Annotated in this window: 51 protein-coding genes and 1 pseudogene (1 of these 52 cut by a window edge); 19 read left to right on the top strand and 33 right to left on the bottom strand. The window is 71.3% G+C overall.

Annotated features, from left to right (window positions below; all coding sequences use genetic code 11):
• Positions 1–653 precede the first annotated feature (653 nt).
• Both YWW_RS0108675 and YWW_RS29120 read right to left on the bottom strand, forming a co-directional pair.
• Positions 654–1,229, bottom strand: a complete 576-nt coding sequence (locus YWW_RS0108675) for an NADPH-dependent FMN reductase (protein WP_026929824.1) — start codon at positions 1,227–1,229, stop codon at positions 654–656.
• 27 nt (positions 1,230–1,256) lie between these two features.
• The gene (locus YWW_RS29120) at positions 1,257–1,583 is read right to left on the bottom strand and encodes a nuclear transport factor 2 family protein (RefSeq protein WP_211228485.1); all 327 of its coding nucleotides are present in this window, start codon (positions 1,581–1,583) and stop codon (positions 1,257–1,259) included.
• Positions 1,584–1,870: 287 nt separating this feature from the next.
• Here YWW_RS29120 and YWW_RS0108665 point away from each other — a divergent pair, with 287 nt between their 5' ends.
• Complete coding sequence (locus tag YWW_RS0108665; protein WP_026929823.1) at positions 1,871–2,308, top strand: YybH family protein; 438 nt, start codon at positions 1,871–1,873, stop codon at positions 2,306–2,308.
• A gap of 297 nt (positions 2,309–2,605) precedes the next feature.
• Here YWW_RS0108665 and YWW_RS0108660 read toward each other — a convergent pair whose 3' ends face one another.
• Complete coding sequence (locus YWW_RS0108660; protein ID WP_026929822.1) at positions 2,606–3,583, bottom strand: aldo/keto reductase; 978 nt, start codon at positions 3,581–3,583, stop codon at positions 2,606–2,608.
• Positions 3,584–3,680: 97 nt separating this feature from the next.
• On the opposite strand from YWW_RS0108660, the gene YWW_RS0108655 reads away from it, so the two are divergent.
• Positions 3,681–4,274 (top strand): TetR/AcrR family transcriptional regulator, encoded by a 594-nt coding sequence (locus YWW_RS0108655; protein WP_026929821.1) that lies wholly within the window; start codon positions 3,681–3,683, stop codon positions 4,272–4,274.
• Between the two features lie 69 nt (positions 4,275–4,343).
• On the opposite strand, the gene YWW_RS0108650 is transcribed toward YWW_RS0108655, so the two are convergent.
• Complete coding sequence (locus tag YWW_RS0108650) at positions 4,344–5,909, bottom strand: alpha/beta hydrolase (protein ID WP_026929820.1); 1,566 nt, start codon at positions 5,907–5,909, stop codon at positions 4,344–4,346.
• Positions 5,910–6,006: 97 nt separating this feature from the next.
• Positions 6,007–6,720: a hypothetical protein gene (locus YWW_RS29115; protein ID WP_155830030.1), complete on the bottom strand. Its 714-nt coding sequence runs from the start codon at positions 6,718–6,720 to the stop codon at positions 6,007–6,009.
• 115 nt (positions 6,721–6,835) lie between these two features.
• On the opposite strand from YWW_RS29115, the gene YWW_RS0108640 reads away from it, so the two are divergent.
• Complete coding sequence (locus YWW_RS0108640) at positions 6,836–7,486, top strand: TetR/AcrR family transcriptional regulator (RefSeq protein ID WP_026929819.1); 651 nt, start codon at positions 6,836–6,838, stop codon at positions 7,484–7,486.
• 424 nt (positions 7,487–7,910) lie between these two features.
• Here the strand turns inward: YWW_RS0108640 and YWW_RS29110 are convergent, their stop codons facing one another.
• From YWW_RS29110 to YWW_RS0108595, 8 genes are all read right to left on the bottom strand, one after another.
• A complete protein-coding gene (locus YWW_RS29110) occupies positions 7,911–9,959 on the bottom strand; it encodes an alpha/beta hydrolase-fold protein (protein WP_051325539.1) in 2,049 nt (682 codons plus the stop codon).
• A 423-nt stretch (positions 9,960–10,382) separates the two neighbouring features.
• A complete protein-coding gene (locus tag YWW_RS0108630) occupies positions 10,383–11,537 on the bottom strand; it encodes an endo-1,4-beta-xylanase (RefSeq protein WP_026929818.1) in 1,155 nt (384 codons plus the stop codon).
• 372 nt (positions 11,538–11,909) lie between these two features.
• A complete protein-coding gene (locus YWW_RS29105; RefSeq protein WP_155830028.1) occupies positions 11,910–12,746 on the bottom strand; it encodes a hypothetical protein in 837 nt (278 codons plus the stop codon).
• 771 nt (positions 12,747–13,517) lie between these two features.
• Positions 13,518–14,501, bottom strand: coding sequence for a phosphotransferase (locus YWW_RS29100; RefSeq protein ID WP_081687289.1), 984 nt, complete (start codon positions 14,499–14,501; stop codon positions 13,518–13,520).
• 427 nt (positions 14,502–14,928) lie between these two features.
• Complete coding sequence (locus tag YWW_RS35800) at positions 14,929–15,093, bottom strand: hypothetical protein (protein ID WP_155830026.1); 165 nt, start codon at positions 15,091–15,093, stop codon at positions 14,929–14,931.
• Positions 15,094–15,377: 284 nt separating this feature from the next.
• Positions 15,378–15,806 carry an arsenate reductase ArsC gene (locus YWW_RS0108605; RefSeq protein WP_026929815.1) on the bottom strand — a complete coding sequence of 143 codons (429 nt, stop codon included), beginning with the start codon at positions 15,804–15,806 and terminating at the stop codon, positions 15,378–15,380.
• Positions 15,807–15,865: 59 nt separating this feature from the next.
• Positions 15,866–16,960: an ACR3 family arsenite efflux transporter gene (arsB, locus tag YWW_RS0108600; protein WP_026929814.1), complete on the bottom strand. Its 1,095-nt coding sequence runs from the start codon at positions 16,958–16,960 to the stop codon at positions 15,866–15,868.
• The gene (locus YWW_RS0108595; protein WP_026929813.1) at positions 16,957–17,328 is read right to left on the bottom strand and encodes an ArsR/SmtB family transcription factor; all 372 of its coding nucleotides are present in this window, start codon (positions 17,326–17,328) and stop codon (positions 16,957–16,959) included. The genes arsB and YWW_RS0108595 overlap by 4 nt, the downstream gene beginning before the upstream one ends.
• A 248-nt stretch (positions 17,329–17,576) precedes the next feature.
• Here YWW_RS0108595 and YWW_RS0108590 point away from each other — a divergent pair, with 248 nt between their 5' ends.
• Both YWW_RS0108590 and YWW_RS0108585 read left to right on the top strand, forming a co-directional pair.
• Positions 17,577–19,085, top strand: a complete 1,509-nt coding sequence (locus tag YWW_RS0108590; protein WP_026929812.1) for a hypothetical protein — start codon at positions 17,577–17,579, stop codon at positions 19,083–19,085.
• A gap of 505 nt (positions 19,086–19,590) precedes the next feature.
• Positions 19,591–19,845, top strand: a complete 255-nt coding sequence (locus tag YWW_RS0108585) for a hypothetical protein (RefSeq protein ID WP_026929811.1) — start codon at positions 19,591–19,593, stop codon at positions 19,843–19,845.
• Here YWW_RS0108585 and YWW_RS0108580 read toward each other — a convergent pair.
• On the bottom strand, positions 19,827–20,798 hold the full coding sequence (locus tag YWW_RS0108580; protein WP_026929810.1) for a helix-turn-helix transcriptional regulator: 972 nt from the start codon (positions 20,796–20,798) through the stop codon (positions 19,827–19,829). The two genes, YWW_RS0108585 and YWW_RS0108580, sit on opposite strands and share 19 nt — an antisense overlap.
• 136 nt (positions 20,799–20,934) lie before the next feature.
• On the opposite strand from YWW_RS0108580, the gene YWW_RS0108575 reads away from it, so the two are divergent.
• The gene (locus tag YWW_RS0108575; RefSeq protein WP_026929809.1) at positions 20,935–21,330 is read left to right on the top strand and encodes a RidA family protein; all 396 of its coding nucleotides are present in this window, start codon (positions 20,935–20,937) and stop codon (positions 21,328–21,330) included.
• A gap of 106 nt (positions 21,331–21,436) precedes the next feature.
• Here YWW_RS0108575 and YWW_RS33900 read toward each other — a convergent pair whose 3' ends face one another.
• Entirely contained in the window at positions 21,437–23,491 is a 2,055-nt protein-coding gene (locus YWW_RS33900) for an OmpL47-type beta-barrel domain-containing protein (RefSeq protein ID WP_156037267.1), read from the bottom strand.
• A gap of 453 nt (positions 23,492–23,944) precedes the next feature.
• Positions 23,945–24,700: a class I SAM-dependent methyltransferase gene (locus tag YWW_RS0108565; RefSeq protein WP_026929808.1), complete on the bottom strand. Its 756-nt coding sequence runs from the start codon at positions 24,698–24,700 to the stop codon at positions 23,945–23,947.
• Between YWW_RS0108565 and YWW_RS37720 the strand changes: the two genes are divergently transcribed.
• The 3 genes from YWW_RS37720 to YWW_RS0108550 all read left to right on the top strand — a co-directional run bounded on the left by YWW_RS37720 (position 24,637) and on the right by YWW_RS0108550 (position 26,593).
• Positions 24,637–24,879, top strand: coding sequence for a DUF1932 domain-containing protein (locus YWW_RS37720; protein ID WP_281170986.1), 243 nt, complete (start codon positions 24,637–24,639; stop codon positions 24,877–24,879). The two genes, YWW_RS0108565 and YWW_RS37720, sit on opposite strands and share 64 nt — an antisense overlap.
• Before the next feature lie 70 nt (positions 24,880–24,949).
• Positions 24,950–25,783, top strand: a complete 834-nt coding sequence (locus YWW_RS0108555; protein ID WP_026929807.1) for an alpha/beta fold hydrolase — start codon at positions 24,950–24,952, stop codon at positions 25,781–25,783.
• 75 nt (positions 25,784–25,858) lie between these two features.
• Complete coding sequence (locus YWW_RS0108550) at positions 25,859–26,593, top strand: SDR family NAD(P)-dependent oxidoreductase (protein ID WP_026929806.1); 735 nt, start codon at positions 25,859–25,861, stop codon at positions 26,591–26,593.
• A 4-nt stretch (positions 26,594–26,597) separates the two neighbouring features.
• Here the strand turns inward: YWW_RS0108550 and ligD are convergent, their stop codons facing one another.
• The 6 genes and pseudogenes from ligD to YWW_RS29090 form a co-directional block, all read right to left on the bottom strand.
• Entirely contained in the window at positions 26,598–27,509 is a 912-nt protein-coding gene (gene ligD, locus YWW_RS0108545) for a non-homologous end-joining DNA ligase (protein ID WP_051325535.1), read from the bottom strand.
• Positions 27,510–27,645: 136 nt separating this feature from the next.
• Positions 27,646–28,815 (bottom strand): Gfo/Idh/MocA family protein, encoded by a 1,170-nt coding sequence (locus tag YWW_RS0108540; RefSeq protein ID WP_026929804.1) that lies wholly within the window; start codon positions 28,813–28,815, stop codon positions 27,646–27,648.
• Positions 28,812–29,927, bottom strand: a complete 1,116-nt coding sequence (locus YWW_RS0108535) for a Gfo/Idh/MocA family protein (protein WP_026929803.1) — start codon at positions 29,925–29,927, stop codon at positions 28,812–28,814. The genes YWW_RS0108540 and YWW_RS0108535 overlap by 4 nt, the downstream gene beginning before the upstream one ends.
• Positions 29,924–30,694: a ThuA domain-containing protein gene (locus YWW_RS0108530; RefSeq protein ID WP_026929802.1), complete on the bottom strand. Its 771-nt coding sequence runs from the start codon at positions 30,692–30,694 to the stop codon at positions 29,924–29,926. Before YWW_RS0108530 ends, YWW_RS0108535 begins: the two co-directional genes overlap by 4 nt.
• 68 nt (positions 30,695–30,762) lie before the next feature.
• Positions 30,763–31,803, bottom strand: a complete 1,041-nt coding sequence (locus YWW_RS0108525) for a LacI family DNA-binding transcriptional regulator (RefSeq protein WP_026929801.1) — start codon at positions 31,801–31,803, stop codon at positions 30,763–30,765.
• Positions 31,804–32,025: 222 nt separating this feature from the next.
• Positions 32,026–34,821: pseudogene (locus YWW_RS29090) on the bottom strand (CARDB domain-containing protein); the annotation flags it as partial.
• Positions 34,822–35,295: 474 nt separating this feature from the next.
• Between YWW_RS29090 and YWW_RS0108510 the strand changes: the two are divergent.
• From YWW_RS0108510 to YWW_RS0108500, 3 genes are all read left to right on the top strand, one after another.
• Positions 35,296–36,216, top strand: coding sequence for a phosphotransferase family protein (locus tag YWW_RS0108510; RefSeq protein ID WP_026929800.1), 921 nt, complete (start codon positions 35,296–35,298; stop codon positions 36,214–36,216).
• Between the two features lie 123 nt (positions 36,217–36,339).
• Entirely contained in the window at positions 36,340–37,005 is a 666-nt protein-coding gene (locus tag YWW_RS29085; RefSeq protein ID WP_035696348.1) for a TetR/AcrR family transcriptional regulator, read from the top strand.
• An 8-nt stretch (positions 37,006–37,013) separates the two neighbouring features.
• Complete coding sequence (locus tag YWW_RS0108500; RefSeq protein WP_035696349.1) at positions 37,014–38,153, top strand: acyltransferase family protein; 1,140 nt, start codon at positions 37,014–37,016, stop codon at positions 38,151–38,153.
• Positions 38,154–38,209: 56 nt separating this feature from the next.
• Here the strand turns inward: YWW_RS0108500 and YWW_RS0108495 are convergent, their stop codons facing one another.
• The gene (locus YWW_RS0108495) at positions 38,210–38,980 is read right to left on the bottom strand and encodes an SGNH/GDSL hydrolase family protein (RefSeq protein ID WP_026929798.1); all 771 of its coding nucleotides are present in this window, start codon (positions 38,978–38,980) and stop codon (positions 38,210–38,212) included.
• A gap of 112 nt (positions 38,981–39,092) precedes the next feature.
• Between YWW_RS0108495 and YWW_RS0108490 the strand changes: the two genes are divergently transcribed.
• The 4 genes from YWW_RS0108490 (at position 39,093) to YWW_RS29080 (ending at position 43,023) form a co-directional block, all read left to right on the top strand.
• A complete protein-coding gene (locus YWW_RS0108490) occupies positions 39,093–39,767 on the top strand; it encodes a response regulator transcription factor (RefSeq protein WP_026929797.1) in 675 nt (224 codons plus the stop codon).
• Positions 39,764–41,176, top strand: a complete 1,413-nt coding sequence (locus YWW_RS0108485; protein ID WP_026929796.1) for a sensor histidine kinase — start codon at positions 39,764–39,766, stop codon at positions 41,174–41,176. The genes YWW_RS0108490 and YWW_RS0108485 overlap by 4 nt, the downstream gene beginning before the upstream one ends.
• Positions 41,173–41,646 carry a hypothetical protein gene (locus YWW_RS0108480; protein ID WP_026929795.1) on the top strand — a complete coding sequence of 158 codons (474 nt, stop codon included), beginning with the start codon at positions 41,173–41,175 and terminating at the stop codon, positions 41,644–41,646. The genes YWW_RS0108485 and YWW_RS0108480 overlap by 4 nt, the downstream gene beginning before the upstream one ends.
• 120 nt (positions 41,647–41,766) lie before the next feature.
• Positions 41,767–43,023, top strand: a complete 1,257-nt coding sequence (locus YWW_RS29080; protein ID WP_211228483.1) for an RNA-guided endonuclease InsQ/TnpB family protein — start codon at positions 41,767–41,769, stop codon at positions 43,021–43,023.
• Positions 43,024–43,058: 35 nt separating this feature from the next.
• On the opposite strand, the gene YWW_RS0108470 is transcribed toward YWW_RS29080, so the two are convergent.
• The 5 genes from YWW_RS0108470 to YWW_RS0108450 all read right to left on the bottom strand — a co-directional run bounded on the left by YWW_RS0108470 (position 43,059) and on the right by YWW_RS0108450 (position 49,175).
• The gene (locus tag YWW_RS0108470) at positions 43,059–44,261 is read right to left on the bottom strand and encodes an acyltransferase family protein (protein WP_026929794.1); all 1,203 of its coding nucleotides are present in this window, start codon (positions 44,259–44,261) and stop codon (positions 43,059–43,061) included.
• Between the two features lie 99 nt (positions 44,262–44,360).
• The gene (locus YWW_RS29075; protein WP_081687287.1) at positions 44,361–46,010 is read right to left on the bottom strand and encodes a helix-turn-helix domain-containing protein; all 1,650 of its coding nucleotides are present in this window, start codon (positions 46,008–46,010) and stop codon (positions 44,361–44,363) included.
• Between the two features lie 110 nt (positions 46,011–46,120).
• On the bottom strand, positions 46,121–47,011 hold the full coding sequence (locus YWW_RS33895) for a poly(ethylene terephthalate) hydrolase family protein (protein ID WP_026929793.1): 891 nt from the start codon (positions 47,009–47,011) through the stop codon (positions 46,121–46,123).
• Positions 47,012–47,147: 136 nt separating this feature from the next.
• Positions 47,148–48,353, bottom strand: a complete 1,206-nt coding sequence (locus tag YWW_RS0108455) for an FAD-dependent oxidoreductase (RefSeq protein ID WP_026929792.1) — start codon at positions 48,351–48,353, stop codon at positions 47,148–47,150.
• Positions 48,354–48,521: 168 nt separating this feature from the next.
• Complete coding sequence (locus YWW_RS0108450) at positions 48,522–49,175, bottom strand: PadR family transcriptional regulator (RefSeq protein WP_026929791.1); 654 nt, start codon at positions 49,173–49,175, stop codon at positions 48,522–48,524.
• 187 nt (positions 49,176–49,362) lie between these two features.
• On the opposite strand from YWW_RS0108450, the gene YWW_RS0108445 reads away from it, so the two are divergent.
• The 3 genes from YWW_RS0108445 to YWW_RS0108435 are packed head-to-tail and all read left to right on the top strand — an operon-like array spanning position 49,363 to position 51,703.
• Positions 49,363–50,457, top strand: a complete 1,095-nt coding sequence (locus YWW_RS0108445; protein WP_026929790.1) for an alcohol dehydrogenase catalytic domain-containing protein — start codon at positions 49,363–49,365, stop codon at positions 50,455–50,457.
• A 35-nt stretch (positions 50,458–50,492) separates the two neighbouring features.
• Positions 50,493–51,245 carry a 3-oxoacyl-ACP reductase FabG gene (fabG, locus tag YWW_RS0108440; protein WP_026929789.1) on the top strand — a complete coding sequence of 251 codons (753 nt, stop codon included), beginning with the start codon at positions 50,493–50,495 and terminating at the stop codon, positions 51,243–51,245.
• The gene (locus tag YWW_RS0108435; RefSeq protein WP_026929788.1) at positions 51,242–51,703 is read left to right on the top strand and encodes a MaoC family dehydratase; all 462 of its coding nucleotides are present in this window, start codon (positions 51,242–51,244) and stop codon (positions 51,701–51,703) included. The genes fabG and YWW_RS0108435 overlap by 4 nt, the downstream gene beginning before the upstream one ends.
• A 20-nt stretch (positions 51,704–51,723) precedes the next feature.
• On the opposite strand, the gene YWW_RS0108430 is transcribed toward YWW_RS0108435, so the two are convergent.
• The 5 genes in view from YWW_RS0108430 to YWW_RS0108410 are tightly spaced (at most 57 nt apart) and all read right to left on the bottom strand, a layout consistent with a single transcriptional unit that may run on beyond the window.
• Positions 51,724–52,491, bottom strand: coding sequence for an ABC transporter permease (locus YWW_RS0108430; RefSeq protein ID WP_051325529.1), 768 nt, complete (start codon positions 52,489–52,491; stop codon positions 51,724–51,726).
• On the bottom strand, positions 52,488–53,225 hold the full coding sequence (locus tag YWW_RS0108425; RefSeq protein WP_026929786.1) for an ABC transporter ATP-binding protein: 738 nt from the start codon (positions 53,223–53,225) through the stop codon (positions 52,488–52,490). The genes YWW_RS0108430 and YWW_RS0108425 overlap by 4 nt, the downstream gene beginning before the upstream one ends.
• Positions 53,218–53,778: a TetR/AcrR family transcriptional regulator gene (locus YWW_RS0108420; RefSeq protein ID WP_026929785.1), complete on the bottom strand. Its 561-nt coding sequence runs from the start codon at positions 53,776–53,778 to the stop codon at positions 53,218–53,220. The genes YWW_RS0108425 and YWW_RS0108420 overlap by 8 nt, the downstream gene beginning before the upstream one ends.
• Positions 53,779–53,835: 57 nt before the next feature.
• A complete protein-coding gene (locus YWW_RS0108415; protein ID WP_026929784.1) occupies positions 53,836–55,059 on the bottom strand; it encodes an acetyl-CoA C-acetyltransferase in 1,224 nt (407 codons plus the stop codon).
• Positions 55,060–55,093: 34 nt separating this feature from the next.
• Positions 55,094–56,101 carry the 3' portion of an acyl-CoA dehydrogenase family protein gene (locus YWW_RS0108410; RefSeq protein WP_035696361.1) on the bottom strand. Its footprint extends 165 nt past the window's final position, so 1,008 of the gene's 1,173 nt are visible here — the last part of the coding sequence; its start codon lies beyond the right edge, outside the window — the gene reads right to left on this strand; the stop codon is at positions 55,094–55,096.

Here is a 56,101-nt window from a genome sequence, read left to right as displayed (position 1 = left end):
TAGTCCGTCGAGGTCGCCGACGGCGGCCATGAACCGCTCGGTGATCTGCTCGGTCGCGGCGGCGGCTCCGCGCCCGCAGCAGGGTGAACCGCTCGGCGTGCTCGTCGGTAGTGCTCATGCGTTCTCCACGCTCCGTTTGGTCGGTGCGGCGGTCCGCGGGCCGCCCTTGATCCAGATCATCGCCCCTGGTTTGCGGGCTTCGAGGCGGAGCCGTTTCGCCACAGCGAACCGGATTCACCTTGGCCTGAACCGGCAGTGACTCCCCTTTCGGACACCGGTCGTGGCCACGGGCCCGTTCGCCTTGGCCGACACCGGACTACCGCGGGCATTTTGAGCACCCTTCATAGTCGTTGAGGACTTGGACGGCTGCCGACACTCCTCGCCGAAGTCGCCGCCGAACGGTCGGCGACATGACGCCGCCGATCGCGCGGACCGTCGCGCGGGCGAGGACGTTCCCGGTGGGGCGGGAGAAGCCGGTGTCGGACATCCGAGACGGAGGGTCTCCGGGAGCGCTCCGGGCCGACGCCAGGCGGCACGGCGCCCCTCGGATCAGGACCCGGCCCACCGGCGCCTGCTCGCGTTCACCGGCCGCGCACTGTGACCACCACCTTGAGCAGCCGTCGGCAGGTTCGGCGGACCGCCGACCTTCGCCTTCAGGATACGGAGAGGACCTGCTCGCGCATGCGGGCGAGCGCGTTGCTCCACGAGATCGTCTTGTCCAGCAAAGTGTTCAGCATGGCGACACTGCGTTCGGTCGGCCGGAAGGCCGTCTGACCCTCGAAGTCGGTGGCGAACGACAGCAGCACCTGCGGACCCACGACGGCCATCTGCAAAGTGCCGCACATCGACCGGAGCTGTTCGGCCGCGCGGGCGCCGCCGAGGACCCCGTAGGAGACGAGGGCGATCGGCTTGTCGGTCCATTCGGCGAACAGGTAGTCGAAGGCGTTGATGAGCGCACCGGGCGCGGTGCCGTTGTACTCGGGGGTGACGACGACGTACCCGTCGAACGCGCCGATCCTGGCCGACCACTCCTTGGTGTGCTCGTGCTGGTAGCTGCCCCACATCGCCGGTTTCGGCTCGTCCAGGTGCGGGAGCGGGTGGTCGCGCAGGTCGATCAGTTCGAATTCGGCGTCGGCGCGCCGCGAAGCGAGTTCGTGGACCCACGCGGCGACCTGTTCGCCGTTGCGGACGGGGCGGGTGCTGCCGATGATGATGCCGATCCTGGTCATGTCTGTGCTCCTGTCGGGTAGGGGCCGTCAGTGGTCGTCGCGGCCGGGCACGGCGCCGGTCAGCGGGGTCTCGTCGAGGTAGCGGATCTCGTAGGTCCGCTCGGCGAACTTCCAGCCGTCCGCGGTCCGCTCGTAGCGGTCGTGGTAGATCGCGCAGTTCAGCGCCGATCGGCCGTCGGTACCGCGCCCGACCTCGGACATGTACGTGCGCCCGGTGGCGGTGTCGCCGTCGATCTCGATGAGGCCGGGGTGGGTGTTCTGGACGAGGAAGTCGACGAGCCCGGGGCGCGCCGCCCCCAGGCTCGAATCTGCTCTCGGTCGTGCACCTCGGCTGGGATGCCGGGCATCCGCCACGCGCCGTCCGCTGTGAACATGGCAGCGATGCGGTCATAGTCGCGCATCCTCACCGCGTCGGTGAACTCGCCGCGCAGCGCCTCGATCTCGACGCGGACGGCGATCGCCTGGAAGTCGTTCATGGTCTCCTCCTTCGCGGCCGGCATCGGGCCGATGCGGTTTCGGTTGCACCGGTACGACGAGACAGCGCGCGGAAATGTCAGGCAGACGCTCGCCTCACATTCCGGCGGCCTGTCTCGTCAAAGAGGTGTAAGAAGCATCAGGATCGAATGGAAGGACGGGCATCCATGCCTGCACCAGACGAAGCCGAGACCGCCATCCGCCGGTGCCTCGGCCGCATCGTCGAGGCCCTCGAGGCGAAGAGCCTCGGCGACTTGAAGGACTGCTACACCGAGGATGTCGTCTCGTTCGACATCGAACCGCCGCTCCAGCACGTCGGTGTGGACGCGAAACTCCGGAACTGGGCGAACGCCTTCGCGATCTTTCGTGAACTGCGCTACGAGCTGCGGGATCTCGCCGTCACCGCGGACGGTGAGGTGGCGTTCGCGCACGGCTTCGGCCGTCTGAGCGGGACGCTCGCGAACGGGGGCGCGACCGAGGGCATGTGGGTCCGGGCCACGTACTGCCTCAAGCGGACCGGCGGCGAATGGCGCATCGCCCACGACCAGGTCTCGGTGCCGTTCGACATCGCGACCGGCCGCGGTGTCGCCGACCTCGAACCCTGAGGGCCCGGCTTTCCACCGTTTCGATGCGCGACCGGCCCCAGAGAGATCGAACGCCCGGGCGCGGAAGCGCCCGGACGTTCCTCGACACACCCGGCGGCGTCCACGGTGGCGGTGCCGAGGCGGGCGATCCCACCGTCCTGAGCGCGTCTCGTGTGCGCGGTGATCGCCCCGAGCCCGGCGGGCGTGGGCCGTTTGATGAACTGGTCCACCGTTCCGGTTCTCTGCGAAAGGGGCGTCGGGACAATGCCGTGGGGTGACCTGTCACCGCCGGTCACCCCGCGGTTCGGTCATCGCATGTCAGACCCATTCGGGCATCTGGGTGTAGCGTGCGCCGAAACCGCCGGTCGGCAGGATCGCCTTGATCTGGGCGAGGTCGGCGTCAGTGAGGTTGACGCCGGCCGCGGTGGTGTTCTCCTCGACGCGGGTCCGGCTGCGCGAGCCGGGGATGGGGACGATGTAGTCCTTCTGGTGCAGGATCCAGGCCAGGGCCAACTGCGGGACTGTGATCCCCTTCGATGCAGCGAGCTGGGCGATGCGGTCGACGGCGGCGACGTTCCGCTCGAAATTGCCGGCCTGCCAACGGGGGTCGACGCGGCGCAAGTCAGTCTCGTCGTACTCGGCGGCGGGCTTGGCGGTGCCGGTGATGAACCCGCGGCCGAGCGGCGAGTAGGCCACGAAGCCGATGCCGAGTTCCTCCAGCACGGGGAAGAGCTGCTCGACATCGCGTTCGAACAGGGAATACTCGGTCTGGAGGACCGAGACGGGCTGGACGGCGTGCGCCTTGCGGATGGTCTCCGGGCCGGCCTCACTGAGCCCGAAGTACTTGACCTTCCCGGCGTCGATGAGCTCTCTCACGGTGCCGGCGACGTCCTCGATGGGGACGTCGGGGTCGACGCGGTGCTGGTAGAACACGTCGATGCGGTCCGTGCCGAGGTAGCGGAGGCTGTTGTCGGCGACGGCGCGGATGTTCTCTGGGCGGCTGTTGAGGCCGAAGCCGTTCTGGACGTCGCTCAGATCGAAGCCGAACTTGGTCGCGATGGTGATCTCGTCGCGGAAGTCCTTGACCGACTCACCGAGCAGGATCTCGTTGGAGCCGGTGCCCCAGCCGTAGAGCTCGGCGGTGTCGAAGAAGTCCACGCCAAGCTCGTGGGCGCGGCGGATCGCAGCGCGACCTTCGGTCTCGTCGCCGGGGCCGTAGGCCATGGTCAGGCCCATCGTCCCGTAGCCGATCGCGGAGACGTCGAGTCCTTGGGCGCCGAGTGTGCGGTGCTGCATGACAGTTCCCTTCATCAAACCAAACGGTTCGGTTTGAACCGTACTCCGGAGAAGCTCGATCGTCAAACCGTTCGGTTCGGGCGGGTACGCTGGTCCGATGCCGCCCGCCTCCAGCACTACAGCCACGCGCGACCGCATTCTGGCCGCCGCCCGCGCCGAGTTCGCGCGCTACGGGATCGCCGGTGCGCGCATCGACCGCATCGCGAAAGCGGCAAAGACCAGCAAGGAGCGCGTCTACGCCTACTTCGCCAGCAAGGAGGCCCTCTACCGGCTGGTCTCGGCCGAGGAGCTGACCGCGATCGTGGAGGCGACCGGCATGGACCCGGCCGACCTGCCCGGGTACGCGGGTCGCCTCCACGACTACTACGCCGCGCACCCTGAGCGATTCCGGCTCATGCAGTGGGGCCGCCTCGAACTCGACCCCGACAGCACCGATGCCGACGACCCGGTCCGCGCGACCATGGCCGGCAAGCTCGAACGCCTCCGCCGGGCGCAGCAGGACGGCATCCTCGATCAGTCCTGGGACCCGATCGACATCCTGGTCCTGCTCAACCAGATAGCCGCTTCCTGGGCCGCGTACACCGACTTCGACCCCGCCGATCCCGCCGAACGCGACAGGTTCCTGCGCGAACGCCGCACCGCCGTCGTCACCGCCGTCCAGCGGCTCTTCCCCGCAGCACACCAGCCCTGACGAAGGAGCGACCACCGCCTCACCCGCAAGCCAACTGCGACAAGCTCGTGACGCGCAGCGGGGCGGGGTTCAAAGGCTGCAGCGTGCATCGGTGGGCGGGGATTCGAGGTCGAGGAGGTAGGCGTTGACCACCTCGTCGACGCACTCGCTGCCGCCGAGGAGGTAGGCACCGTGCTGCTTGCCGTCGACGGTGAGCAGGCTTCCGCCCAGCGCGTCGGCCATCGCGATGCCGCCCTCATGCGGTGTCGCGGGATCGCCGGTGACCGATACGACGAGCGTCTCGGGGAGGCCTTCGACATCGCCGAGCCAGGGCTCGTCGCGCGTGGGCGGCGCGGGCCACGCCTCGCACTCGCTGTGAAAGTTCCCTGCCGTGAACACATCGAGGTCGAACATCGGCGCGGCTTCCCCGAGCTCGTGTGCGAGCGCGGTCTGCTCCTCCGGCGTCAGGCGGGGCCAGTCCATGCAGCGCACGGCGATGTTCGTGTCGAGGTCCAAACCGTACGCACCGTCCGCGTGGCGGGCGTAGAAGGCATCGCGCAGGGCGAGCATCTCGTCGGCCCGGCCTGCCTCGAGGGCAGTGAGCGCGGCGATGACGTCGGGCCACATCGCTTCCGAGTACAGGCCGACCGAAATACCTGCGTAGACGTCCCAGACGCTCACCGCTCTGCCGTCGGCGGTCAGCGGCGTCTCGATGAGCGGTCGGACGATCTCGTGCAGGCGATCGTTCACAGCCGTGGGATCGGTGCCGAGTACGCAGTCGGGCGATTCGGCGCAGAGTGCGGCGAGGTCGTCGAACCGCGCCTGAAAGCCGGCGAATTGGGAGAGGCGGAACTCCCTTGCCGTCAGGTGGGGCGCGACGGCCCCGTCGAGCACGACGGCGCGGACCTTCTCGGGGTAGGTCGCGGCGTACATGGCGCCGAGCTCGGAGCCGTAGCTGTAGCCGAGGTAGGTCAACCGGTCGTCGCCGAGCACCGCTCGCATGATGTCCATGTCGCGCACGACGTTCACCGACCCGGCGTTCACAAGGTTCGCGACGCCGCCGGAGCCGTCGACGCAGCGTTCTGCGAACTCGGCCGCCTGCTCGGCGCTGGTGACGTCGTACACCGCACCGAGCTGCGGCACGTCGCCCGCGTCGTATTCCTCATCGGTGTAGCAGTCGAGGGCCGGGGTCGACGACCCGATCCCGCGCGGATCGAAGCCGACGATGTCGAAGCGTTCGGCTACGGGGCCGGCCTGCCACAGCGGCAAGGTGGACGCGATGAGATTGGTGCCCGAGCCCCCGGGGCCGCCCGGGTTGACCAGCAACGAGCCCTCGGCCTCGCCCGTGGCGGGGAGGCGCAGGAGCGCGATGTTCGCCTTCTCGCCGTCCGGCTCGTCGTAGTCGAGCGGCACCTCGACCGAGGCGCACTCGAGCGCGGGGTTCGCGAACAGCTCGGCGTCCGCCGCATTCGTCGCGGTGTCCTCGCATCCGCCCCAGTCGAGGTCTTGCGCGAGGTAGGCGTCGAGGTCCGCGTCCGTGCCGGGGTCCGGTGGAGGATCGGCAGACGTGCAGCCGGCGACCGGGAGGAGTACCGCCGCGGCGAGCCCGGTCGCGAGGCGCGGGGTTCGATTCGTGAGTGGAAGACGTGGTCGCATGCGTTGTTCCTGTGTCAAGCCGCAGTCGTGTCCGAGGGTGCGGCGGTTGATGTGGCTTTTCCTGGTGGACCGCACCTGATCGGCCGGTGGGGGGACGTCAGCTCTCGATGCCGCCGGTCTCGGCGTCCAGGAGCCGGTGCTGGCGGAAGGTGAGTGCTCGTTCGATCCCCGCGAGAGCCGCGGTGATGGTGAGCGCTGTGTTCGCCCATGCCGGCAGGTCGATGGGCGAGACGAACGGGGTGAAGCGTTCAGCCCACAGCGGGAGGTGGGTGGCCAGCTCGAGCAGCTGTGGGGCGAGGAGGATCAGATTGATCGTCAGCACGATGACGGCGCCGGCGGCCAGGACGCGCCCGATCCCGGGGTGTCGCCGGGAGAGTTGGGCGCGCCAGTGCTCGGGCGTTCCCGGTGCGGGATCGAGACGTCGCTGGGTGCCGTCCGCGCAGATCAGGTGGATCCGCTGCATGCCGTACCTGCTCGCGGCGACCTCGATGCCGTCCGTTCCGAGTGGGAACCGGACCGGCATGTCGGAGGTCCGCACGTGCCGGTCGTCCCGGTAGAGCGAGGCCCGGCCTTCCAGGTGATCGATGTCGACCGTCGCCGTCGACGCGTCGGAGAGTTCGATCGCGAAGCGCGTGCGCCGCAGCGAGAGGGAACGGCGGAACGGAGGCAACGGCGCTCCCGGTTCAGGAGCGGGCGTCGACCAGACTCCCGCGTCGTCGTCGAGACCTCCGAGTCCGTCGAGACCGTCGCAGCCCTTGTCGGGTTGCCCCTTCCGCGCCGCACCGCCCCAGGGGCCGTGCCAGTCGCTCACGTCTGGTCCTGTCCGTGGTCGCAACGGGAGGAGGCGTCGTCGCGACGATTTTTTAGCATGGTCATGCCAAATAGATTAGCATGGCCATGCTAATAAAACTGACTAGGATGAGGCCATGCCCAAGAGAGTCGACCCGGAGGCCCGCCGGGAGCTGGTCGCCGACGCCGTGATCGAGGAGATCGCCGCCCATGGGATCCGCTCGGTGACCCTCGCCCGGATCGCCGCACGCGCCGGCTTGGCCATCGGGAGCATCCGGCACTACTTCGGCGACACCCTCCGCGAGGTCATGCGCTTCACGATGGGTGTCCTCATGCAGCGCGCCGCGCGCCGCGCCACGCCGTTGTCCGACGACCCGGTGGCACGGATTGTGGACGTGATCGCCTTCGTCGCGCCGACCAGCGACCAGGAGCACCGGGAGAACATCGCCCTCGTCGAATACCGCGTCATGGCGCGCACGGACCCGGAGCTCGCGGCCGACATCGCCGCGACGTCCTTCGCGGCCGAAGAGGTGATCCACTCGCTGCTGCGCGAGGCACTGGCCGACCGCGCCGTCGACGAGGAGGCGCTGCACCGCGAGGCGCTCCTGCTGCTCACCCTGATCGAGGGCTTCTCGTTCAGTTCCGCGCTGTCCTCCGCCTCATTGCACGAGAAGGACATCCGTGCCGTCGTGACGGCGACCATGCACCGTCTGCGCGACGCCTATCCGCCTTCCGATGAAGCCGTCGAGGGAGCGGCTGGAGGTCCTGAGGCCGACGAGCAGTCATGAAGCGACAGCTGGTGGCGCGGATTTGAAGTAGTCGCGACCTGCCAGGTCGGGTGAGATTGCCGGACAGCCTGTTCGGTCCTGGACCGCTGCGGCCTTTTGCGGCACGCCTCCGCTGTCCGCGTCGATCAGGGCTGTGCACTGTTCGGCCGACAGTCTCCGACTGAGCGAGCGTGGCGATACGGGTGGCGCGTCGTCAGGGGCGACATCGCCATCGGGGTGCGGCTTCCATGAAGGGCCCGAATCCGAGATCCAGGGCTCGGCCGGCTCCGCGAGGCGAGGCGATGAGGCGTCTAGACGGGGATTCGGGTCCGCATAAGAATGCAGTACCGCACCCCCACGGGCCCATGCGGCCGTTTGTGATCGCCTGGATCCGCACGGCGTGCCGTCCGAGGCCGGTCAGGCAGGCCCCGGACGGCACGCGCTCCTAGCTTGTGGCCGTGAACAAGCGCGGCAGGAGGTCGATCAATGATTCCTGCCATACGTCCCAGCCGTGGGGACCGGCGATGACAGGTGCGAACTCGTGCTCGATACCGCTGTTCTCCATCGCCGCGATCAGCTCGAGAGTCGCACCGTAGGTGAAGTCCTGCCGGTCGCCGGAATACACCCGGATCAGCTCGGTGCCGGCGTTGACGGCGTCGACGTCGGTGCCCTGCGGCGGGCCGCCGAAAGCCGACATCGCACCGATGTAAGCGAACTCGCCAGGGTGGGCCCACAGGGTGCTGAGGGTGTGCCCCGAGCCCATCGACAGGCCCGCCAGCGCGCGCCGCCGCGGGTCCGAGCTCACGTTGTACTGCTCCTCGGCCGTCGGGGCGATGCGCGTCGTCATCTCGGTCGGGAAGTCGACGCCGTTGCCGTTGGCCATCACCACGACCATCGGCACCATGCCGCCCTGCCGGTAGTGGTTGTCGAGGATCCGGTCGACGTAACCGACCTCGAGCCAGTCGGTCCAGGTCTGCCCGCCGCCGTGTTGAAGGTAGAACACCGGGTACGCCTCGGCGCGGTCGGCGTCGTAGTCCGGCGGCGTCCACACGTAGGCCGAGCGTTCCTCCTCGCCGGCGGTGCTGGTGTAGTCCATGACGCTCACCTCGCCGCGCTCGTCGGCGGGCACCTCCGCGGTGTACCGGCCCCGGAGCGTGTCACCGGCGACGGTGAACGTGCTCCACGCGGGCTCAGAGAACACCGACGTCGGGTTGTCCTCGTCTTTTTGATCGACGCCGTCGACCTCGAACTTGTAGTAGTACGAACCGCCCTCGAGCGGCATCGACAGGCGCCACGAGCCGTCGTCCTGCTTGGTCATCGGCGTACGCGGCCAGCTTCCCGCCGGGCCGAAGTTACCCCAGACGGTGACTCGGGAGGCGTCGGCGAACTCGGGGCCGGCCTCGAAGGTCACGACACCGTTCTCGTCGACCCATGGGGCGGGTGCCGTGCCCGGCGCGGGGACCTCGCGGGCGGTGAAGGGGAGGTGGCCCTCGCTCGGACCGTGCTCGTCGACCGACCGGAACAGCCGCTGGGCGAAGTCGTGCAGGCTCGCCTGCCACGTCTCCCAGGTGCCGCCGGTGGCGGGATTCGATCCGTCCGACTGGAACTCGACGTCCGCCTCCGCGAGCGTGGCCTCCAGCGCGACGATGTCGTCGTAGGCGGGGTCGGTGACGTTGCCGCCGTACACGCGGATCAGGTCGGTGCGGTCGTTGATCTGGTGCGCCTTGCCGTTGCTGATCTTCAGGTCGAGGCCGCCTGAGAAGGATCCGACGCCGGTGAAGGCGCCCGTGTCGGAGACGAGCGTCTCCAGCGCCTGCTCCGCTCCCCTGCCGATGCCGGCGACGGCTCGGTCGCTCGGGTCGGAGGAGACGTGGAACGCCGACTCCGTGGCGGGGACGAGCTCCTTGGTGAGGTGCCTCTTCTCCGAGCGCCCGTCGCCGTCGGCCATCACGACCACCATCGGCTCGGCGTCGCCGTCGAGCACGAGGTTGTCGAGGATCTGCTTCAGGCGGCCCAGTTCTACCCACTCACGGTGGCTCTGGCCGTCGTCCTGCAGGAGGTAGAGCGTGGGGTACGGCTCGGCGCGATCCGCGTCGTAGCCCGGCGGGGTCCAGACGAGCGCCTCGGAGCCCGCGCCGTACTCGATCGTGTCGAGCTCACCGCCGTCGGCGACGTCGGCCAACCACTCCGCGCCCGGGCCGGGCACGAACAGCGTGTTGAGGTTCGGCCGCGCCGTCACCTCCTGGTCGGTCTCCGGATTGCGGAACGTGACGGCCTCCTCGTCCGGAGCCGGCCGCACCGCGTACTGGTAGTAGTACAGCCCGGGCTCGAGCGGGCCCATCGTGGCGACGCGTTCCGCGTCGCCGTCGGCGTTGAACTCGGTCCAGGTCTTGCCCGGTCCGAAGTTCCCCTGCACGGTCACCTGGCCGTCCTCGACGCCGGTCACCTCGGTCATGACCTCGGTGGGCACGGTGAAGCGGTATACGTTCTCCACTGGGTTGTCCGGTACCACCGTCACCCACGGATCGCTGCTCACGGCGGCTGTGGCAGGCGATACCGCCAGGAATGCGCCTGCTCCCACCGCCGCCACGGCGGCGAGCACTGTGGGTCTGGGGCGGTCCGGCGGGACCGGTCGCCGTGCATGGGACTCCATCATGGTCGACTTCCTCTCGTGCGCTGCTTCTCGAACGGTCGGGAGGGGCGACCGGTTCAAACGTCACTACTTGACTTATATGTCAATAAATAAATGTCAATTGCTCGCCGCCCTGGCGCAAGGATGCGAACGACGCTCTGGGCGATGCGCTCACGGCCCGGCGGGTGCTGCGCCGTGCGGGCCTCGGCAGTTGCGCCGGTAGGCGACCGGCGGCGCGCGAGGCCCGTTCGGCCCTACGCGCCGCTGGTCGTCGCTCGGTGAGGCTTACTTGTCGAGTCCCGGCGGCGTCCGCGGGGACCTGCCGGGGGTGGCGTCCGAGAGGCCGTCGAGCAGGGCGAAGTACGCCGGCTTCTTCTCGTACTCCTCGGTCATGATCGTCGCGTAGCCTTCGTCGAAGACACCCGGCACCCACGAGTGCCCGTCATCGAAGCCCCAGACCGTGAAGCTCGAGCAGGCCGGGACGTTGAGGCACGCCTGGAGCATGCCGTCGTAGCGCTCCGCTTGCAGCGCGATCTGCTCTTCGGTCGGGTTTCCGTCCTCGCCGAGCGGCATGCGGACGTCGGCCTCGGTGACGGCGACTTGCAGCCCGAGGTCCGCGAACCGCTCGAAGTTCGCCTGCATCGACTCGTCGAAGCCGTACATCAGGCTCAGATGCCCCTGGGCGCCGAAGCCTTGCAGCGGCACGCCGTCGGCGAGCAGCTCCTGCGCCAAGGCATAGTAGGCGTCGGTCTTCTCGTTGACGCCCTCGGCGTTGTAGTCGTTGAGGAAGAGCACCGCCTCGGGGTCCGCCTCGTGTGCCCAGCGGAAGGCGTCACCGATGAGGCCGACCGGGTCCTCCGAGCAGGCCTTGAGGAAGGGGTTGGCCTCGGTGCGCAGCTTGACGCCGCCATCGTCCCAGGTGTCCTGGATGATCTCGTTCGCCACATCCCACTCGTAGATGTCGCCGGCGTAGCGGCTGACGACGGTGCTGATGTGGTCTTCGAGGACGTCGCGCGCCTCCTCACAGGTCCAGTCATCACTGGCCTCGGTCACCCAGTCCGGGTTCTGGCTGTGCCACAGCAGCGTGTGACCGCGCACCTCCTGGCCGTTGGCTTTGGCGAACGCGACGACGGCGTCCGCGCCGGAGAAGTCGTAGACGTCGGGCTCGGGGTGGATCTCGGCCCACTTCATGTCGTTCTCGGGGGTCACTGAGTCGAACTCTTCGCCGAGAATGCTCTGGAATTCAGTGGGGTTCTCGGGGTCGAAGTCCAGAAGCTGGTTCTGGCCCCAGACAGCGCTGCCGACCTTCAGATCGATCGGCGTTTCGCCGCGCAGGGTGGAGTCCTTCGGCTCGGCCTGTGCTGTGGCCCCCGCCAGCATGACTGCTGCAACGGCCGCCGAGATGGCGGCAACCCGAATTTCGGTCCTGGAATAGGACATGGTCGTTCCTCTCGTATCGGGCTCCGACGGGAGGTGAGGGCACGCCGTGGAACTCGTCTGAGATTAGCGACGTGGGCCTCATGGCGCAAGCGTGCCCATGGCATCCCTCAGACCGCCGGACGCGAGGCGCTCGTTTCGGGCAACTCGATTGAGGCTCGGCGTGGCAGCGGCAGTGCCGCGGGTAGACCGGAACTCAAGGAGTTGTGTCGATGAACGGCACCCCAGCGGCAGAGAATCAGGAGTGGCGTTCCTTCACGTTCTGCGGGAGGGGCCGCCGTGGCCGGCACTCGACGAGGTCGTCTGGTAGCGCCTGAGCACCCGATCGAGCCCGCTGAGATGAGGCGTCTAGCCAACGAGCTCCCGGCCCATATGTCAGACTCTTTTCTTGTCGAGCATCGCCCGATAGTCGGGCAGCCAAGCCGTCTCGAGGAATTCGTCGGCTTCGAGGCGGGCGAGGAGCTCAGGCGGGCCGGTCACTTTGGTGCCCCATAGGTCCCAGTCGGTGTAGATCATCCAGGACCGGTCAGCGGGCCAAAGGTTCGACGGACTCGAGCCGAACGGCAACGGCCTGCCCGACGGGCCGCGGTCGAGCGGCAGTGACCGAAGCGTCTCGAGATCGGCGAGTCGCCCCTCGAACACGGTGAACCCCTCGGTCGTGATCACCTCGCACCAATGGGCGTACACGACCGTCCCGGGACCGGAGAAGTCCCGGAGCACTCCGGCAAGGGCGCGGAAGCTCTCCCAGTCGAGGCTGCCTTCGGTCGGTGGTTGAATCGAGGCTGGCCACGAGCCGTCTCGCCGCACCGATGGGAAGGCATGTCGGAGGGGAATGGGGCAGATGGTCTCATGGTCGAACCTGACGATCGAGTCGCCGATGCGCTCGGACAATTCCCGCCAGCGCAGACGCTTCCAGCCTGGTCCGGGATGGCCGCCCCAGCCGAGCCCGCCGCCGGGCACCTTGAGCTCAGGGTGGTTGCGCTCGTCAAAATCGCCGAACCGCCAAGGCTCGACCTCCCCCGCCGCCAAACGCCGCCGGTGCCGCTCGTCATGGGTTTCGTGGGTGGTCGGGCGTTCCTGTTCGTACATCGCGTTGAGGATCCACAGGCCGGCTTCACCGGGGTTGATGTCGTAGCCGCAGGCATGTTCGACGCCGTCCTCGAGCGCCCACAGCATCACCATGCCGTCTGCCTGGGACCATCTGTCGAACATGGCGACCACCTCGACCTCGCACATCAAAGGGAACAGCCGATCCGTGGCTGACGACGAACGTGAAGACTCTATCGGGCGTGAACTGCGAAAGGCGCGCCGATTTAGTCAGGTCCACTTGTGACCGGCTGGCCGGTTGCGGGCGATCCAAACGTTCGGCTCTGGCCCCGGCGGTCTGGACCTTGAGTCGACCGATTGCCCGCTCGGCGGTATTGCGTTTCTGGTAGGCCTCGCGGTCGAACGACGGGGTCTGCCGCCGTTTCGACCCTCGGCGATTCAGCGGACTCGCCCTCGACCGGATGCGTCCCGGCTTCCGCGGTGACCCGGTGAGCCGTTGTGGAATGAGCGCTGACCGTCCGGGCCAGCGCACCGGTTTTGTCGAGTAAGGCCAGGGTCAGCTCGACCATCAGCACCCAGACTCCCTTGGCCTGCCGGTGCGGAAGAGCCAGTAGACCGCCGACCGGGGCCGTGTCTTCCTCGACCGGCTCCCGGGCCAGTTCGAGGAGGAGATCCACCTCGTGGTCAACGGGCACTCCGCGCACCGCGCCAAGAAAGTCGCCGCCTGGGTCGCCGAGCGGCCCGACCGGAAACGCACCCTCGCCGCCCAGGTCATCACCGACCGGACCCAGACGGAGCGATCGGTCCGGGCGTTCTTCCACCGCACTCGGCAACTCCCCCGCCCGCGTACTCGGCTACTTCCAAGCACCGCATACGGACCACGCCAGCTCCCAACTAGGCTCGGATCAATATTCTCGCCAGAGAAGGGATTCTCGCTCATGGACCGGCGGGACGGCGAGCGGTGCGTCGGCCGGCCGCAGGCCGGGTCAGCCACCGGTGGGCCTCCTCCAGGCGGTCCTCGTTGCCGGAGGCGTCATTGACGCCGGTCATGTCGCCGCGCAGGATCCGTTCGGCGTAGTACAAGGCGTTGATCGCGTATCGGAAGTCCAGCAGCTGCGTCAGGGCCCGCTCCAGCTCGTCGGCGGCCAAGGCACGCTCGGCGAGATAGGCGCGCAGCAGCGGCCCGGCGCCCTCAGGGCCTCCGGCGTCCATCACGACCGTGGCCACATCGTACAAGCGCGGCTTGACATTCGCCGCGCCCCAGTCGATCAGGCCGCACAGGCCGGTGTCGGAATCGAACCGGAAGTGCTCGGGAGCGGGGTCGCCGTGCAGGGGGCCCCATGTCAGTGTCTCCGGCCTGAGTCGCCGCAGGCGCTCCGATGCCGCCTCGACCGCCGAGCGGATCCACGGCCGAGAGTCCACGACCTCGTCGGCGTAGTGGGCCAGCAATTCGAACTGCGCGGCTGCGTAGCCTCGCTCGACCGGTCGCGCCCCGAACACCCGGTGGACGCGAGCGAGTGCCGTCCCCATGCGCTTCTGGTCGGTCTCGTCACGAGCGTCCAGCTCCCGGCCTTCGACCCAGCGTAGAAGCGCGAGGGCGTGGCCTTTGACCGGCCTTGTCATGTGGCCGCCGCCCGAGATGACCGGCGCGCCGGACGGGACTCCGGCCGCTTCAGCCTTGGCCGAGAGTTCCAGCCCGTAGCGGAACCGCTTCGCTTCGGCCCCTTGCGGCACCGTCTTCGCGACCCAACGGGTAGCGCCACGGCGGACGGTCCATGTTGCGGAGTTCATGCCGCCCATCAAGGGTGCCACCTCGGCGCCCGTCAGACCCCAATGCGAGGTCAGGGCGGCGGCGATGTCCTCTCTGCTGGGTGTCGGCGTGGAGGGAGCGGTGTCGTCCGAATCGGGTGGGCGGCTCATTCGGCGGACCGCCACCCCTCGGGCGTCAGCGGAAACCGGTCAGTGCTCGAGGCCGCCGCCTCTCGCTCGGCACGGGGCCGGGCGTGGATCAGGCAGTACAGGTGAAAGGTCGCTTCATGGTCGCTCACACGGATATCCTCCCAATGGCGGGCCTTGAACGAAACCCGATTCCACCTGCCGGGCCGGTCGCCGTTCAGCGGCCCATGCCGACCCGGATTGCGCCCTTGACCCGCTGTCGCAGCTTCCTGCTGCGACGGCAAGAGCCTGCGCATCGCCACCCTCAGAACTTCGCCCACACCAACCACACGAGATGCTCAACCAACAAGTTTCAGGTCAATGATGCAGGAGCTCAACGAATTCGACGCGGACGCTTACGCGGCGAACGAGGCCAGCCGTCCCTGACGAGGCCTTCGATATAGGTCTGGATTCAGACGGCAACCGAATCACGATGTACGAGTAGACCAGGGAGCAGAACGAACTCCGCGCCGAGGATCGAGCCCATGCCCGGCAGTGCGGTGATGATCTCGGCGTGTGGGCGGGCCGCTTTGACGTTGCGCCAGATCGCCGCGCTGTTCGGCACCTCGAAGTCCACCGCTGCCCGCATCATCGATGACCTCGCCCCCGAACTCGCGCTTCGGCCCCGCAAGAGGTTCGCCCCCGAGGCGGTGCTCATCGTGGACGGCAGGCCGGTCCCGACGAGGGACCACGCGCTCGCGGCGAAGTCGAGGAACCACGGGTACCCCACCAATCACCAGGTGGTCATCGACGCCGGCACCCAGATGGTGGTTGTTGTCGGCTCCCCGTTGCCGGGCAACCACAACGACTGCGCCGCCTACGCCGAGATACCCGGCCGGCCCCGAACCGGCAATGATGACGTCACGTGTGCTCATGCTCGGCCCCGTCTTCGGGGAGGAGTTCGGCGATCAGGCCCTCGATGCGGGTCTTGATCTCGTCGCGGATGGGGCGGACCGCCTCGATGCCCTGGCCGGCGGGGTCGTCCAGCTTCCAGTCGAGGTAACGCTTCCCGGGGAAGACCGGGCAGGCGTCGCCGCAGCCCATGGTGACGCACACGTCGGAGGCCTCGACCGCGTCGTAGGTGAGGATCTCGGGTGTCCGGTCGGCGATGTCGATGCCGACTTCTTTCATGGCCTCCACGGCGACCGGGTTGACCTGCTCTGCCGGGGCCGAGCCGGCGGAGCGGACCTCGACGCGGTCTCCGGCGAGGTGGGCGAGCCAGGCGGCGGCCATCTGGGAGCGCCCGGCGTTGTGGACGCACACGAAGAGGACGGACGGCTTGTCGGACATGACTGGCGTTTCCTTTGCTTGCGAATCGGTGTTCACTCGGTAGAACGCGCGACGCGCGATCAGGCTTCCTGGAGGGCCGGTCGGCGGAAGAACCGCCGGGCCCACAGACTCACGTAGACCAGGCCGACCAGGACGGGAACCTCGATGAGCGGACCCACGACCCCGGCCAGGGCCTGGCCGGAGGCGGCGCCGAAGGTCGCGATGGCGACGGCGATGGCGAGCTCGAAGTTGTTGCCCGCGGCGGTGAACGCGAGCGTCGTGGTGCGCTCGTAGTTCAGGCCGATGCCCTTGCCGAGGACGAAGGACCCCGCCCACATGAGGGCGAAGTAGACCAGCAGCGGGACGGCGATGCGGACGACGTCCCAGGGCCGGGCGATGATCGCCTCGCCTTGGAGGGCGAAGAGGATCACGATGGTGAACAGCAGGCCGTAGAGCGCGAACGGCCCGATCTTGGGGAGGAACCGCTCTTCGTACCACCGGCGGCCCTTGCGCCGTTCACCGATGGCGCGGGTCAGGTACCCGGCCGCTAGAGGAACGCCGAGGAAGACCGCGACGTTGAGGGCGATCTCCCAACCGGAGGCCTCCAGGCCGGTCGCGTCGAGACCGAGCCAGCGGGGCAGGGCGTCGAGGTAGAGCCAGCCGAGGGCGCCGAAGGCGATCACCTGGAACACCGAGTTGAGCGCCACCAGGACGGCGGCGGCCTCGCGGTCGCCGCAGGCGAGGTCGTTCCAGATGATGACCATGGCGATGCAGCGGGCGAGGCCGACGATGATCAATCCGGTGCGGAAGGCGGGCAGGTCGGCCAGGAAGGTCCAGGCGAGCGCGAACATCAGCGCGGGGCCGACGATCCAGTTGAGGATCAACGATGCGACCAGCAGTCGCTTGTCGCCGGTGACGGTGTCGAGCCGGTCGTAGCGGACTTTCGCCAGCACCGGGTACATCATGATCAGCAGCCCGGCCGCGATCGGCAGCGAGATGCCGCCGATCTGGACGGCGTCGAGCGCCTCGCCGACCGCGGGCGCCCACTGGCCGAGCGCGAGCCCGGCGAGCATGGCCGCGCCGATCCACACCGGCAGGTACTTGTCGAGCGTCGAGAGCCCGCCGCGCACCGCGGCCTCGGCGGCCGGGGCCGCCGTGTCGGGTCCCGCGGTCATGCGGCGACTCCCCCAGGGACCGCGAGGACGGTCGAGAGCAGGTCGAACGCCTCCCGGCGGGCCCGGTAGTACACCCACGTTCCGCGGCGCTCGGCGGTGACCAGGCCGATCTCCTTGAGGACCTTGAGGTGGTGGGAGATCGTCGGGGCGGTCAGGTCGAACGACTCGATGAGGTCGCAGACGCATGCCTCGCCGCCTTCATGGGAGGCGATGAGCGAGAGCAGCCGCAGCCGCACCGGGTCGCCGAGCGCCTTGAAGGAGGGCGCGAGCCGTTCGGCCTGATCGGCGCTGAGCGGTTCGGCGACCAGGGGGATGCGACAGTCCTCGAGATCAGCCGGGGACAGGAGTTCCAGACGTTGCTTCGACATGCGTCTAGTTTGACTTATATCTAATCAGTTGACAAGCGGGAACCGAGGCGTCTCCCGCGCCGAGCTGCGCCTGTCGCACTCGCCAAGGCGCTGACCTGGGATGGAGTGGGCATCGAATCGGCAACGACCCTCTCGGGGCCTCCGAGTTTCCTTCGGCGTTCAAAGCCGATCCGCTCGTCTGCGGCGGGACCGGTCCCGGGCGGTTCGTGCTCCACTGGGTGGGTCCCGACGGCCCGAGGAGTGCCACCATGTACCCCGACCATGTCCCACCCGAGCCGCAGGCCGAACCCCTGCCGTCGGTTCCGGCGCCGCCCCGCCGCGCGACCGACCCGGTCGCCGCCGTCGCCGGCAACGCCACCATGCTCGGCATCGGCTACATGTTCATGCGCCGCCCGATCCTCGCCGCCCTCGCCCTGGTCGGGACCGGGTTCCTGCTGTGGTCCGCCGCCGTCCAGACAGAGAATCCACTCTGGAGGACCCTGCTGCCGGCCTGGGGACTGGCCATGGTCCTCCATGCCTGGTGGCTCACCCGCCGCACGCGCGTTGAGCGCCTCGTCGACCTCGTCGAACCGGACCCGGCCAGGCGCCCCCGGTTCTTCGCGGTCACCGCCGCCTCCCTCGTGCTGCTCACCGTGGCCTGGTTCCGCTTCGACGCGTGGTGGATCGCCCACGACGCCGCGACCGCCCACGCCGAAGGCGACTGCGACCGCGCCACGACCGCCCTTGAAAGCCTCGACGCGGTCCACCGCGTCGCCTTCGGGCCGATCACCCTGCGCGGTGAGGAGGAGACCGAAGCCTGCGAGCTCCTCCTCACCGCCCTCGACGAAGCGCCCGCCGACGGCGCCGACACCATCGAGGAGTACATGGCCCACCCGGGCGCCCTCTGGGACGGCGCGGGCCCCCAGCGGGCCGAGTTCCTGTTCGACGCCGCGATGGCCGCCGAGGAGCCCAATCTGTCCACTGTCGAGGAGGCCTTCGCGCAGCTGTCGACGACGCTCGAGCGGCTCCCCGGCCGGTCCGAGACGGTGAGGTCGACCGTCGAGAGGTTCATGGCGGGCCTCGCCGAGGCCCCGCCCTGCGAGGGCCACAAGGTCGACGACTGGCTGTCCGACCAGACCTGGGACGAACCGGAGCTCACCGAGCCGGTCGCGGCCGCCTCGGGCCAGGTGCCCGTCCGGATGCTCGGCTGCGCGCAGGACCGCACCGCCTCCGGCGACGACGCGGGGGCCGGGGTCCTCTACCGCGAGTTCCTCGCCGAGTACCCCGAGCACGAACTGGCCGGCGAAGCCGCCGACGGCGTCCTGGACTCCGGCGCGTACTGCGGGGACCCGGTCGCCTACCAGGGCGCCCCCGAGTACGGAGGCGAAGGGCCCCACCCGATGCGGATGTTCGGCTGGACCGCCGAGGGACGCGATTTCCCGGACTCCTGGCTGGCGGAGACCGCGGACGAGACGGCGCTGGTGGTGTGCGTGGAGGCCGAGCTCGGCGAGTTCCAGGAGTCCTGCCGCTACGCATCGCCCTCCCAGACCTTCTGGGCCGTCTTCTACGCCCACAAGTTCGACATCAAGGCCTACGAATTCAGGACCGGGGGGCTCGTCGCGGACTACACCCGCGAGATCGGCGACCCGTGCCCGAATCGCCTCGACGGCACCTACGACACCATCTACCTCTCCGCGTCCACCGACGGCACGATGATGATGGCCTCCGAGTACACCGACGAGGACTTCCGCGGGATGTTCTCCGAGCTGATGGACTGAGCCCGACGGGGGCGCTCGAAACCGTGCGCGCCGACCATCGCGGCTGATCCGCGCGACCGGATGGTGCCCGTTCCCGGATGGGCGCTCGCGTGCGCGCTCCGAACCGGACCGCCGTCGGGGCGGCGGTCGCCGGGCGCGCACGGCGTCGAATGCGATCGCCTGCGGCAGTGGGGTTGACGGGACGGGTCACCATGGAGTCGATCGGTGCCCGATTGCGATCTCCGGTCGAAAAGGAACACCCTCGTGGCTTCACCTGCGAACCTCCCGTTGCTGCGCCGACCCGGCCGGCTGATTCCACAGTGGGCCAAGAAGGCTCCGACGGCCGCCGCTGTCGGCAACGCCGCTCTCACGGGCCTGGGCTATCTGATCCTGGGCCGGCGCGGCCTGGCCGCGGCCTCGTGCTCGCCGTGGTGCTCACGGTCGGATGGGACGCGCGCCGCATCGGTGCCGAGGCCGCATCGGCGCATCAGGACGGGGACTGCAAGACCGGGAGACGTCCGAGGGCTTGGGCGCCGTTCACAAGATCGTCGACGGGTGGACCGTGGAGCGGGCCCGCCAGGAGGCCGCCGCATGCGCGTATCTGATCGCCGCCTTCGCAGCGGCCGATTCCGACCCGTTCGCCGCGTCCGGGGAACTCGGCACCTACCTCGGTCATCCGGGCGCCCGTTGGGACGGTGCGGCGGACATGCGCTCCGAGCTGCTGCTGGAGGCGCCTCATGCGGCGGTTGCACCTGTCGACGCTCAGGTTTCGGCGCTGTAGCGGGCGGCCATCGCGGCGGCGCGGTCGCGCAGAGCGGCGCGCAACGACTGCGGGGCGAGGGCTTCGGCGTCCGTGCCGAGCTGCCACAGCGCCCATTCGGCGTGCCGCGCGTCTTGGAAGGCCACCTCCAGCCGCAGCCGACCGTCGACGTCGGATTCCTCCGCGCGGACGGCCAGTGCGGTGTCCAGCAGGTCTTCCCGCCGCGCCGGGTCCACGCGCACCGACACGGTGATATGGCCGTCGGACAGGAACCGCTCGCAGCGTTCCCGCCAGATCCGGTCGAGGTCGACCCGGTTCGGCCGCTGCGCCGGTTCGGGGAGCTCCTCGGCGGCCGACACCCGCGACAGCCGGTAGGTGCGGTCCGCGCCTGACCTCGTGGCCAGCAGGTAGGTCCGGTCGCGGACGGTGACCAGCCCGATCGGGTCCACCGTGCGCCACCGCGGCGTCTGATCGGCGGCCGTGTAGTGGATGCGCAGCTGGTGTCCGGCGAGCACCGCGCGCCTGATCTCGATCATCACGGCGCGGGGCACCTCCTCGGTGTCCGGTCGGCGTGAGAGCAGGTCGGTCTCCGGTTCGACGAGGAACCGCCGGGCCGCGTCGCTCGCGGTGGCGCGATGGCTCTCGGGCAGCGCGTCGACCACCTTGCGCATGGCCGAGGCGAGCGCCGAGCCGAGGCCGAACACCTGCTCACCGCGCCCGGACCCGGCGGTCAGCAGGGCGAGGGCCTCATCGTGGTTCAGCCCGGTCAGTTCGGTCCGGAAACCGGGCAGCAGGGCGAAGCCGCCGTGACGGCCGCGCTCGGCGTAGACCGGGACGCCCGCCGCGGACAGCGCCTCGATGTCGCGCAGCACGGTGCGAGTGGACACCTCCAGCTCGCCGGCCAGCGTCTCCGCGGTCAGCCGACCGCGCTGGCGCAACAGCAGCACCAGGGAGACGAGACGATCGGCGCGCATGCGAGAACTGTAACCGGAATACATGACGGAGGATGTCGTGATTTGCTGCGAGGCTCTTCGACACGACGTCAAGGACGGCGGCCGCCGAGCCGCCGGGCGTTCGCACCCGCAACGAAACGAATGGAGCCACGTGGCAATGGAACGAACGGCCGTCAACCCGGTGAACTGGTCGGTGGAGATGGGATTCAACCAAGGCGAGCTGGTCTCGGGGCACACCCGGACCCTGTACTGCTCCGGCCAGACCGCGATGGACGGCGAGGGCAAGCCCAGGCACGAGGGCGACATGGCGGCGCAGCTGGCGCTGAGCCTCGACAACGTGGAGGCCGTGCTCGGCGAGGCCGGCATGTCCCTCGCGAACCTCGTCCGGATCAACGTCTACACCACCGACGTCGATCTGCTGTTCCAGCACTACGGCGTGCTGGCCTCGCGGTTGGGCGCCGCCCAGGCGGCACCGAGCACCACGATGCTCGGCGTGACGCGGCTGGCGATCCCCGGCCAGATGGTCGAGCTCGAGGGGACCGCCGTCGCCTGACGCGAGCGCGGCACCTCCGCTGCCGGCCTGGACGACGCCCAGGCCGGCAGCGGAAGCGCCTTCATCCGCCTCGGCGGTCAGGACCGCTCAGGGCGCGGCGCGGTGATCACGGGTTCCCCTTCCGCGTCACGGTGAGCACGGCGGAGGTGTTGCCCGCCCGGTCGCTCGCGCGGGCCTCGACGACGTCGTGCGGGCCGATGCGGATCTCGCCCGTGTACGCGGTCCACTCGCCGCCGTTGACGCGGTACTCGATCGAGGCGACACCGGATCCCTCGTCGACGGCCTCGAAGGCCAGCAGTTTCCTGGACGGCGACTGCCAGGTGTGGGACAGCTCGGGAGCGGTGGCGTCCTCTTCGGACGCACCGGGGAGGAGGTATGCGTCCGTCCCCTGGACCTCGGTCCGGGTGGTGTCCTCGAGCAGCCACCTCGTGCCGTGTTCGGGCTCGGTCAGCGTCAACGACGTGCCCGACTCCGCCCGGCCGTCGAGGGCGAGCGCGCGTCCGTTCGCGGCGTTGACGAGCGTCCCGTCGTAGCGCTTCGTCTCCGTCTCGGGGGCGGGGACGAAGGTCCACTGCTGTCCGGGGTCGTCCGCGTCCGGCTCGATGCCGAGGTACGCGACCTCCGTGTCGGACACGGCCGAGAGGACGCCGCTGCCGTCCGAGGCGCTGATCGTGTACCGCCCGTCCTCGTGGGCCAGGCTCCAGACGCCGCCACCCCACTTGGCCCAGACGACCATGTCGCGTTCGGGGTGCTCGGCGTCGCCCGCGTACCGGTCGATCTGGTATTCGGTGCCGAGGCTGTCGGTGATGATCCGGAAGACGTCGCTGCCGTAGTCGACGTCCTCGGCGGCCTCCCGCTCGGGGAGCCGCGGTTCCTCGGTGTAGTCGCCGTGGTGCTCGTCCGGGCTGGTCTCGTCCCACGGGGCCGGCAGGGTCAGGTCCGCCGGGTAGACCTTCGCGAAGAACTCGTACGCCATCGGGTCGTACTCCTTCAGCTCCGCCCTGGTGTTGATGGGACTGCGCACGCCGTCGGACCAGTCCGGCTTCTCCGCCATGACGTCGAACCAGACCGTCGAGAGCGTGGCGAAGTACTCGTCGATGTTGGAGATCGCGTAGGTGTTCGGCCACAGGCCGGTGTTGTAGGCGTTCTCGTAGACGGCGTAGAGCTCGTCGGACAGCGACTTGTCGTCCTGGGTCTCGATGCCGACGAGGCGGACGGCGTGCCCGAACTCGTGGATCAGGATGTTCTCGTTCGGGTATGCGGTGTTGAGGAACTCGTCGGCGTTCCCGCGGGTGCGCAGGACGTTCCGCTCGGAGATCGAGGAGACGCAGTCGTTCCAGGTGCTGCCGCCGTAGCCTTCGACGTCGTACATCTCGGGGTCGTATCCGCCTCGGTGCTCGGGGACGAGGTAGGCGTTCTCGCGCGAGGCGTACACCGCGAGCGAGCAGCCGTAGTCGGCCATCGTCTCGGCGATGCCGTTGTCGCCCTTGGCGAGCTCGACGTCGACCTGCGCCGCGGCGAGGTCGAGCGTGGACGGTTCGACGCGCGGGCCCGCCTTCACCTCGATGCCGGTCTCGGTCGTGACCGACTGGGTGTAGTAGTCGAGCATCGGCACGTCGGTGTAGGTGGCGTCCTGGGCCGCTCGGCCGTCGGCGTCCTCGATGTTCGAGCCGGTGACGGTCAGCGTCAGGGGCAGGGCGGGGTCGATGGTGCCCGAGTAGGCGATGCTGGACAGGTGCAGGTCTTCGGGCAGGCGGGCCATGCTGTCGGCCTCGGTGGCCGCGATCTGCCGGTTGTCCTTGTCGAAGAAGATGGTGTCGGTGGGGCCGGTGGGCGGCTTCGCTTCGAGGGCGATGTCCGTGTCGCCGTTGGTCAGCGTGATGTTGTCCGGGCTGACGGCGGCCTCCTCGTCCACGTAGCGGTCCCAGTAGATCTCCAGGAACTCGCCTTCGTTGACAACGCGGACCTCGGTGACCCGCGGTCCGTCGAACGAGGGGTCGGTGGCGGCGATCCCGTGCTCGTCGACCGCGATCACGGTCGGGGCCTCGGGTCCGGCGAGGGCTGGAGCGGCGCTCATGAGCAGTGAGGCGAGCACCGCGGAGGCGACGGCCACGCCGCCTGTTCTTGCGTTGAGGGTCTTCACTTCGATCGCTCCGTCCACGATGGGGGTCGAACGGTTCCGCGCCGCGGTCGGACGCTCGGCGCCGCCGGGTCCGGGCCGGGTGTGCGGAGTGCCGCGGCATTGGCGCGCAAGGGGGTCCTGCGACGGTTCATAGGCGGTGGCCTTTCACCTGGGGGTCATATGTGATGCGTGATATTCCACTGTTCTGGGCGATGCGCCGTCGGATCGGAGGCGAACCGCGACTCTTGGAAGGGGGTTGTCGGGAGGTTCTCTGCGGAGCTCGCGTCCTTCACGAGCCTCGGTAATGTGTAACATATTACAAGGAGCGTGTAAACCCGTTCCGCATTCGACAGCTCCGGAAGCGGTGCGGGGCAAGGGGTCGGCTGCAAACCGATTGCGGCCCGCCGGCGCGGTGGACGGTTTCCGGCCGCGCCCCGAAGTCCGCGAGCTGCGCCGCGCGGACTGAGCGGCAAGGATCGGACGCTCGGGCCGCTAGCGCTGGAAGACGAGCAGCTCGTTCGTCTCGTATTGGGGGCCGTCGTCGAGTGTGGGCAGTGCCGCCTCGATCCTGGCGAAGCCCGCTTCGGCGGCCTCGGCGCTCAAGTGCTCGAAGACCGAGACGGCGCGCAGCTTCAGCCTCTCGAAGTCCTCGCTCAGGCTCGCCGAGCGCGGCCAGGTGACCTCGTCACGGGAGAGGAGCGTCCACCCCGCGCCGGTGAAGTCGCTCGTCACCGCTTCGCGGGACCGGAACTGCGCCAGGTCGGCCTCCCTCCATTCGGGTACGACGCGAAACCACCAGACGTCGGGCATCCTGTCGGCGAAGTTCGTCTGCACGAAGAGCCTGCCGCCCGGCTTGACGACCCGGTGCAGCTCCCGAGCGGCGCTCTCGCGATCGCTCACGTGGTGCCAGACGAAGAACAGCAGGGCGGCGTCGCATGAGGCGTCCGGCAAGGGGATGCGCTCGGCGGAGCCGGCCGCGTAGTCGACGGCGGGATGGACGGCGTGGGCGAGGGCTTGAGCGCGCATCTTGTCCGAGGGCTCGATCCCGTGGACGGGGCCGCCGAATGCGCTCGCCAACGCGGGGGCCATGCGCCCGGTGCCAGAGCCGAGGTCGAGCCAGGTCAGCGGCCGCCGCTCCGGCAGGTGGCGGGCGAAGGACTCCATCCAGCGTTGCAGCGCATCGGGTGACATCCGCCGGCCGGCGGTGTAGACGGTGTGCAGTCGTGCGTCGTAGTCGACCTTTTCCATGCCGCCTCCGAGGTTCGGTCCGACCGCTCCAGTGTATTGGCCTTCGCGGCAGCGTCGTCCACGCTCGGCGGCGCGCCTCCGAGATGGACGAGGCCGCGGCCTACCTCCGCGATCTGGGCGTGGACGCGACGATCGCCACCGCGACCGCCGAGCACCTGCGCGGACTGCAGCAGCCGTAGAAGGAACGTCGTTCGCCGACGCGCCCGGTCGACTCGCGGGCGGCGCGGGCCCCGCGGATAGTCTCTGGTCATGGTGAACGAGTCCGATCTGCCGCTGCCCGACGGCGGGCGGCTGCACGTCTACGACGCCGGCGGCGACGGCTTCCCCGTGGTGTGGCACCACGGCACCCCGAACCTCGGCGCGCCGCCCGAGCCGCTGTTCGAGGCCGCCGACCGGCTCGGGCTGCGCTGGGTCTCCTACGACCGCCCCGGTTACGGCGGCTCCACCTCGCAGCCTGGGCGCGACGTGGCCTCCGCGGCGGCCCACACGGCCCGCCTCGCCAACCACTTCGGCTTCGAGCGGTTCGCGGCCATGGGGTACTCCGGCGGCGGCTCGCACGTCCTCGCGGGCGCGGCGCTGCTCGGCGAGCGCGTCACCGCCACCGTCAACATCGCCGGGCTCGCTCCGCGGAACGCGAGCGGGCTGGACTGGTTCGCCGAGATGTTCGCCGGCGGCGTCGCGTCCCTGAAGGCCGCGCTCTCGGGGCGGGAGGCCAAAGAGGAGCACGCCTCGAGCGCCGAGTACGACCCGGCGATGTTCGGCGACAGGGACCACGCCGCGCTCGAGGGCAAGTGGTCGTGGCTGGGCGAGATCGCCGGATCCGGCCTGCTCTCGGGCCTGGACGGGCTGATCGACGACGATCTCGCCTACGTCGGCTCGTGGGGCTTCGACCCGGCCGACATCGCCTCGCCGCTGCTGCTGCTCCACGGCGAGCGCGACCTGGTCGTGCCCGTCTCGCACGGCCGCTGGCTGGCCGAGCGCTGCCCGACCGCCGAGCTGCGCCTGTCCCCCGAGGACGGCCACGTGTCGATCCTCGACCACGCCGAGGCCGCCATGGAGTGGCTGCGCGAGCGCTCGGACTGAGGCTCTGGCGGTCGCCGGGGAGCCGGACCGTCCGGTACCTTCGGCTTGCACACTCGGACCGGAAGGACTTCACGCATGCCGCGCATCCTGGTCACCGGGGCCTCGACCGGGCTCGGCCTGGCCGCCGCCCAGGCGCTGGCCGAGGAGGGGCATGAGGTCGTGGTGCACGCGCGCGGCCGCGACCGATTCCCCGACCGGTCCGTCCTCGAGCGCATGGGCGGGGCCGTCTACGGCGACCTGTCGCGAATGGACGAGACGCTCGCGATGGCCGGGCAGGCCGACCGCTTCGGACGCTTCGACGCGGTGATCCACAACGCCGGGGTCTACCGCGCCCCGGGCGCGCTCCAGGTCAACACCGTCGCGCCCTACCTCCTGACCGCCGCGATGGCCAAGCCTCGGCGGCTGATCTACCTCAGCAGCGGCTACCACCGTTCCGGATCCACCGAGCTGGGCTCGATCGACTTCGGCGACTCGCGCGCACGTCCGGGCGCGTACGAGGACAGCAAGCTCTACGTCACCACGCTCGCGTTCGCAGTGGCGCGCCGCTGGGCCGACACCGTCGCGCACGTGGTGGACCCCGGCTGGGTGCCCACGCGGATGGGCGGCCCGGGCGCCCCCGACGACCTCGAAGAGGGCCACCGGACCCAGGCGTGGCTCGCCTCCGCCCCCGACGGCGCGATCACGCCTCGCACCGGCGGCTACTGGCACCACCGGCGGATCGCCCGCTCGCATCCGGCCGCCTCCGATCCGGACTTCCAGCACGAGCTGATCGAGCGGCTCGAGGCGTACACGGGCGTCCCGCTCGGCTGAGCCCCTAAGTGTCGAGGGCGTCCAGGCGGTCCCGGGCGGCGGCCGGGGCGGCGGCGTGCTCGTCGATGTCCGCCCACGGGTCGGCCTTGCGCGCCAGGCGCCTGCGGATCGTCGCGGCGGTGTGGCGGTCGGGGGCCGAGCGGCCGAGCTCGCCCCAGTCCAGCGGGGTGGCCACCGCGGCGCCGGGCCGGGCGCGCAGCGAGTACGGGGCGATGAACGTCTGGCCGTAGGCGTTGCGGCCCGCGTCGAGGAAGATCCGGTCGCCGCGGCGCTGCTTGCGCTGCGCGGTGGTCAGGAGCTCGGGATCGCGCGCGGCGAGGCGGTCGGCGATGCCGTCGGCCAGCTCGCGGACGAACTCGAAGTCGGCCGAGCGGTCCAGCGGCGCGACCACGTGGTAGCCGCGCCCGCCGGTGGCCTGCGTGAACGGGACGAGCCCCACCTCGCTGTACAGGTCCCGCACCCGGCGGGCGACCTCGTGCAGCACGGCCGTCGGGACGCCGGGCGGCGGGTCGATGTCGATCACCAGCCGGTCGGGGCGTTCCAGCTCGTCGACCGTGGCCGGGCCGACGTGGAACTCGATGGTGGCCTGGTTGGCCAGGTACACCAGCGCGGCGGCGTCGTCGCACACCACGTGGCCGACCGTGCCGCCGCCGCGCTGGGGCACCTCGACGACGCGCAGCCAGTCGGGGAAGTAGTCCGAGGCGTCCTTCTGGAAGAAGCCGTCGGCGTCGATGCCGTCGGGGTAGCGGCGCATGGTCAGCGGGCGGCCGGCCAGGTGCGGGACCATCGCCTCGGCGACGGCCCGGTAGTGGTCGATCACGTCGCCCTTGCTGAAGTGGTCGTCGGGGTAGAACTCCTTGTCGAGCTTGGACACCTTGATGTCGTGGTCGGCGATGTGAACGGTCTGCGGCGCCATGTCGCTCGTCTCCTTCACCACGGCCTCGGCGGGCTCGCGTCCGGGGGGCGTACCCGGCAGGAGGCGGCGGAAAACCGAGCGGCGGGGCCCGGCCGCGAATGCGGCCGGGCCCCGTTCGGCGCGGTCGGAGCCGGGCTCAGACCTCCGTCCAGCGGCTCTGGTCCGCGGCGCTCGCCTCGACCGCCTCCAGGACGCGCTGGACGCGGAGCGCGTCGGCGAACGAGGGGGCGGGCTGTTCGCGGTTCGCGATCGCCTCGACGAGGTCGACGACCTGGTGGGTGAAGGCGTGCTCGTAGCCGAGCCCGTGCCCCACCGGCCACCAGTTGCCCGTGTACGGGTGCTCGGGTTCGGTGGCCTGGATGCGGCGGAAACCGGCGTCGGGCTCCTCGGCCGAGTCGTAGAACCACAGCGAGTTCATGTCCTCGAAGTCGAACGCGAGGGACGCCTTCGAGCCGTTGAGTTCGAGCCGCATCGCGTTCTTGCGTCCGAGCGCGAACCGGGTGGCCTCGAAGACGCCGACCGCGCCGCCCTCGAAGCGGGCGGTGAACATCGCGGCGTCGTCCACGGTCACCGGGCCGCGGGGCCCGTCGGCGCCGCCGTGGCCGCCCAGGCCCACGAAGTCCCCGCCGACGGGGCGCTCGGCGACGAAGGTCTCGAGCATCGCCGAGACGCCGGTGACGTGCTGCCCGGCGATCCACTGGGCGGCGTCGATGATGTGCGCGCCGATGTCGCCCAGCGAGCCCGAACCGGACTTCGACTTGTCGAGCCTCCAGGTCAGGGGCGCGTTCTCGTCGGTGAGCCAGTCCTGGAGGTACTGGGCGCGCACGTGGCGGATCCGCCCGAGCGCGCCGGATTCGACCAGGCGTTTCGCGAGCGAGAGCGCGGGCGTGCGGCGGTAGCTGAAACCGCACATCGCGACCGCTCCGGGCGCGGCGGCCTCGGCGGCGGCGGTCATCCGCTCGGCCTCGGCCACCGAGTTCGCCAGGGGCTTCTCGCACAGCACGTGCTTGCCGGCCTCGAGCGCGGCGATCGCGATCTCGGCGTGCAGGTCGCCGGGGACGCAGATGTCGATCAGGTCGATGTCGTCCCGCTCGATCAGGCGGCGCCAGTCGGTCTCGGCCGAATCCCAGCCGAGCTTCGCCGCCGCGGCGGCGACCCGTTCGGGGTCGCGCCCGGCGACCGCGGTCATGCGCGGTGCGAGCGGCAGATCGAAGAAGCGCGGCGCGGTCCGCCACGCGTGCGAGTGGGCCGCGCCCATGAAGGCGTAGCCGATCATGCCGACTCTGAGGGACTCGGTTTCGCTCATTGCGGCTCCTTCTGGCTCAGGGCATCGCGGACGGATGGCCAGGCTTTCATGACGGCGAGCGCGTCGGCGTCGCGCTCGGCGGCGAGCGCCGCCTCGTGGGAGCGGGCGAGGACGTCGTCGATCGCGACCCGCTTCCCTTGCGACGCGCTCTGTATCGCGGCCTCGACCATAGCGAGGCTCATGACGTTGGCGTGCACGCGCCCCATGGGTTCCCGGCCGGTGCGCAGGGCCGCGAGGAACTCGCGCAGCGATCCGGCGATCTCCCGGCCGGGGTCGTCGGCGCTCGGCCCCGGCTCGTCCGGCTCGGCGCGGGGTTCGCCCTCGCCGTCCCACAGCACGGTGCCGCGCTCGGCCGAGATCCGCCAGGAGCCGTTCCAGGAGGTCTCGAGGCCGGGGCTGCACCAGCTGCCGTTGAAGACGAAACGGGCGCCGCCCTCCATCGCGAAGACCGCGGTGGCGGCCGCGTCGCCGGCGTACCAGCTCCACGGCGGGTTGTACTCCTCGCAGGAGACCGAGACGGGGTCGGCGTCGAGCAGGAAGCGGGCCATGTCGAACTGGTGGATGGCCATGTCGAGCAGGAGCGGGCTCGCCATCTCGTCGCGGAAGCCGCCGAAGTGCGGGGCCTTGTAGAAGTCGACCGCGACGACGCCGACGGCGCCGAGCGTCTCGAGCCGCCGTTTGGCCCGGTGGAGCGAGTGGTGGTAGCGGCGGGACTGGCTGACCATGAACAGCCGCCCGGTGTGCTCGGCCGTCGCGGCGAGGGAGAGGCCCTCGGCGACGCTGGCGGCGACGGGCTTCTCCCCCAGCACCGGCAGGCCCGCCCGGAGCGCCGCCGCCGTGACCGGGTGGTGCGCCTCGGGGACGGTGGCGTTCACGATGGCGTCCGCGCCGGTGCGGCGGGCGAGTCCGACCGCGTCGGACCCCAGCGCGAGGCCGGGGACGCCGGTCTCGGCCGCGGCCGCTTCGGCGGCGGCGGACGAGAGGTCGGCGATGCCGACGAGCTCGGCGTCCCCGCTGTCCCGGATGGTGCGGGCCCAGGCCCGGCCCATGCCGCCGGCGCCGACCACGACGAGGCGCACGGGCCCTTCGGTCTCGATGGTGCGGAAGCTCATCGCTCGAACGCTCCCCGGTAGCCGTGGCCGTTGAAGAAGTCGTCGGTCTCGTAGCGCAGCAGCGTGGGCGTCTCGCGTTCCCGGTCGGGCCGGGCCCATTCGATGCCGTTGGCGATCACGTGGTTCACATCCGGGTGGTGGTAGACGGGGTAGTCCTGGTCGCCGGGGCTGAAGTAGAAGATCCGGCCGAAGCCGCGGCGGTAGGTCATGCCGCTGCGGAAGACCTCGCCGCCGCTGAAGCCGCTGATGAAGACGAGCTCGTCCGGGGTGGGCACGTCGAAGTACTCGCCGTACATCTCCTGCTCAGGGATGACGATCGGGTTCGGGATGCCGCGGGCGATGGGGTGCTGCGGGTTCACCGTCCACACCAGTTCGCGGTCGTGCTCTGAGCGCCAGCGCAGCGTGCAGGTGGTGCCCATGAGCTTGACGAAGATCTTGGACCAGTGCCCGGAGTGGAGCACGACCAGTCCCATGCCGGCGAGGACGTGCCGGTGGACGCGCTCGACGACCTCGTCGTCGACCTCGTGGTGGGCCGCGTGGCCCCACCAGACGAGCACGTCGGTCTCGGCCAGGACCTCGGCGGTCAGTCCGTGCTCGGGCTCGTCGAGGGTGTGGGTGGTGATGCTCGCCTTGTCGCCGAGCCACTCGCCCGCGCCTTTCGCGATGGCGCCGTGCATGCCGTCCGGGTAGCGTTCGGCCACGGACGGCTCGAGCTGCTCGTGCCGGTTCTCGCCCCACACGACGACGCGGATCGCTTGCTTGTCCATTTCCTGTTTCTCCTTCTGTTATGGGGTGTTCGGGGTTTGTGAGCTTAAAATCCGCGCGGCGGCGCCGGTCATGAGCCGGGGTCGGTGCTGGAGCGCGCGACGAGCGCGGGCGGCAGCAGCAGGTGCTCGGGGGTCTCGGGCCGGTCGACGATGAGGCGGACCAGTTCGGCGGCGATCGCCGCCGAGGCCTGCCGGATCGAGGTGATGCCCACCGTGCCGAACGAGGTCAGCGGCGTGTCGTCGTAGCCGGTGACGGCCACGTCCCTGCCCGGTGCGAGGCCCCGGCTCTGGAGCGCGATGACGGCGCCCGCCGCGAGGGGGTCGGACATGCAGAGGATCGCGGTCGGCGGCGAGGACGAGCCGAGCAGGTCCGTGGCGGCTCGGAAGCCGGAGGCCACGTCGGTGGCGCAGGCGATGATCCGGCCCGAGGCGAGCGATCGGGTGAGCCCCAGGCGCCGGCAGGCCGCGCGGTAGCCGGTCTCGCGCTGGGCCATGGTGACGCTGGCGGGGTCGGCGCCCACGAAGGCCAGCTCCCGGTGCCCGCGTTCGGCGACGTGGTCGACGGCGGTCTCGATGCCGAGCGCGGCGTCGCCCTCGACCCAGCTCCACGGGCTCGCGAAGGCCTCGTCGGTGCGGCCGTAGGCCGCGAACGGGATGTCGCGCCGGTGCAGTTCGACGGGCCGCGGATCAGCTGATTCGACATTGGAGATGATGAATCCGGCCGCGGACTGGCCGAAGTACAGGTCCTCGCAGGCCGCCATGAGGGCCTCGGTGTCCCGCTCGGTGATGAGGGTGAGGTTGCGGTCCGCGGCCTGGCAGCCCGCGGCGAGATCGTGGAGGAAGGTGTCCATGTACTGGTTGCCGACGGGGTCCTGCTCGGGGAGCACGTAGCCGATCTGCCTCGGTTGCGCGAGCCTGAGGCTGCGGGCGACCAGGTTGTTGCGGTAGCGCAGTTCGCGCATCGCGGCGTGGACCTTCCCGCGGGTGGCCTCGGAGACGACCTCCGGCCGGTTGATGACGTTCGAGACCGTCATCGCCGAGACGCCGGCGAGCTCGGCGACGTCCGCCATGCTCGCCTTCCGCCGCGCGGGGGACGACCGGTCGCTCATCCGCCGTCCTCCGTTCCGTGTGGTTCGGCGCGGTCCCGACGTTCGGGGCACGGCGCCGCGTCCGGTGGGGCGCCGTCGGCGATTTTAAGCATAAAACCTTCGGGCGGTCAACCGCGCCGAGCCGCTGCGCGCGGCTCGGCGCGTCGGTGCCCGAGCGGTCTCGGCGGACCGAGGCGGGGCGGGCGCTCGGGCCGGTGCTCCTCCGGCCCGAGCGCCCGCTCGCTATTCGATGATGATCTCGAAGGTGTCGGTCGTGTTCTCGATGTCCTGGTGGTTGCCGCTCATCTGGAGATTGTGGAAGGTCACCGAGCCGACCGCCGGGCCCTGGCCCGGCTCGGGCATCTCGTTAACCCAGATGCCGAATCCGGACTTGTGCTCGAACTCGTCGCCGCTGAGCCGCGCCCCGGTGATCGTGACGTCGGTGAACACCGTGTCGGTGACCGGGTACTCCGGCTGGCCGCCGGTGTACTTGGTCTGGAACATGATCCCCGAGTACGTCGGGTCCACGATGTCCACGTCGCTGACGCGGATGCCCTGGAACTCCTTGTCGGCCGAGAAGATCCACATCCCCGGGAAGGTCTGCTCACCCCAGAAGTGGCCGCCGGCGCGCACGATCGAGAGGTTCTCGAAGCTCGTCGGCGGGCTGGCCCCGAAGCCGTCCATCGGGATGCCGAAGTCCAGCGAGCTGATGGTGACGCCCGAGTAGACCAGGGTGTCCGCGATGTGGATGTTCCTGAACGTGTTCCCGAAGCCGCCGTAGACGGCCAGGCCGGCGGCCCGCCAGGTCAGGAGCGAGGTCAGGTTCTCGTACACGTTGCCGGTCTGGTCGCCGCCGCCCGCGTCCGTGGCGGCGAACAGCGCGAAGCTGTCGTCCCCCGAGGCCCTGGACTCGACGTTCCGCACCAGGTTGTCCGTGCTGCCGTTAGTCATGTTCAGCACGTCGGCGAACAGGTTGCGGGCCCGCGAGTTCTGGATCACCGAGTCGCTGATGTTCGCGCCCCAGAACATGCAGACCTGGTGCTCGACCCACATGCCGTCGATGGTCATGTCCGAGACGTTCTGCCAGTCGAAGACCTTCCCCGGTCCGTCGATGCGCGTGTCGTAGTTGCCGAAGTAGGCGAAGCCGGAGAAGGTGGACCCGTTCGCCGTGGAGTCCGCCCGGATGCCGACGTCGGTGTTGCGCTGGTCCTGGGGCGCGTAGAACCTGGTGTACCAGGGCCCGGCGCCGATCATCTCGATCGCCTTCCCGTGGACCTGGAACTTCTGCGCGGTCTGGTAGTCCCCCGGCGGCAGGTACACGCCGAGCAGCTCGCCCGAGGTGTCCATCCGGTACCGGTCCAGGGCGTTCTGCACGTCCTGGTGGGTGAAGCCGTCCGGTTCGACGTACCGGGCGGGGTCGGGGTTCTCCATCGGCGCGACCTGCTCCAGGCTGATGAAGTCGATCGCGTAGAAGGCCGCGCCGTTCTCCGCGTCCTTCTGGAGCCGGATGGTGCTGCCGGCGGGGATCGTCTCGTCGAGCAGCACGTTGGCCTCGTCGTAGATGTGGCGCGGCGCGCCGGAGCCCGGCGAGTTGTTCGGGCTGGCCTCCGCGCCGTAGAGCCAGGCGTACGTGGAGCTCAGGTCGATCGGCTGGAGCAGTTCGCCGTCGACGTAGACGTTCAGGGTCGCGTCGATGCCCCCGCCGCCGGGCGCGTCGGGGATGGAGAACCTGGTGACCAGCGTGTTGGTGTCGGTCGTGGTGGTGAACTCGACGTACTCGCCGGTGGCGTCGAGCACCGCGGCCTGCCGTCCGGAGGCCTCGCCGGCGAGGTCGCCGACGGTCCGGTTGGGTCCGACCACCTCGGCGCCGCCGCCGACCTCGGCGTTCTCGGCCTCGTCGAGCGTGTAGGGCATGTCGGCGCCCCTGCCGATGAAGAGCGAGTGGGTGCTGACGTTGTCGCCTTGCTGCACCGGGTGCTCGTTGGCGTCGGGCTCGATCTCGACGGTGACGGTGTATCCGCCGTCGGCCGCCGTCCAGGTGCCGAGCTCGATCGGGCCGCTCGCCTCGCCCGGCGCGAGGACGCCGCCGTGCGAACCGGAGAGCGTCGCCACCGCCTCGCCGGTGTCGTCGTTCGTCACGGTCAGCGTGATGCCGTGGGGCCCTTCGCCCGAGTCGATGCTGCCCTGGTTCTCGAGCGAGACCGAGAAGGCGACGATGTCACCGGCGGAAGGGTTGCTCGGCGACCACGTCACCGCCGAGGCGGCCAGGTCCGAGGTCGGGATGGCCTCCACGACCAGCGGTTCGGGGTGAGTGAGGGCGTTGTTGCCCTCGTCCCGCTCGAGGACCGCGTCGTCCGGGTCGACTCCCGCGCTGAGCTCGTACTCGCCGACCGGACGCGGTTCGACGGCGGTGGAGACGGTCGTGCTCGCTCCCGCCTCCAACTCGCCCACGGGAGCGGTGCCGACCAGCGTGCCGTCGAGGAAGAGGGCGACGTCGGTCGCCGGGGACGCGAGGTCGCCCGCGTTCTCCACTGTGGCCGACAGCGTCAACTCGTCGGTCTGGACCGGTGATTCGGGGCTCCACGACAGCCCGGTGACGAGCAGGTCGGGATTGGGGGCCGGGGTGCCGTACACCTCGAGCTCGGCCACCTGGCCGCCCGGGGCGCCGGTGTTGGCGTCGAACCGCAGCTGGACGTCGGCGGCGGTCCCCGAGACCGGGATGGTCACCGTGTTGCCGGTGGCCGGGTCGAAGGCGTAGTCGGCCGATTCCTCGATCGTCTCGAACTCGCCTCCGCTCTGGTCCCGGCCGAGCACCGACAGGGTCTGCGTGCGCGGTCCCCAGATCGGGTCGGGGTTCAGCTTCACGACGATCTGCTCGAGCTCGGTGTTCGCGCCGAGCTCGACCGTCAGCGTGCTCGGGTACTGCCCGGGCGCGCTTTCCCAGTACGTCGAGACGTCGCCGTCGTTGGCGTTCTCCGCGGTGTAGTCGTACACGTGGGACGAGGCGCTGATCGGCTTGCCCGAGGCCAGGTCGGGGCCTTGGGCCGCCGCCGGCGCGAGGGGCATGAGCGCCGCGGCGACGGTGATCGCCGCGGCCGAGGCCACGACGGCGGTCCGCAGCGGGCGGCGCCGGGCGCTCGGGGAGAGTGCGCGGGCGGCCGCGCCCGCGCGGACGGGAGGCTTCCGCATCGGAATCACCTCCCGCCGCCGTCGGCGAGGCCGCGCGGCGAGGTCTGGCGCTGCCCGGTCCGCCGCCGGGCGTCGTCGGTCGGGTTCGGGAGTCGGGAATGCATGCTCGCTCCGTTCGATCGGTGGGTGCCGGTCCCTGCTGTGCATCTGGCTTGAGTCCTGCTCAATTTAGGTTTAGCGCTAAACCTTAAATATAGTTTAGTCTTCGCATATGACGCTTGTCAATATCTCGATCCACGAATCCCCTGGAAGGCGGGCGAAGCGCGGCCGGGCGCCGCCGGTTAATCGCTTGCGGCGGCCTCAGGCATCCAATATGGTCGGCCCATGTTGCCTGCCGTGCATGACGAAGCGGGATGGGAGGCCGTCGTCGAGAACGACGCGGTCGTACGCCCGGCCGCCGCCGAGATCCTGGGGCGCCTGGGCCTGGCCGACCAGCCGCTGGACCGCTACGCCACCGGCAGCATGCCGGTCTACGCGGTCGGCGCCTCCCGGGTGCTCAAGCTCTACCCGACCGTCTGCGCCGACAGCGCCGCCACCGAGGCCCGCGCGCTCGAGCACCTCCACGGCAAGCTGCCCGTGCCGACCCCCGAACCGCTGGCCGAGGGCGAGTACGAGAACGGCTGGCGCTACGTGTTGATGTCACAGTTGGCGGGCGAGGAGCTGGCCCCCGCCTGGGAGCGGATCCCCGAGGCGGCCCGCGAGCGGCTGGCCGATGCGATCGGCGAGATGCTCGCCGCCATGCACGCCTTGGACACCACCGGCCTGGGCGAGTCGATCGGCCCGAAGGACTGGCGGGCCTTCGTCGCCGAGCAGAGCGCCACGGCCGTCGAGCGGCAGCGGGCCCACCGCCTGCCCGAGCCCTGGCTGGAGCAGATCCCCGACTTCCTGGCCTCGGTGCCGCTCGTCCACGGCGACGAGCGCTCGCTCCTGCACACCGAGGTCATGCGCGAGCACCTGCTCGTCGACCCCGAGACCTGGGCCCTGACCGGCCTGTTCGACTTCGAGCCGGCCATGGTCGGCGACCGGGCCTACGAGTTCGCCGCCGTCGGCGTCTTCACCGCCCGCGGCGACACCCGCCTCCTCGAACGGATCATGGCCGCCTACGGCGAGGCGCTCGCCCCGGAGGAACTGCTCGCCCAGCTGCTCCTCCACGTCGAGTCCAACCTGCCGTGGTACCTCGGGATCCTCCCGGCCCCCGCCGAGGAGACGCTGGAGGCGATGGCGGCCACCTGGTTCGGCCGCTGACCTCGGCTCCCGACGGCACTCTCACCGCCCGCGCCTCGCCCGAAAGGGATTGAGCGCGCGGGCTTTCGGCGTGCGCATGTGCTCCGCTTGCGAGCCGATCCCTTGGCGGGTACGGTTTTGACCATGTGGTCAATTTTTAGCACGAGTGGTCAGGACGATGGGGAGGCGACGGTCACCGGCGCGGCGCGGTGGACGCAGATCCTGCGCCACACGGTGGACGTCGTCGCCGATCGCGGCTACGCGGGCGCCTCCCTCAACCGCATCGCCGATCACGTGGGGATCAGCAAGGGCCTGATCTCGTACCACTTCGCCGGGAAGGACGAGCTGCTCGAAGCGCTCGTGCGCGACGTGTTCACCCGAGGGGCCGAGTTCGTGATGCGGCGGTGGGGGGCGCACGTCCCGCCGGACGTCCCGGCGAGCGAGGCGCTGCGGGTCTACCTGGAGGGGAATCTGGGCTTCATCGCGGCCAACCCGCGCGACGTCGGCGCCGTCGTGGAGATCGTCAGGAACCACCGCGACGCCGAAGGCCGCCTGGTGTTCGGCACCGCGTGGGACGAGGAGCTGCACAAGGAGCTGGCGCGGATCTTCATCGCCGGCCAGGAGGCCGGCGAGTTCCGGCGCTTCGACCCGCGGGTCATGGCGATCGCCGTCCGCCGGGTCATCGACGGCTTCACCTTCCAGATCACGGCCCACCCCGACATGGACGCCGACGCCTTCACCGCCGAGGTCGTCACCCTCTTCGACCACGCCACCAGGGCCACTCCCATGGAGACCACCACCGACGCCTAGGAGCGAGCATGGCCGACACCCTGACCCGAACCGGCCCGCAGGCCGGGACGCGATTGCACTACCTCGACAACCTGCGGGTGTACCTGACCTTCCTCGTGGTCGCGCATCACGTGGCGATCGCCTACGGCAACCTGCCGGTCTGGCCGTACTGGGACGCGCCGGAGCACTCGGCCGAGGGCCTGCCGCTGGACCTCTTCGCGCTGCTCAACCAGTCGTACATGATGGGGTTCTTCTTCCTGGTCTCCGGCTACTTCACACCCGGCTCGCTCGACAGGAGGGACTCGAAGTCCTACGCGATGGAGCGGCTGCGGCGGCTCGGAATCCCGTTCCTGATCTTCCTGGTGCTGCTGCGCCCGCTGTACAAGCTGCCGAACTACCTGGAGATGCCCGCCCCTGAGCGGCCCTCGTTCCTGGAGTACTACTTCACCGAGAGGGACATCGGTCCGATGTGGTTCGTCGAGGTGCTGCTGGTCTTCTCGCTGCTGTACGCGTGGTTCCGTTCGCGCAGGCCCGAGGCGCCGCGCGAGGCGGCGGAGCCGCAGCGGCTGCGGGCCCGGCACGTGCTGGCCTTCACGCTGGCGCTGGGCGTCGCGTCCTGGCTGTGGCGGATCGCGGTGCCGACCGGGCTCTACGTGCCGATCCTGGGCCTGCCGAGCGCGTCCTACATGCCGCAGTACGCGGCGATGTTCGCCGTGGGGATCGTGGCGTACCGGCGCGGCTGGTTCCATGAGCTGCCGAAGCGCGCGGGCCTGCTCGGGGCCGCCCTCATCGCCGGTTCGATCGCGCCGATGGCCTTGGGCGGGTACGCGGCGCTGGATCTGGAGAACCCGCCGCCCGGCGTCGACCCGAGCCATCTGGCCTTCGGCCTGTGGGACGCGATGTTCGCCGTCGGCTCCATGCTGGTCCTGCTGCGCCTGTTCCAGCGGTTCGCGGCCGGGGCGGGACCGCTCGCCCGCTTCCTGTCGCAGAACGCCTATGCCGTGTACCTGGTCCACGCGCCGATCATCGTGGGGGTCGTGGCGGCGCTGTCCCCGATCGAGGCGACCCCGGTGCTGAAGTTCCTGCTCGGCCTGGTCGTCTCGGCCCCGCTCAGCTGGGTCGTCTCCGCGGCCCTGCGGAAGGCGCCGGCCGTGCGCCGCGTCCTCTGAGTCCGGAAAGGACGGCGGGGGCCCGGCCGCTCGGCCGGGCCCCCGCCGTCCGCCGGTCAGCAGCCCACGAAGTGCTCGTCCCCCGACCAGCCGACGTTCGCCCACTCCTCGGGCTCGGGCGGCGTGAAGTCGGGGTACAGCTCGGCGAACTCGCCGAGCAGCCACTGCGTGAAGCGCGCCGCCCCCTGGGGGCAGGTGTGGATCCCGTCGTCGCTGCGGTCGGGCTCGCCGTCCCTGGTCTGCTCGTACTCCTCGCCCCACACCTCGGCGGCGTCGAGCAGGACCGCTTCGCCGCCGGAGTCCTCGGCGACCGCCCCGGCGACCTCGGGCGCGCGCTCGAGCTCGTCCATGTGCGGCTCGTAGAACTCGTCGGGCACGATCGGCGGCGCCGTGACGAACACCAGCGTCGCGCCGGCCGCCGCGACCGTGTCCGCCAGGCGCTCGTAGGCGGCCCGCTGCTCGTCCTCGGTGCCCCAGTCGTAGGTGGTGATCTGGTAGACGACGGTGCTGGGCTTCGCGGAGGCGATCTGGTCCGGCAGGGTCTCCCACAGCTCCTCGGAGGTCGGGCCGACGACGTTGCCGCCGCCTTCGGAGGCCATCGAGGAGAACTCCACGCCGCCCGCGTCGAGGGCGAAGCCCAGCGGCAGCGCCTGGCCGATGGCGATCGAGTCCCCCAGCATGAGCACCCTGGACAGCCCGGGACCGGAATCGGACAGGGCCGTCGTGCCCTCCGAGGGCCGCTCGACCTCCCCGCGGTCGGAGCAGGCGGCGGTCGCGGCGAGCAGGAGGGCGCACAGGCCGACGATGATGGTTCGTGATCTGGTCATGCGCCCCACGCTGCCGCGCGCGTGTCCCGGTGGCGCCGCCGCGATGTCGCGATCGTGTCGCAGACCGGCGCCGACCCGGTCGGACCGGCCCGGGGCCCGGCATACTGGCCCGGTGGCCGCTATCCTCCTCATCGAAGACGACCCCCTGGTGCGACGCGGGCTCGAACTCGCCCTCGGGCGCCACGGGCACACCGTCCGGACGGCCGCGACCGGCGAGGACGGCCTGGAGGCGTTCCGCGCCTCGCCGCCGCAGCTGGTGGTGCTCGACCTGATGCTGCCGGGCGTCGACGGCTTCGCCGTCTGCCGCCGCATCCGCTCGGCGAGCGAAGTGCCGATCATCATGCTGACCGCCCGCGGCGACGATTTCGACGTCGTCGGCGGCCTGGAGGCCGGCGCGGACGACTACGTCGTCAAACCGGTGCAGCCCACCGTGCTCGACGCCCGTGTCCGCGCCGTCCTGCGCCGCGGCGGCGCCGACCCCGACGGCGTCCGGGAGCACGGGGGCCTGTGCGTCGACACCGCCGCGCTGAGCGTGAGCCTGCACGGCGAGGCGGTCGCGCTCACGCCGACCGAGCTGCGGCTGCTGCTGACGCTCTCGGGCTCCCCCGGCCGCGTCTTCAGCCGCCAGCAGCTGCTCGAAGCGGTGTGGGAGCACGACTACCTCGGCGACTCGCGGTTGGTCGACAACTGCGTCCAGCGGCTGCGCGCCAAGATCGAGGCCGACCCCGCCAGTCCGGCGTACGTCCAGACCGTGCGCGGCTTCGGCTACCGCTTCGGGCCGGTATGAGGAGGCGGCTTCCGCTGCGCGGGCTGCGCGCCCGCCTGATCGTCGCCTTCGCGCTGGTCACCATGCTCGGCGCGGGGGCGGCCTCCTGGGCGAGCGCCGAGTCCGCGAGCGAGGCGCTGGTGGAGTCGGACCAGCGCCGGCTCACCGAGGCCTTCGCCGAGCGGATCGCCGCGGTCGCCCCGACCCTGAGCTACCCGCCCGATCAGGCGACGCTCGACCGCCTCCGCGCGGCCGTCGGCGCGGACGCCTCGGTGGTCTTCGAGGACCTGCGCTCCGCCGACGGCGAGGACACCGGCCTGGTCACCGACGAGCTCCGCCGCGCCGTGCGCGAACGGGAGCGGCTCGTGGCACAGCGGATCACCGCCGACGGCCGCCCTCTGCTGCTCATCGGCGCTCCCGTGATGATCACCGAGCCCGACGGGACGAGACGCCCTTCGGGCATCGAGGTCTACGCCGTGCGCGACCTCGGCGAGGTCGAGGCGCAGATCGACGACCTCGCCGCGTCCGCGATCGGCACCGCGGCGCTGGCGCTGCCGCTCGCGGCGGTGGTGGCGCTCCTGGCCGCGGGCAGCGTCCTGCGGCCGGTCCGAAAGCTGCGCGACACCGCCCGCCGCCTGGCGGACGGCGACCTCGACGCCCGCTCGGCGCCGCTGGGCGCCGACGAGCTGGCGCAGCTCACCGTCACCGTCAACGAGATGGCCGAGTCCCTGCAGGGCTCGATGTCGGCGATGCGGCGGATGCAGGCCGACGCCAAGCGCTTCGCCGCCGACGTCTCCCACGAGCTGCGCACACCGCTGACCACGCTGACGGCGGTCGCCGAGGTCCTCGAGGACGCGGCCGAGCGGATGGAGGACGACGCCGCCGAGTCCGCCCGCCTGGCGGTCACCGAGATCCACCGGCTGGTGCGGCTCGTCGAGGACCTGATGGAGGTCTCCCGCTTCGACTCGGGCACGGTCCGGCCGCGGCTGGAGGACGTCGACGCCGTCGAGGCCGTCCGGGACGCCCTGCGCGCCAGGGGCTGGCTGGGCCGCGTCGAGCTGAGCGGTCCGGCCGGGATCGCGCTGCGGGCGGACCGGCGCCGGCTCGACGTCGTCGTCGCGAACCTGGTCGGCAACGCGCTGCGGCACGGCGGCCCGCCCGTGCGCGTGCGGCTCGCCGCGTCCGACTCGCAGGTGCGGATCGAGGTGGCCGACCGCGGCCCCGGGCTGCCCGATCACGTGCTGCCGCATGTGTTCGAGCGCTTCTACAAGGCCGACGACGCGCGCGCCCGGACCCCCGGCAGCGGGCTCGGACTGGCGATCGCCTTGGAGAACGCCCGCCTCCACGGCGGCGACATCACCGCGGAGAACACCGAGGGCGGCGGCGCCCGCTTCATGCTGCGGCTCCCGAGGAACCCGGAGGAATCGTGAGACGGATCTGGATCGCGGCCGCGGCACTGCTGCTGGGGGGCTGCGGCATCGCGGAGTCGGGGGTGAGCGACGAGGGGCCGGCCCCGACCGGCGTCGCCCCCGGCACCACCCTGTACTTCGTGGACGGCGACGGCGAGCTGCGGGCGACGCTGCGGGACACCGGCCGCCTCGGCACCATCGGCGAGGCTATGGCGCTGCTGCTGTGGGGGCCGGGCGACTCGGGCCTGGACACCGGGATCGCGGTGGTCTCGTCCTCGAAGGTCGAGGTGACCGTCGGCGAGCAGGAGATCGAGCTGCGGGTGCCGCTGTCGGCCGAGGAGGTGTCGCCGCTGGGCGTCGACCAGATCGTCTGCACGGCGCTGGCCGCCCACGTCCAGAGCGGCGGCTCGCCCGAGGCGACGGTGCGCATCCATTTCACATTGGGCGAGCCGGGCTCTGACGCACCGCGGACCTGCCCGCTCATCGGGTGAGCGCTACCGGGTATCCCGGGGAGTGCTCCGGCCTTCAGGACGGAGGTGAATCCGGGTCGATTGCCTGCTCGACGTCCCGCGTCAGCGGGACTTGTCGTACCCGGACGATAGGATCTGGTGGTGCTTCTCCGATACCGGTTTCGACTCTACCCGACAGGTCCGCAGCGCGCGGCCCTTGCCCGGAACTTCGGGTGCGCGCGGGTCGTGTTCAATGACGCGGTCGCGGCCCGGAGACGAGCGCACGCGGAGGGGATGCCGTACCCGGCGACGGCCGTGTTGTCGAAGTCGTTGATCACCGAGGCGAAGCAAGCCCCCGAGCGGGCCTGGCTCGGCGAGGTCAGCACGGTGGTGTTGCAGCAGGCACTAGCTGACTGCGACCGGGCCTGGAAGAACTTCTTCGACTCGGTTGGGGGCAAGCGGGCCGGGGTACGGATGGGGCCGCCAAGGTTCAAGAAGCGCACTGCGGTGCAGGCGATCCGGTTCACACGCAACGCCAGGTTCCGCGTCCTGGAAAGCGGCAGGCTCAGACTGCCGAAGATCGGCGATGTGAAGGTCGCGTGGTCGAGGGAATTGCCGTCCGAGCCGACCTCGGTCACGGTCGCCAAGACCGCGACCGGGAAGTACTACGCGAGTTTCGTGGTCAGTCTCGACGGGGACGAGACCTTGGGGCCGGTTGAGGCCGAGTGTGGGATCGATCTGGGGCTCAACGACTTCGCGGTCCTGTCGAACGGCCGCGTGATCGAGAACCCCAGGTTTTTCCGCAAGCTGGAACGCAAGCTCAAGAAGGCGCAGCGGGTGCTCGCGCGCAAGACGAAAGGCTCGGCGAACCGGGCGAAAGCCCGCGCGAAGGTGGCGCGGGTCCATGAGAAGGCCAAGCATCAACGGGACGACTGGGTCAACCAGCAGGTCGCGAAGATAGTTGCCGAGAGCCAAGGCATCTACATCGAGGACCTTTCGGTCAAAGGACTCGCCCGGGGCCGGGGAGCGAAGTCGATCCACGACGCCGCGTTGGGCATGTTTTCGGCCCGGCTCGAATCGAAGGCGGCCCGTGCCGGACGGTCGTTTGTGAAGGTCGATCGGTTCTTCCCCTCGACGCGGCTGTGCTCAACGTGTGGTGTCCTTGCAGGCCCGAAAGGTTTGGATGGTTTGCGGGTCCGCGAGTGGAGATGTGAATGCGGTGCGGTCCATGACCGTGATCGTAATGCCGCAGTGAATATTCTGCGAGAAGGCAGGAGGGTGGCCGCCGGGCAGGCGGACACCGTAAACGCCTCTGGAGGGCAGGTAAGACCGGGGATGCCCGGCACCGCCCGAAACACCCGCGTCGCGGGACAGAATGAGGAACCCACCCGTACCCGGCTCGTCTCCACGAGCCGCTAGCCGGGAATCGCCGTCCCTTCAGGGCGGCGAGGATGTCAAAGCACCGTCACGTCGACGACCGGCGGGGCCGGCTCCGGCAGGAGCATCCACAGCAGAGCGAGCACGGCCATGGCGGCGGCGAAGGCGAGCGCGCCGCGCCGGTCCCGGGCCCAGCCCGCGCGGAAGCGGATCGGGTCCTCCACCAGGTACTTCGACAGCGCGGCCAGGGCGATGGACACCGCGCAGACCGTCGCGGTCCACGACCAGCCGTCCAGGCCCGTCGCCTCCGGCGAGAGCAGCACGATGACCGGCCAGTGCCACAGGTACAGGCTGTACGAGACCAGGCCCAGCCACCGCAGGGGGCGCTGGGAGAGGAGCTTCGACACGGCCATCTCCGGTCCGGCCGCCACCAGCGCGATGAGCACGGCCGCCAGCAGCGAGTGCGCGAACAGGCCGCCGGTGAACAGCCACGGCGTTCCGGTGCCGTCCGCCAGCAGCCACATCGCGACCAGGCCGGAGGCCGCCAGCGCCGCCGCCGCGCCCGCGCGGCGGCCGAGCGTCCGCCCCAGGAGCTCGCGCACGGGCGGCGCGGCGACGAACGCGCCCGAAAGCAGCGAGAAGGCCCTGGTGTCGGTGCCCATGTAGACGCGGCTCGGATCGGCGGCCAGAGCGGCCATGAGCACCAGGGAGGCGAGCGAGATCAGGGCCGCGGCGACGGCGACGGCGCGGCCCGGTCGCCGTCCGAAGCGGACGAGCGAGGCCACCAGCAGCGGCCACGCCAGGTAGAACTGCTCCTCGACCGCGATGCTCCACAGGTGCTCGAAGACGCGCTCGGCTCCGAAGCGGTCCCAGTAGTCCGCCGACTCGGCGAGCAGGTGCCAGTTGAGGAGGTTCACCTGCGCCCACGGCAGATCCGCGAGCGTCGTCCGCACCACGTCCGGCGGCCCCAGCGCCCAGGCCGCCACCGTGACGACGGCGAGCATGGCCGCCAGTGCGGGCAGCAGTCGGCGCACCCGCCTGCCCCAGAAGGCGGGCAGGGACACCCGGCCGGTCAGGGCGGACTCGCGCAGCAACAGATCGGTGATCAGGTAGCCGGACAGGACGAAGAACAGGTCCACGCCGAGGAAGCCGCCGGGCAGGAGATCGGTGTGGAACAGGAGCACGCCGACGATCGCGGCGCCGCGGAGGCCGTCGAGCCCGGGCACGTGCCGGGGCCGCGCGGGTGAACGGAGGGACGGGGTGGGGCTCGCTTGGCTCATGCGCCCGACTCTGTCCCGGCGATGTCCGGAGCCGGTCCTCACCGTGTCGCAGCAATGTCGCAGCCGGGCGGGCCCCCTCGGCGCCGAAGCGGTTCGGGTTCAGCGCTCGGGCGTCCCCGCGACGAGGCGGGCCAGTTCCACTCTGGATCGCACGCCGAGCGAGGTGAAGATGTTGCGCAGATGGTGGTCCACGGTGCGGACGCTCACCGAGAGGGCCTGCGCCACCTCGCGGTTGGTGGCTCCCGTCGCCACGTGCCGGGCGATCCGCAGCTGGTGCGGTGTGAGCGAGGACAGGACCCCGAGGGCGATCGCCTCGTCGGGGGCGGGCGACGGCTCCCCGGTGGCCCGGAGCGCCGAGCGGGCCTGGTCCGCCCAGGCGCTCGCCCCGCAGCGCTCGAAGCCGTGCAGGGCCTCGCGCAGGACGAGGCGGGCGTCCCGCGGTCGGCGGTGCCGCCGCAGCCAGTTGCCGTACAGCAGCCGCGTGCGCGCCCGCTCGTAGTCGCCGAGGTCCGCCTCGTGCAGTTCGAGGGCGTGCCGGTACAGGGCGTCGGCCTCGGAGTCGTCGGAGGCCAGGAGCGCCCGGCAGCGGGCGAGCCTGGCGCTCGCCGCCCGGTCGATCCCGAAGCCCGCCCACAGCCGCAGCGCGTCCAGGGCCGGGCGGGCGACGTCGGGCCGCCCGGCGAGCACGGCGGCCTCGATGAAGCAGGGCACGATCAGCGGACGCACCGCGAAGTGACCGCCGCCGGGGCGGACGAGCCCGCCGAGCCGGGAGGCGGCCGCCTCGGGCCGCCCTCGGCCGAGGTCCGCCCTGGCGAGGGCCCATTCGGCGAGCGTGCGGGTCTGCTCCAGGCCGTGCCGCCGGGCCGTCGACAGCGCCAGCGCGGCCTGGGCGGTCACCTCCTCGGTGTCGCCTTCGACGGAGGCGGTCAGCGCGAGGACCGCTCGGTGGTGCGCCGCGGTGTTGGCCCGTCCCGACCGCAGTGCGGTCCGCAGCCCTTCGCGGGCGTGGGTGCGGGCGCGGCCGTGGCGCCCGGCGCGCATCTCGGCGTAGGCGAGGTACTCGAGCGTCTGCGCGGCCAGGTCGTCGCGTCCCTGCGAGCGCGACGCCGCCAGTGCGCGCGCGCCGGTGCGGCAGGCGGCCTCGACGTCGCCGAGGAGCAGGGCCGCCACCGAGGCGCGGTGCAGCGCATCGGGGGCGTCGTCGCTCTGGCCGTGCGCGAGGACCCGGCGGAGCGCCTCGGCGGCGGCCGCGGGGCGCTGCTCGATGAGGGCGCGCAGGCCGAGGAGGTGGTCGCGCAGTTGCTCGCAGTCGGCGGGGCGTCCGGCCAGGGCGAGCCGGGCCGCCGCCAGCGCGGTCAGGCAGGTGGGGCGGTCGCCGGCGGCCCAGGCGGCGTCGGCGGCGCCGAGGATCGCGGTGAGGGCGAGGCGCGGATCGGCCCCGGGCGAGCGGGCGGAGAGGGAGGCGGCGAGGAGCAGGGAGCCGCAGGCGTCGTCCGCCGGTCCGTCTCCCAGGGCCTTCAGGCCGCGGGCGAGTTCGACCTGGGCGCGGATGGCGTCGGGGGGCGCCACGCGCACCAGCAGCGGCCCGCCGGAGCGGGCCGCTTCGTCGAGGAGGTGGGCGTCGGTGTCGGTCACGACGAGGGCGAGGCTGCCGTCGTCGAGCCGGCGGACGTTCGCCGCCACGGCAGACCGCTGCGGCTGCGCGGACGCCGTCGCCCGGGCAGCGGCGTGCGGGGGGCGCCGTCGCATGGACCAATGGTACAAAACCGACCAGTCGGTCCGGAAGGCTTCGGCGCGGCCTGCCGGGCGGCGGCCGCGTGCGCGGCCGTCGCCCGGCTCCGGGGGCGCTCGTTCGGCGGTCAGCCGAGCGGGCAGGACCCGCGCGTCTCCTCGATGGCGCCGTCGGAGGGCAGCGGGCAGAGGAACTGGTCGTAGCGGGTGTCGTTGTCCACGAACCGCTTGAGCCAGGAGATCGAGTACTTCGCGATGGTCGTGTTCGAGATGTTCGGGGCGAAGTGCGAGGCCCCGTCGAGCTCGATGTACATCTTGTCGGTGGAGCTGGGGATCGAGCCGTAGAACGGCTCGGAGTGCGAGGAGACCGGGGCGATCGAGTCGTTCTCCGCCCCGAAGATCAGGGTCGGGGTGCCGACGCCCGTCCACGTCTTGTCGAGGTGCCAGGGCGTCATCGGGATGCTCGCCTGGAGTTCGGGCCGGTCGTCGGTGGCCTCGATCGAGCCGCCGCCGCCCATCGAGTGCCCCATGACGGCGAGGCGGTCGGGGTCGACGCGGTCGGCGATGTCGCTGTCCTCGACCAGGTAGTCGAGCGCGGCCAGGAGCTGGTCCGCCCGCTGGCCCGGCTGGTCGAAGCGGGTGTTGGTGTCGATCGTGATGACCACGAAGCCCTGTGAGGCGATGCGCGGCCCGAGCCACTGGATCGTGGACTGGGAGGCGGTGTAGCCCGGCGAGATCGCGACCGCGCCGAAGGTGCCGTCCGACTGGGTGGTCGGGTAGTAGATCGTGCCGCCGCCGAAGCCGATCACCAGCGAGGAGACCGAGTCGCTCGATACCGAGTAGTGGCCGCGGCTCGCCTCGATGCTGGACTCGGTCGGCGCCGGTCCGCGCTCGTAGGGGTTCTCCTGGGCGGCGGCGGTGCCGGGGCCGGCCAGGACGCCGACGCCGAGCATGGCGGCCATCGCCGCGGTCAGGCCGATGAGGCGCAGGGCGCGGCGCCGTAGAGTGCTTGCGTGCATGATTCGTCCTCCTTGACGAAGCTCGCTGAGGATGATGCGAATCACTGTCACATACCGACCGGACGGTCTGCATCGGCGAAATCGCCGGTCTCCCCCGCGTGCGAGGCGGCGCCGGAAGCCGGCGCCGCCTCGGCGGTCAGACCGAGGCCCCTTCGGCGGTGGCCGGGGCATCCCAGTCGATGCGGTGGCGCTGGGTCGGCCCGAAGGTCTTCTCGGGATTCATGGCCGCCTTGATGAGCAGGGGCATCAGCAGCGGCATGAGCTTGCGGGCGACCGGCCCGGGGGCCTTGGCGCGGTTGGTCCGGGCCGCCTGGGCGGCGATCCGCTCCACCCGGGCGCGCCGCAGCCGCTCATAGGCGGCGAAGGCCTCGCCCGCCCGGTCGAAGTCGCGCAGGCACCGGGCGAGCTGGATCGCGCTCTCGATCGCGAGCGAGGCGCCTTGCCCGGAACTGTTGGACGGGGCGTGGACCGCGTCGCCGACCAGGACCATCCGCCCGCGGTGCCAGTGCGGGACCGGCGGCATCGTGTGCAGCGCGCCGACCACCTGCAGACCGGCGGGATCGGTGCGCCGCATCAGCTCCGCGCCGGGGGTGTCCTCGCCGTAGACCTCGCGGAGCGTCGCCGTCCACTCCTCGTTGGGCGTCCGGCGCGCCTCGGTCAGCGACAGCGGCCGGTGCGGCAGGTTGGCGCCCCACCTCGTGCCGCCCGCGGCCTCGCGCCAGTACAGGTAGTAGGCGCGCTTGCCGAAGGAGAACGTCATGGTCCCGCGGTCGCCCGGCGCCTCGAAATCGGCGACGCCCTCGAAGCCGAGCATGCCGGTGTAGTTCGGGCCGGGGGCGTCCGGGTCGATGAGGCGGCGGACGGTGGAGTGGACGCCGTCGGCGCCGATGAGCACGTCGGCGGTGGCGACGGTGCCGTCCTCGAAGAGCGCGGTCGCCGTCCCGCCGTCCTCGCGGACGTCGACCAGGCGCTTGCCGTGTTCGATGCGGACCCCGTGCGCCGCGGCCCGGTCGTGCAGCACGCGGTACAGCTCGGAGCGGTGCAGCACCCGCATCGGTCCGACGTCGGGCAGCCCCGGCAGGGCGAAGCGCCTGCTGTCGCCGATCGCCATCGCCTGCCGCGCGACGGGCTGGGCGAGGGCGTCGACCGCCGCTGCGGCGTCGACGATCTCCAGTGCGGCGAAGCCGTTGGGGGCCAGGGCGAGCGTGCCGCCCGCCGCGTCCGAGCGGCGCGGGTGGGACTCGTAGACGGTCGCCTCGATCCCGGCCCGGTGCAGGGCCGAGGCGACGACGGGTCCGGCTATGCCGCCGCCGATGACGGCGGCGGTTCGTACTGTCGACATTGCTTTCTCCTCATGTGGTGCGGTTCGTCGTGCGGACCGGCACGGGAGAAGACCCGGTTATCCTCGAGGTTGCCGCCTTCGGGCCGGATTCGTGCTCCCGCATGATCGCCGGTTCGGGGTTTCGAAGGCCCCGGCGGCGGTGTTGCAGCACCGCCGCCGGGGCCGCTGTCATGAACTGCTGTCGTCGGCGCTCCTCTCGGCCAGTTCGCGCAGTCCGTCGGGGACCGCGCCGCCGGCGTGGAACTCGCGCCACTCCGCCAGGCCGGGGAACGAGCCGGACTCGATCTCTTCCAGCAGCGAGCGCATCCACGCGGCCTCGGCCGCGGCCATGGCCAGGTCGTATTCGTTCTCGACCAGGAACAGCCGCGGCACCTCCCGCGATTCCGCGGCGATCGCCTCGCGGAGCCCGGCGGCCTCGGCCTCCAGCGCTTCGAGGCGCCGCCGCAGGAGCGCGGCCACCTCGTCGGGCGGGAGGGCGGCCATGACCGAGAGGCCGGCGCGGAAGCGCGGGAACTCGCGCTCGGCGACCGAGAGCAGCTCGCGCGTCCAGTCGAGCAGCTCCTCCCGGCCCTCCTCGGTGATCCGGTAGACGGTCCGTTCGGGGCGGCGGCCCTCGCGGGAGGTGCCGGCCTCCTCGATCAGCCCGCGTTCGGCCATGCGCTCCACGACCGAGTACAGCGAGCCCCACTTGACCGGCATGTCGCGGTCCTTGCCCCAGCCGCGCAGGGCCCTGGCCATCTCGTAGGGGTGCATCGGCCGGTGCGCCACGACGGAGAGCACCGCCAGGGCCGTCAGGTTGCCGACCTTGCGCCGCTTCGCCACCGGAATCACCTCGTCTCCGTATACTCGAATTCGAGTATACGGGATCGAGTAATGATGCGCAAGCGAATGGGAAACGCCGGGTGGCGCTACATACCGGATGGTCGGTATGATGTTGTCACCGTCCAGAGCCGCAAGCCCGCCACCCGAACCCGAGCGAACGCTCACCCATCTCCAAGAGGAGGCCCCCGTGCAGATCACCGGTGCCGTGCTGGAGCACTGCGGCGCTCCGGCGCCGTTCGCGAAGTCCCGCCCCGTCTCCATAGGGCCGCTCGAGCTGGAGCCGCCGGGGCCCGGCGAACTCCTGGTGCGGATCGAGGCGGCCGGACTGTGCCACTCGGATCTGTCCGTCGTGGACGGCAGCCGCGTGCGGCCCACCCCGATGCTGCTCGGGCACGAGGCCGCGGGCATCGTAGAGGAGGCCGGGCCGGGCGCCGACGTCGCGGTCGGGCGGCGCGTCGTCATGACCTTCCTCCCCCGCTGCGGGCGCTGCGACGCCTGCCGGACCGAGGGCCGCCTCCCCTGCTCGGTCGGCAGCGCCGCCAACGCCGCGGGCACCCTGGTGGGCGGCGGGATCCGCCTGCGCCGCGGCGGCGCGGCGGTGAACCACCACCTGGGCGTGAGCGCCTTCGCCACGCACGCCGTCGTCTCGGAGACGTCCGTCGTCCCCGTCGACGACGACGTGCCGCCCGACATCGCCGCCCTCCTCGGCTGCGCCGTCCTCACCGGCGGCGGCGCCGTGGTCAACGCGGGGCGGCCCGGCCCCGACGACGCCGTGGCCGTCGTCGGCCTCGGCGGGGTCGGCATGGCCGCGCTGCTCGTCGCCCTCGCCCTCGGCCACAAGGTGATCGGCGTCGACGCCGTGCCGGCCAAACTGGACTTGGCCCGCGAGCTCGGCGCTGCCGCCCACACCCCGGCCGGGGCCGCCGACGCCGAGCTGCGCACCCCCGTCGTGATCGAGGCCGCCGGATCGGCCCGCGCCTTCGAGACCGCCTGCGCCGTCACCGCGCCGGGCGGCACCACCGTCACCGTCGGCCTGCCGCACCCCGACGCCCGCGCGAGCATCGCGCCGCTGGGCCTGACCGCCGAGGCGCGCGTCATCGTCGGCTCCTACCTCGGCTCGGCCGTGCCGAGCCGCGACATCCCGCGCTATGTGGAACTGTGGCGCTCGGGCCGGCTGCCGCTCGACCGCCTCGTCTCCGACCGCATCGAGCTCGCCGAGCTCCCGACCGCGCTGGACCGCCTCGCCTCCGGCGAGGCGCTGCGCCAGCTGATCGCCTTCTGACACCGCACTGCAAGCACCGCCGAAAGGACCGACACATGACCGGACGCACCGCCATCGTCACCGGCGCCGCCCGCGGCATCGGGGCCGCCACGGCCCGCCGCCTCGCCGCCGACGGCCACGCCGTCGCCGTGCTCGACCTCCTGGAAGACCAGGCCCAGGCGACCGCGGCGGCCATCGCGGCCGACGGCGGCCGTTCGCTCGCGATCGGCGTCGACGTCGCCGACGAGGCGGCGGTGGCCGCCGCCGCCGACCGGGTCGCCGCCGAGCTGGGCGCGCCCACCATCCTCGTCAACAACGCCGGGATCCTGCGCGACAACCTGCTGTTCAAGATGTCCGCCGCCGACTGGGACGCCGTGATGGGCGTGCACCTGAGGGGCGCCTTCCTCATGTCGCGGGCCGCGCAGGCGCACATGGTCGAGGCGAAGTGGGGCCGGATCGTGAACCTGTCCAGCACCTCGGCGCTGGGCAACCGCGGGCAGGCCAACTACGCCGCCGCGAAGGCCGGGATGCAGGGCCTGACCAAGACCCTCGCGTTCGAGCTCGGCAGGTTCGGCGTCACCGCGAACGCGGTGGCGCCCGGCTTCATCGAGACCGAGATGACCAGGGCCACCGCCGAACGCGTCGGCGTGCCCTTCGAGGACTTCCTCGCGGCCGCCGCAAAGGAGACGCCCGTGGGTCGCGTGGGGCGGCCGGAGGACATCGCCGCCGCGGTCGCGTTCTTCTGCTCCGAGGAGGCGGGCTTCGTCTCCGGGCAGGTGCTGTACGTGGCGGGAGGGCCGAAGGCATGAGCGGCGTCGAATTCGACTCCCCCGCCGCGCTCGCCGAGGCGCTGGGGGCCCGGGCGGTGAGCGAGTGGTTCGCCGTCGACCAGGCCCGCATCGACGCCTTCGCCGACGCCACCGGCGACCACCAGTGGATCCACGTCGACCCCGAGCGGGCCGCCGCCGGGCCCTTCGGCGGGCCCATCGCGCACGGCTACCTGACGCTGTCGCTCCTCCCGGCGCTCACCCAGGGGCTCTTCACGATCAGCGGGCTCGCCATGTCGGTGAACTACGGGCTCGACCGGCTCCGGTTCCTCCAGCCGGTGGCGGCCGGGGCCCGCGTGCGGGCCGTCGTGGAGCTGGCCTCGGCCGAGCCCGCGGCACGCGGCGTGCGCGCCGGATACGACGTGACCGTCGAGATCGAGGGCTCGGCCAAGCCCGCGCTCGTGGCGCGGACGATCACGCTCTACGTCCCCGAGGGCTGAGGCCCGCGAGGGGCCGCGCGTCAGCGGTCGAGTTGGAGGCGGTTCCAGGCGCGGGCGGTGAGGGCGCCGAACGCGACCGCGGTGAGCGGCACCAGGCCGAGCTGGGCGGGCGTGACCGCGTTCAGGTCCAAGGCCCAGAAGGCCGGTGCGGCGAGCGGGAGCCAGGCGCCCTGCCGCGGGAGGGCGAGGGCCGCGGTCTGCGCGACGACGATGAGGCCGACCGCGGTCGCGACGCCGGCCATCGGACCGCGGCCGAGCGTGGCGGCCCACGCCGCAGGGGTCGCGAGGAGGCCGCTCAGCGCGGTCAGCGCGAACAGCCGGACGAGCCCGGCGGCGCTCGCCGCGTCGATGCCGCCGAGTCCGATCGCGAGGCCGACCCCGGCGACGAGCACGGTGAGGGCGAGCCCGACGAGGGCGGTCCAGGCGAGGTGGACCAGGAGCTTGGCCGTCACCAGTGCCGGGCGGGTGGTCGGGATCGCGAACAGGCCGTTGATCGTGCCGTCGGTGAATTCGCGGCCGAAGCTCCAGCTCAGCGTGATGCCGAAGGTCAGCAGCGCCCCGGCGGCCACGATCTGCGTCACGACGGCCAGCAGCAGCGCCCAGCCGGTGGCGTCGGCGAGCGGGCCGAGCTTGGCCGCGATCTGCTCGCTGCCCGCGCCGACCGCGGCGGTCAGGGCGGCGCCGAGCACCGCGACGCCCGCGACGAGGAGGACGGCGGCGGTGCGGAGGACGCGGGAGGCCGCGGCCTTGCGCGCCTCGGCCCACAGGGCGTCGCCCAGGCCGTTCACGGCCGGTCCCCGCGGTCGGCCCGCCGGTCGTCTTCGAGCACCAGGTCGAAGAAGGCGCGTTCCAGGTCGGCGCGGTCGCGGTCGAGCGTGCCGATGACGAGGCCGCGGTTCATGACCGAGATCCGGTCGGCGACGCGCGCGACTTCGTCGAGGTGGTGGCTGGAGACGAGGACGCCCGCGCCGCGCGAGGCCCGTTCGCGCAGCGCCTCGCGCAGCGCGATCACCCCTTGGGGGTCGAGGGCGTCGGTCGGCTCGTCGAGGACCAGCAGGGACGCGTCGCCGAGCAGCGCCGCGGCCAGGCCGAGGCGCTGCCGGTTGCCTTTGGACAGGCGGGCGGCCCGGACCCGGCCGTACCGCGCGATGCCGAGCCCGGCCAAGGCGCCCTCCACCGCGTCCGCGGCCCGCCCGGCGGGGATGCCGCGCAGGCGCGCGGCCACTTCGAGGTTCGCGCGGACGCTCAGCTCGGGGTAGGCGAAGGGCCGGTCCAGCAGGTGCCCGACGCGGCTCCAGTCGGAGGCGGGCATCCGGTCGAGGGGGACGCCGCCGATGCGGACGGCGCCCGAATCGAGCCGGATCATGCCGAGCACGGCGCGCATCAGGGTGGTCTTGCCGGCGCCGTTGAGTCCGACCAGGGCGTGGATCTGCCCCTCGCGGACGCGCAGCGACGCTCCGAGCACCCCGGCGGCGGGGCCGTAGGCGCGGACGGCGCCGGTGATCCGGAGGCGGTCAGGCACGGTCGGTCTCCAGGACGTCCAGGGCGGCGCCGATCGTCTCGGCGAGCGTGCGCCGGCCGCCTCGGGCCCACTCGTAGAGCGCGGCCGTCAGCGACGCGATCGCGGCCTCGGCCGCGACGCGCGCGGCGAAGGGGTCGGCGCCGTCGGCGGTGAGCCGGTCGCCGATCGCGGCCGTCGTGGCCTCGTTCTGGGCGGCGGCGGCCGCGCGCAGCGCCGGGGTGCAGGCGATGAGGCGCACGCGCCGCCGGACCGTCCCCAGCTCGGTTTCGGACAGCTCGCCCAGCGCCGAGCGCAGGCCGCGGGCCGTGCGGGCGAGCGGCGCCTCGGCGGCGGGCCGGGCGCCGATCGCCTCGGCGATGACGGGGTCGAACGGGTCGGTCAGGACCGACTGCTCTTTGCCGCCGAAGTGCCGGAAGAACGTCATCTCGGTGACGCCGGCCGCCGCGGCGATCTGGCCGACGCTCGTCGCCTCGAAGCCCTGGCGCTCGAACAGTTCCAGGGCGTGCTCGGCCAGGACTCGGCGCGTGCGCTCACGCTTGCTCGGCTGCTCCACGCAATAAATGTTACTCACTAACATTTCGTGGCGCAAGGGCGGCCCGGCGCGCTCGGCTCACAGCCGCTCGAGGACCATCGCCATGCCCTGGCCGCCGCCGACGCACATCGTCTCGAGGCCGTAGCGTCCGCCGGTGTCGGCGAGCGCGTTGAGGAGCGTGGAGGTGATGCGCGCGCCGGTCATGCCGAAGGGATGGCCGACGGCGATCGCGCCGCCCTTGACGTTCAGGCGCTCGTCGTCGACGCCGAGTTCCCGCGCCGAGGGGATCACCTGCGCGGCGAAGGCCTCGTTGATCTCGACGAGGTCCATGTCGTCGATCGTCAGGCCCGCCAAGGCGAGCGCGCGGCGGCTCGCCTCCACCGGTCCGAGGCCCATGATCTCCGGCGAGAGGCCGCCGACGCCCGTCGAGACGATCCGGGCGATGGGATCGAGCCCGAGTTCGTCGACGATCCGCTCGGAGACCACGACGAGGGCCGCGGCGCCGTCGTTGAGCGGGCAGGCGTTCCCGGCGGTGACGGTGCCGCCGGGCCGGAACACCGGGTCCAGCGCCGCCAGTTTCTCGACCGTCGTGCCCGGCCGGGGGCCGTCGTCGGCCGCCACGACCGTGCCGTCGGGGAGCGTCACGGGGGTGATGTCGCGGGCCCAGAAGCCCTCGGCGATCGCGCGTTCGGCGCGCTGCTGGCTGCGCGCGGCGAAGGCGTCCTGCTCCTCGCGGGTGACGCCGCGCAGGGCGGCGACGTTCTCGGCGGTCTGGCCCATCGCGATGTACGGGTCGGGGAGGCGATCGGCCTCGCGCGGGTCGGTCCACTGCGGATCGCCGCCTCCGGCCCGCTTCGCGGTGCGGGCCACGGCATCGGCGAAGACCGGGTTCTCCAGCTCCGTGCCCGGAATGCGGTCGCTGGAGCCGATGTCCATGCCGCTCACCGACTCCACGCCGGCCGAGACGAACACCTCGCCCTCCCCGGCCTTGATCGCGTGGAAGGCCATGCGGGTGGTCTGGAGGCTGGAGGAGCAGTACCGCGTCACCGTGGCGCCCGGCACCGTGTCCCAGCCGAGCAGGACGGCCACGATGCGGGCCATGTTCATGCCCTGGCGGCCGCCGGGCATGCCGCAGCCGAGCAGCAGGTCGTCCACGCGGGCCGGGTCGAGTCCGGGGACCTTGTCGACGGCCGCGCGGACCATCAGCGCGGCGAGGTCGTCGGCGCGGACGTCCTTCAGCGATCCCTTGTGGGCGCGCCCGATGGGCGAGCGCGCGGTGGCGGCGATGTAGGCCTCGGTCATGGTGGTCCTCCTTGCGGTGGTGGCGTCGGAGCGGTCAGACGAAGGCCTGGCGGCCGGTGATCGCGCGCCCGACGATGAGGTTGTTCATGTCGCGGGTGCCTTCGTAGGAGTAGACGGCCTCGGCGTCGGCGAAGTGGCGCGCGACGCCGTGGTCGAGTTGGATGCCGTTGCCGCCCAGGATCTCCCGGCAGCGGCCGACGGTCTCGCGCATCCGCGCGGTGACGAAGGCCTTGGCGAGGGCGGAGTGCTCGTCGTTCTGGCGGCCCTCGTCCTGCATCTGGGAGGCGCGGACGCACATGCCCAGGCTCGCGGTGATGTCGGCCAGGGAGTTCGCGAGCTTGTCCTGCACGAGCTGGAAGGAGCCGATCGGCTTGCCGAACTGCTCACGCTCGGCGGCGTAGCGCACGGCGGCCTCGTAGGCGCCGACGGCGATGCCGACGGCCTCCCAGGCGACTCCGGTGCGGGTGAGCCTGAGGATCTGCGCGACGTCCCGGAAGGACTCGACGCGCTGGAGCCGGTCGGATTCGGGGACGGCCGCGTCGGTGAGCGTGATGTCGGCGTTCTGCACCGAGCGCAGCGACTGCTTGCGCTCGATCTTGACCGCCTCGAAGCCGGGCGTGTCCTTGCGGACGAGGAAGCCCTTGACCCGGTCGTCGGCGGTGTCCTTGGCCCAGATGACGGTGACGTCGGCGAAGGTGGCGTTCCCGATCCAGCGCTTGGCGCCGTTGAGGATCCAAGTATCGCCCTCGCGGGTGGCGGTGGTGCGCAGGCCGCGGGCGACGTCGGAGCCGGACAGCGGCTCGGTCAGGCCGAAGGCGCCGATCGCCTCGCAGCGGCCCAGGCGCGGCAGCCATTCGGCGCGCTGCTCCTCGGAGCCGCCGACGCCGATCGAGGTCATCGCCAGGCCGCTGGTCACGCCGACGAAGGTCGCGAAGGAGGCGTCCACGCGCGCGAGCTCGAGGCCCGCCCAGCCGCGGAAGACGGCGCTGTTCTCGAAGCGGGCCGACTCGGGCCACGCCGCGCCGACCACGCCGGTCGCGGC

Origin of the sequence: Glycomyces tenuis DSM 44171 (assembly GCF_000427885.1) — a bacterium.
Classification (GTDB): domain Bacteria; phylum Actinomycetota; class Actinomycetes; order Mycobacteriales; family Micromonosporaceae; genus Glycomyces; species Glycomyces tenuis.
This window is presented reverse-complemented; position numbering and strand designations above follow the sequence as displayed.

What these genes read in the sequence shown, in the direction of transcription:
- YWW_RS0108565 (WP_026929808.1), bottom strand. Translation starts at nt 24,700, where the DNA reads ATGGAAAAGGTCGACTACGACGCACGACTGCACACCGTCTACACCGCC.
- YWW_RS0108590 (WP_026929812.1), top strand. Translation starts at nt 17,577, where the DNA reads ATGTACCCCGACCATGTCCCACCCGAGCCGCAGGCCGAACCCCTGCCG.
- YWW_RS0108495 (WP_026929798.1), bottom strand. Translation starts at nt 38,980, where the DNA reads ATGACCAGATCACGAACCATCATCGTCGGCCTGTGCGCCCTCCTGCTC.
- YWW_RS0108650 (WP_026929820.1), bottom strand. Translation starts at nt 5,909, where the DNA reads ATGCGACCACGTCTTCCACTCACGAATCGAACCCCGCGCCTCGCGACC.
- YWW_RS0108665 (WP_026929823.1), top strand. Translation starts at nt 1,871, where the DNA reads ATGCCTGCACCAGACGAAGCCGAGACCGCCATCCGCCGGTGCCTCGGC.
- YWW_RS29085 (WP_035696348.1), top strand. Translation starts at nt 36,340, where the DNA reads ATGTGGTCAATTTTTAGCACGAGTGGTCAGGACGATGGGGAGGCGACG.
- arsB (WP_026929814.1), bottom strand. Translation starts at nt 16,960, where the DNA reads ATGACCGCGGGACCCGACACGGCGGCCCCGGCCGCCGAGGCCGCGGTG.
- YWW_RS0108550 (WP_026929806.1), top strand. Translation starts at nt 25,859, where the DNA reads ATGCCGCGCATCCTGGTCACCGGGGCCTCGACCGGGCTCGGCCTGGCC.
- YWW_RS0108580 (WP_026929810.1), bottom strand. Translation starts at nt 20,798, where the DNA reads ATGCGCGCCGATCGTCTCGTCTCCCTGGTGCTGCTGTTGCGCCAGCGC.
- YWW_RS0108555 (WP_026929807.1), top strand. Translation starts at nt 24,950, where the DNA reads ATGGTGAACGAGTCCGATCTGCCGCTGCCCGACGGCGGGCGGCTGCAC.
- YWW_RS0108455 (WP_026929792.1), bottom strand. Translation starts at nt 48,353, where the DNA reads ATGTCGACAGTACGAACCGCCGCCGTCATCGGCGGCGGCATAGCCGGA.
- YWW_RS0108485 (WP_026929796.1), top strand. Translation starts at nt 39,764, where the DNA reads ATGAGGAGGCGGCTTCCGCTGCGCGGGCTGCGCGCCCGCCTGATCGTC.
- YWW_RS0108675 (WP_026929824.1), bottom strand. Translation starts at nt 1,229, where the DNA reads ATGACCAGGATCGGCATCATCATCGGCAGCACCCGCCCCGTCCGCAAC.
- fabG (WP_026929789.1), top strand. Translation starts at nt 50,493, where the DNA reads ATGACCGGACGCACCGCCATCGTCACCGGCGCCGCCCGCGGCATCGGG.
- YWW_RS0108595 (WP_026929813.1), bottom strand. Translation starts at nt 17,328, where the DNA reads ATGTCGAAGCAACGTCTGGAACTCCTGTCCCCGGCTGATCTCGAGGAC.
- YWW_RS0108640 (WP_026929819.1), top strand. Translation starts at nt 6,836, where the DNA reads ATGCCCAAGAGAGTCGACCCGGAGGCCCGCCGGGAGCTGGTCGCCGAC.
- YWW_RS0108540 (WP_026929804.1), bottom strand. Translation starts at nt 28,815, where the DNA reads ATGAGCGAAACCGAGTCCCTCAGAGTCGGCATGATCGGCTACGCCTTC.
- YWW_RS0108535 (WP_026929803.1), bottom strand. Translation starts at nt 29,927, where the DNA reads ATGAGCTTCCGCACCATCGAGACCGAAGGGCCCGTGCGCCTCGTCGTG.
- YWW_RS0108470 (WP_026929794.1), bottom strand. Translation starts at nt 44,261, where the DNA reads ATGAGCCAAGCGAGCCCCACCCCGTCCCTCCGTTCACCCGCGCGGCCC.
- YWW_RS0108605 (WP_026929815.1), bottom strand. Translation starts at nt 15,806, where the DNA reads ATGTCCGACAAGCCGTCCGTCCTCTTCGTGTGCGTCCACAACGCCGGG.
- YWW_RS29105 (WP_155830028.1), bottom strand. Translation starts at nt 12,746, where the DNA reads ATGTTCGACAGATGGTCCCAGGCAGACGGCATGGTGATGCTGTGGGCG.
- YWW_RS0108500 (WP_035696349.1), top strand. Translation starts at nt 37,014, where the DNA reads ATGGCCGACACCCTGACCCGAACCGGCCCGCAGGCCGGGACGCGATTG.
- YWW_RS0108415 (WP_026929784.1), bottom strand. Translation starts at nt 55,059, where the DNA reads ATGACCGAGGCCTACATCGCCGCCACCGCGCGCTCGCCCATCGGGCGC.
- YWW_RS0108510 (WP_026929800.1), top strand. Translation starts at nt 35,296, where the DNA reads ATGTTGCCTGCCGTGCATGACGAAGCGGGATGGGAGGCCGTCGTCGAG.
- YWW_RS0108660 (WP_026929822.1), bottom strand. Translation starts at nt 3,583, where the DNA reads ATGCAGCACCGCACACTCGGCGCCCAAGGACTCGACGTCTCCGCGATC.
- YWW_RS29075 (WP_081687287.1), bottom strand. Translation starts at nt 46,010, where the DNA reads ATGCGACGGCGCCCCCCGCACGCCGCTGCCCGGGCGACGGCGTCCGCG.
- YWW_RS0108655 (WP_026929821.1), top strand. Translation starts at nt 3,681, where the DNA reads ATGCCGCCCGCCTCCAGCACTACAGCCACGCGCGACCGCATTCTGGCC.
- YWW_RS0108530 (WP_026929802.1), bottom strand. Translation starts at nt 30,694, where the DNA reads ATGGACAAGCAAGCGATCCGCGTCGTCGTGTGGGGCGAGAACCGGCAC.
- ligD (WP_051325535.1), bottom strand. Translation starts at nt 27,509, where the DNA reads ATGGCGCCGCAGACCGTTCACATCGCCGACCACGACATCAAGGTGTCC.
- YWW_RS0108575 (WP_026929809.1), top strand. Translation starts at nt 20,935, where the DNA reads ATGGAACGAACGGCCGTCAACCCGGTGAACTGGTCGGTGGAGATGGGA.
- YWW_RS33895 (WP_026929793.1), bottom strand. Translation starts at nt 47,011, where the DNA reads ATGCACGCAAGCACTCTACGGCGCCGCGCCCTGCGCCTCATCGGCCTG.
- YWW_RS29100 (WP_081687289.1), bottom strand. Translation starts at nt 14,501, where the DNA reads ATGAGCCGCCCACCCGATTCGGACGACACCGCTCCCTCCACGCCGACA.
- YWW_RS0108525 (WP_026929801.1), bottom strand. Translation starts at nt 31,803, where the DNA reads ATGAGCGACCGGTCGTCCCCCGCGCGGCGGAAGGCGAGCATGGCGGAC.
- YWW_RS0108435 (WP_026929788.1), top strand. Translation starts at nt 51,242, where the DNA reads ATGAGCGGCGTCGAATTCGACTCCCCCGCCGCGCTCGCCGAGGCGCTG.
- YWW_RS0108630 (WP_026929818.1), bottom strand. Translation starts at nt 11,537, where the DNA reads ATGTCCTATTCCAGGACCGAAATTCGGGTTGCCGCCATCTCGGCGGCC.